At 69.4% G+C, this 53,849-nt stretch carries 61 protein-coding genes; 26 read left to right on the top strand and 35 right to left on the bottom strand.

Going from position 1 to position 53,849, the window contains the following annotated elements; translation table 11 throughout:
* Positions 1-98: 98 nt before the first annotated feature.
* A complete protein-coding gene (gene gdhB / locus EPY72_RS16320; RefSeq protein WP_134672162.1) occupies positions 99-1,400 on the top strand; it encodes a glutamate dehydrogenase GdhB in 1,302 nt (433 codons plus the stop codon).
* A gap of 20 nt (positions 1,401-1,420) precedes the next feature.
* Here the strand turns inward: gdhB and EPY72_RS16315 are convergent, their stop codons facing one another.
* Complete coding sequence (locus EPY72_RS16315) at positions 1,421-2,278, bottom strand: HpcH/HpaI aldolase/citrate lyase family protein (protein WP_134672163.1); 858 nt, start codon at positions 2,276-2,278, stop codon at positions 1,421-1,423.
* A 26-nt stretch (positions 2,279-2,304) separates the two neighbouring features.
* On the bottom strand, positions 2,305-3,198 hold the full coding sequence (locus tag EPY72_RS16310) for an outer membrane protein assembly factor BamB family protein (RefSeq protein WP_168216059.1): 894 nt from the start codon (positions 3,196-3,198) through the stop codon (positions 2,305-2,307).
* A gap of 480 nt (positions 3,199-3,678) precedes the next feature.
* On the opposite strand from EPY72_RS16310, the gene EPY72_RS16305 reads away from it, so the two are divergent.
* Positions 3,679-4,146, top strand: coding sequence for a MaoC family dehydratase (locus tag EPY72_RS16305; RefSeq protein WP_135807111.1), 468 nt, complete (start codon positions 3,679-3,681; stop codon positions 4,144-4,146).
* Positions 4,147-4,162: 16 nt separating this feature from the next.
* Here EPY72_RS16305 and EPY72_RS16300 read toward each other — a convergent pair whose 3' ends face one another.
* Entirely contained in the window at positions 4,163-4,534 is a 372-nt protein-coding gene (locus EPY72_RS16300; protein WP_134672167.1) for a DUF5658 family protein, read from the bottom strand.
* Between the two features lie 274 nt (positions 4,535-4,808).
* Between EPY72_RS16300 and EPY72_RS16295 the strand changes: the two genes are divergently transcribed.
* Positions 4,809-5,240, top strand: a complete 432-nt coding sequence (locus tag EPY72_RS16295) for a DoxX family membrane protein (protein ID WP_135807110.1) — start codon at positions 4,809-4,811, stop codon at positions 5,238-5,240.
* Positions 5,241-5,246: 6 nt separating this feature from the next.
* On the opposite strand, the gene EPY72_RS16290 is transcribed toward EPY72_RS16295, so the two are convergent.
* Entirely contained in the window at positions 5,247-7,022 is a 1,776-nt protein-coding gene (locus EPY72_RS16290; RefSeq protein ID WP_134672169.1) for an acyl-CoA carboxylase subunit beta, read from the bottom strand.
* Positions 7,023-7,119: 97 nt separating this feature from the next.
* Here EPY72_RS16290 and EPY72_RS16285 point away from each other — a divergent pair, with 97 nt between their 5' ends.
* The 4 genes from EPY72_RS16285 to EPY72_RS16270 all read left to right on the top strand — a co-directional run bounded on the left by EPY72_RS16285 (position 7,120) and on the right by EPY72_RS16270 (position 9,379).
* Positions 7,120-7,935 (top strand): NAD-dependent epimerase/dehydratase family protein, encoded by an 816-nt coding sequence (locus EPY72_RS16285; RefSeq protein ID WP_135807109.1) that lies wholly within the window; start codon positions 7,120-7,122, stop codon positions 7,933-7,935.
* A gap of 82 nt (positions 7,936-8,017) precedes the next feature.
* Positions 8,018-8,494: a YbaK/EbsC family protein gene (locus tag EPY72_RS16280; protein ID WP_134672171.1), complete on the top strand. Its 477-nt coding sequence runs from the start codon at positions 8,018-8,020 to the stop codon at positions 8,492-8,494.
* A gap of 49 nt (positions 8,495-8,543) precedes the next feature.
* Positions 8,544-8,969: a DUF4149 domain-containing protein gene (locus EPY72_RS16275; protein WP_135807108.1), complete on the top strand. Its 426-nt coding sequence runs from the start codon at positions 8,544-8,546 to the stop codon at positions 8,967-8,969.
* 2 nt (positions 8,970-8,971) lie between these two features.
* Positions 8,972-9,379: a GIY-YIG nuclease family protein gene (locus EPY72_RS16270; RefSeq protein WP_135807107.1), complete on the top strand. Its 408-nt coding sequence runs from the start codon at positions 8,972-8,974 to the stop codon at positions 9,377-9,379.
* 34 nt (positions 9,380-9,413) lie between these two features.
* Here the strand turns inward: EPY72_RS16270 and EPY72_RS19560 are convergent, their stop codons facing one another.
* A complete protein-coding gene (locus tag EPY72_RS19560; RefSeq protein WP_167599498.1) occupies positions 9,414-9,590 on the bottom strand; it encodes a hypothetical protein in 177 nt (58 codons plus the stop codon).
* A gap of 89 nt (positions 9,591-9,679) precedes the next feature.
* On the opposite strand from EPY72_RS19560, the gene EPY72_RS16265 reads away from it, so the two are divergent.
* Positions 9,680-9,901, top strand: a complete 222-nt coding sequence (locus EPY72_RS16265) for a YgaP family membrane protein (RefSeq protein WP_135807106.1) — start codon at positions 9,680-9,682, stop codon at positions 9,899-9,901.
* Between the two features lie 7 nt (positions 9,902-9,908).
* Here the strand turns inward: EPY72_RS16265 and EPY72_RS16260 are convergent, their stop codons facing one another.
* Positions 9,909-11,420, bottom strand: a complete 1,512-nt coding sequence (locus tag EPY72_RS16260; protein ID WP_135807105.1) for a phosphoenolpyruvate carboxykinase (ATP) — start codon at positions 11,418-11,420, stop codon at positions 9,909-9,911.
* 360 nt (positions 11,421-11,780) lie between these two features.
* On the opposite strand from EPY72_RS16260, the gene acs reads away from it, so the two are divergent.
* Both acs and EPY72_RS16250 read left to right on the top strand, forming a co-directional pair.
* Positions 11,781-13,922, top strand: coding sequence for an acetate--CoA ligase alpha subunit (acs, locus tag EPY72_RS16255; RefSeq protein WP_134672222.1), 2,142 nt, complete (start codon positions 11,781-11,783; stop codon positions 13,920-13,922).
* Positions 13,919-15,046 (top strand): phosphotransacetylase family protein, encoded by a 1,128-nt coding sequence (locus EPY72_RS16250; RefSeq protein WP_135807104.1) that lies wholly within the window; start codon positions 13,919-13,921, stop codon positions 15,044-15,046. Before acs ends, EPY72_RS16250 begins: the two co-directional genes overlap by 4 nt.
* Positions 15,047-15,210: 164 nt before the next feature.
* Here EPY72_RS16250 and tpiA read toward each other — a convergent pair whose 3' ends face one another.
* From tpiA to EPY72_RS16220, 6 genes are all read right to left on the bottom strand, one after another.
* Positions 15,211-15,855, bottom strand: a complete 645-nt coding sequence (tpiA, locus tag EPY72_RS16245) for a triose-phosphate isomerase (RefSeq protein ID WP_135807103.1) — start codon at positions 15,853-15,855, stop codon at positions 15,211-15,213.
* A 249-nt stretch (positions 15,856-16,104) separates the two neighbouring features.
* The gene (locus tag EPY72_RS16240; protein WP_135807102.1) at positions 16,105-16,629 is read right to left on the bottom strand and encodes a multiprotein bridging factor aMBF1; all 525 of its coding nucleotides are present in this window, start codon (positions 16,627-16,629) and stop codon (positions 16,105-16,107) included.
* A gap of 72 nt (positions 16,630-16,701) precedes the next feature.
* The gene (locus EPY72_RS16235; RefSeq protein ID WP_134672179.1) at positions 16,702-17,310 is read right to left on the bottom strand and encodes a CDP-alcohol phosphatidyltransferase family protein; all 609 of its coding nucleotides are present in this window, start codon (positions 17,308-17,310) and stop codon (positions 16,702-16,704) included.
* Positions 17,307-17,813 carry an adenylate kinase family protein gene (locus EPY72_RS16230; protein ID WP_134672180.1) on the bottom strand — a complete coding sequence of 169 codons (507 nt, stop codon included), beginning with the start codon at positions 17,811-17,813 and terminating at the stop codon, positions 17,307-17,309. The genes EPY72_RS16235 and EPY72_RS16230 overlap by 4 nt, the downstream gene beginning before the upstream one ends.
* Positions 17,810-18,883: a histidinol-phosphate transaminase gene (gene hisC, locus EPY72_RS16225; protein ID WP_135807101.1), complete on the bottom strand. Its 1,074-nt coding sequence runs from the start codon at positions 18,881-18,883 to the stop codon at positions 17,810-17,812. Before hisC ends, EPY72_RS16230 begins: the two co-directional genes overlap by 4 nt.
* A gap of 91 nt (positions 18,884-18,974) precedes the next feature.
* Positions 18,975-19,715 carry a hypothetical protein gene (locus EPY72_RS16220; protein WP_135807100.1) on the bottom strand — a complete coding sequence of 247 codons (741 nt, stop codon included), beginning with the start codon at positions 19,713-19,715 and terminating at the stop codon, positions 18,975-18,977.
* A 238-nt stretch (positions 19,716-19,953) separates the two neighbouring features.
* Between EPY72_RS16220 and EPY72_RS16215 the strand changes: the two genes are divergently transcribed.
* Entirely contained in the window at positions 19,954-21,657 is a 1,704-nt protein-coding gene (locus tag EPY72_RS16215; RefSeq protein WP_135807099.1) for an NADH-quinone oxidoreductase subunit D, read from the top strand.
* Between the two features lie 21 nt (positions 21,658-21,678).
* Here EPY72_RS16215 and EPY72_RS16210 read toward each other — a convergent pair whose 3' ends face one another.
* Positions 21,679-22,449: an SIMPL domain-containing protein gene (locus EPY72_RS16210; protein ID WP_135807098.1), complete on the bottom strand. Its 771-nt coding sequence runs from the start codon at positions 22,447-22,449 to the stop codon at positions 21,679-21,681.
* Between the two features lie 174 nt (positions 22,450-22,623).
* Here EPY72_RS16210 and EPY72_RS16205 point away from each other — a divergent pair, with 174 nt between their 5' ends.
* Positions 22,624-25,158 carry an efflux RND transporter permease subunit gene (locus EPY72_RS16205; RefSeq protein ID WP_135807097.1) on the top strand — a complete coding sequence of 845 codons (2,535 nt, stop codon included), beginning with the start codon at positions 22,624-22,626 and terminating at the stop codon, positions 25,156-25,158.
* Between the two features lie 153 nt (positions 25,159-25,311).
* On the top strand, positions 25,312-25,857 hold the full coding sequence (dpsA, locus tag EPY72_RS16200; RefSeq protein WP_135807096.1) for a DNA starvation/stationary phase protection protein DpsA: 546 nt from the start codon (positions 25,312-25,314) through the stop codon (positions 25,855-25,857).
* Between the two features lie 100 nt (positions 25,858-25,957).
* Here the strand turns inward: dpsA and EPY72_RS19555 are convergent, their stop codons facing one another.
* The 4 genes from EPY72_RS19555 to EPY72_RS16185 form a co-directional block, all read right to left on the bottom strand.
* A complete protein-coding gene (locus tag EPY72_RS19555) occupies positions 25,958-26,125 on the bottom strand; it encodes a hypothetical protein (protein WP_167599499.1) in 168 nt (55 codons plus the stop codon).
* A 47-nt stretch (positions 26,126-26,172) separates the two neighbouring features.
* Positions 26,173-26,916, bottom strand: coding sequence for an FAD-binding protein (locus EPY72_RS16195; RefSeq protein WP_135807095.1), 744 nt, complete (start codon positions 26,914-26,916; stop codon positions 26,173-26,175).
* Between the two features lie 87 nt (positions 26,917-27,003).
* Positions 27,004-28,125 (bottom strand): FecCD family ABC transporter permease, encoded by a 1,122-nt coding sequence (locus tag EPY72_RS16190; protein ID WP_134672188.1) that lies wholly within the window; start codon positions 28,123-28,125, stop codon positions 27,004-27,006.
* 2 nt (positions 28,126-28,127) lie between these two features.
* Positions 28,128-29,111: an NAD(P)/FAD-dependent oxidoreductase gene (locus EPY72_RS16185; protein ID WP_135807094.1), complete on the bottom strand. Its 984-nt coding sequence runs from the start codon at positions 29,109-29,111 to the stop codon at positions 28,128-28,130.
* A gap of 200 nt (positions 29,112-29,311) precedes the next feature.
* Here EPY72_RS16185 and EPY72_RS16180 point away from each other — a divergent pair, with 200 nt between their 5' ends.
* The gene (locus tag EPY72_RS16180; RefSeq protein ID WP_135807093.1) at positions 29,312-29,593 is read left to right on the top strand and encodes a ubiquitin-like small modifier protein 1; all 282 of its coding nucleotides are present in this window, start codon (positions 29,312-29,314) and stop codon (positions 29,591-29,593) included.
* A 6-nt stretch (positions 29,594-29,599) separates the two neighbouring features.
* Here the strand turns inward: EPY72_RS16180 and EPY72_RS16175 are convergent, their stop codons facing one another.
* Positions 29,600-30,907, bottom strand: coding sequence for an acetamidase/formamidase family protein (locus EPY72_RS16175; protein WP_135807092.1), 1,308 nt, complete (start codon positions 30,905-30,907; stop codon positions 29,600-29,602).
* Positions 30,908-31,044: 137 nt separating this feature from the next.
* Here EPY72_RS16175 and EPY72_RS16170 point away from each other — a divergent pair, with 137 nt between their 5' ends.
* Positions 31,045-32,010 (top strand): TIGR03557 family F420-dependent LLM class oxidoreductase, encoded by a 966-nt coding sequence (locus EPY72_RS16170; protein ID WP_134672192.1) that lies wholly within the window; start codon positions 31,045-31,047, stop codon positions 32,008-32,010.
* Positions 32,011-32,103: 93 nt separating this feature from the next.
* On the top strand, positions 32,104-32,976 hold the full coding sequence (locus tag EPY72_RS16165) for a DUF4349 domain-containing protein (protein ID WP_135807091.1): 873 nt from the start codon (positions 32,104-32,106) through the stop codon (positions 32,974-32,976).
* Here the strand turns inward: EPY72_RS16165 and EPY72_RS16160 are convergent.
* Together EPY72_RS16160 and EPY72_RS16155 are read right to left on the bottom strand one after the other, a co-directional pair.
* Complete coding sequence (locus EPY72_RS16160) at positions 32,973-34,604, bottom strand: GMC family oxidoreductase (RefSeq protein WP_134672194.1); 1,632 nt, start codon at positions 34,602-34,604, stop codon at positions 32,973-32,975. The genes EPY72_RS16165 and EPY72_RS16160 overlap by 4 nt on opposite strands.
* Positions 34,601-35,146, bottom strand: coding sequence for a gluconate 2-dehydrogenase subunit 3 family protein (locus tag EPY72_RS16155; RefSeq protein ID WP_134672195.1), 546 nt, complete (start codon positions 35,144-35,146; stop codon positions 34,601-34,603). The genes EPY72_RS16160 and EPY72_RS16155 overlap by 4 nt, the downstream gene beginning before the upstream one ends.
* Before the next feature lie 120 nt (positions 35,147-35,266).
* Between EPY72_RS16155 and EPY72_RS16150 the strand changes: the two genes are divergently transcribed.
* The 4 genes from EPY72_RS16150 (at position 35,267) to EPY72_RS16135 (ending at position 37,672) form a co-directional block, all read left to right on the top strand.
* A complete protein-coding gene (locus tag EPY72_RS16150; protein ID WP_134672196.1) occupies positions 35,267-35,992 on the top strand; it encodes a metal-dependent hydrolase in 726 nt (241 codons plus the stop codon).
* Between the two features lie 74 nt (positions 35,993-36,066).
* Entirely contained in the window at positions 36,067-36,462 is a 396-nt protein-coding gene (locus EPY72_RS16145; RefSeq protein WP_134672197.1) for an OsmC family protein, read from the top strand.
* A 142-nt stretch (positions 36,463-36,604) separates the two neighbouring features.
* Positions 36,605-37,063, top strand: a complete 459-nt coding sequence (locus EPY72_RS16140; protein WP_134672198.1) for a DUF5799 family protein — start codon at positions 36,605-36,607, stop codon at positions 37,061-37,063.
* On the top strand, positions 37,064-37,672 hold the full coding sequence (locus EPY72_RS16135; RefSeq protein WP_135807090.1) for a protein sorting system archaetidylserine decarboxylase: 609 nt from the start codon (positions 37,064-37,066) through the stop codon (positions 37,670-37,672).
* Here the strand turns inward: EPY72_RS16135 and EPY72_RS19550 are convergent.
* Complete coding sequence (locus tag EPY72_RS19550) at positions 37,651-37,800, bottom strand: DUF7557 family protein (RefSeq protein ID WP_167599500.1); 150 nt, start codon at positions 37,798-37,800, stop codon at positions 37,651-37,653. The genes EPY72_RS16135 and EPY72_RS19550 overlap by 22 nt on opposite strands.
* 218 nt (positions 37,801-38,018) lie before the next feature.
* On the opposite strand from EPY72_RS19550, the gene EPY72_RS16130 reads away from it, so the two are divergent.
* A complete protein-coding gene (locus EPY72_RS16130) occupies positions 38,019-38,252 on the top strand; it encodes a DUF7563 family protein (RefSeq protein WP_134672200.1) in 234 nt (77 codons plus the stop codon).
* 22 nt (positions 38,253-38,274) lie between these two features.
* Here EPY72_RS16130 and EPY72_RS16125 read toward each other — a convergent pair whose 3' ends face one another.
* The 11 genes from EPY72_RS16125 to EPY72_RS16075 all read right to left on the bottom strand — a co-directional run bounded on the left by EPY72_RS16125 (position 38,275) and on the right by EPY72_RS16075 (position 48,103).
* Positions 38,275-39,267, bottom strand: a complete 993-nt coding sequence (locus EPY72_RS16125) for an isocitrate/isopropylmalate dehydrogenase family protein (protein WP_135807089.1) — start codon at positions 39,265-39,267, stop codon at positions 38,275-38,277.
* The gene (gene leuD, locus EPY72_RS16120) at positions 39,264-39,890 is read right to left on the bottom strand and encodes a 3-isopropylmalate dehydratase small subunit (RefSeq protein WP_135807088.1); all 627 of its coding nucleotides are present in this window, start codon (positions 39,888-39,890) and stop codon (positions 39,264-39,266) included. Before leuD ends, EPY72_RS16125 begins: the two co-directional genes overlap by 4 nt.
* Complete coding sequence (gene leuC, locus EPY72_RS16115) at positions 39,887-41,308, bottom strand: 3-isopropylmalate dehydratase large subunit (RefSeq protein WP_134672203.1); 1,422 nt, start codon at positions 41,306-41,308, stop codon at positions 39,887-39,889. Before leuC ends, leuD begins: the two co-directional genes overlap by 4 nt.
* A 67-nt stretch (positions 41,309-41,375) precedes the next feature.
* Positions 41,376-41,657 carry a DUF7989 family protein gene (locus EPY72_RS16110; RefSeq protein ID WP_134672204.1) on the bottom strand — a complete coding sequence of 94 codons (282 nt, stop codon included), beginning with the start codon at positions 41,655-41,657 and terminating at the stop codon, positions 41,376-41,378.
* Positions 41,650-42,705: a ketol-acid reductoisomerase gene (ilvC, locus tag EPY72_RS16105; RefSeq protein ID WP_134672205.1), complete on the bottom strand. Its 1,056-nt coding sequence runs from the start codon at positions 42,703-42,705 to the stop codon at positions 41,650-41,652. Before ilvC ends, EPY72_RS16110 begins: the two co-directional genes overlap by 8 nt.
* A complete protein-coding gene (ilvN, locus tag EPY72_RS16100) occupies positions 42,698-43,366 on the bottom strand; it encodes an acetolactate synthase small subunit (RefSeq protein ID WP_134672206.1) in 669 nt (222 codons plus the stop codon). Before ilvN ends, ilvC begins: the two co-directional genes overlap by 8 nt.
* A complete protein-coding gene (gene ilvB / locus EPY72_RS16095; protein ID WP_134672207.1) occupies positions 43,363-45,150 on the bottom strand; it encodes a biosynthetic-type acetolactate synthase large subunit in 1,788 nt (595 codons plus the stop codon). Before ilvB ends, ilvN begins: the two co-directional genes overlap by 4 nt.
* 382 nt (positions 45,151-45,532) lie before the next feature.
* The gene (locus EPY72_RS16090) at positions 45,533-46,717 is read right to left on the bottom strand and encodes a LeuA family protein (RefSeq protein ID WP_135807087.1); all 1,185 of its coding nucleotides are present in this window, start codon (positions 46,715-46,717) and stop codon (positions 45,533-45,535) included.
* A gap of 286 nt (positions 46,718-47,003) precedes the next feature.
* Positions 47,004-47,429 carry an RNA-binding protein gene (locus EPY72_RS16085; protein WP_134672209.1) on the bottom strand — a complete coding sequence of 142 codons (426 nt, stop codon included), beginning with the start codon at positions 47,427-47,429 and terminating at the stop codon, positions 47,004-47,006.
* Positions 47,430-47,463: 34 nt separating this feature from the next.
* A complete protein-coding gene (locus EPY72_RS16080; RefSeq protein WP_134672210.1) occupies positions 47,464-47,646 on the bottom strand; it encodes a DUF1918 domain-containing protein in 183 nt (60 codons plus the stop codon).
* A 64-nt stretch (positions 47,647-47,710) separates the two neighbouring features.
* Entirely contained in the window at positions 47,711-48,103 is a 393-nt protein-coding gene (locus tag EPY72_RS16075; protein WP_134672211.1) for a hypothetical protein, read from the bottom strand.
* A 213-nt stretch (positions 48,104-48,316) separates the two neighbouring features.
* On the opposite strand from EPY72_RS16075, the gene EPY72_RS16070 reads away from it, so the two are divergent.
* Positions 48,317-48,724, top strand: a complete 408-nt coding sequence (locus EPY72_RS16070; RefSeq protein ID WP_135807086.1) for an NUDIX hydrolase — start codon at positions 48,317-48,319, stop codon at positions 48,722-48,724.
* A 39-nt stretch (positions 48,725-48,763) separates the two neighbouring features.
* On the opposite strand, the gene EPY72_RS16065 is transcribed toward EPY72_RS16070, so the two are convergent.
* Entirely contained in the window at positions 48,764-49,216 is a 453-nt protein-coding gene (locus EPY72_RS16065) for a ferritin-like domain-containing protein (RefSeq protein WP_134672212.1), read from the bottom strand.
* 391 nt (positions 49,217-49,607) lie between these two features.
* Entirely contained in the window at positions 49,608-50,168 is a 561-nt protein-coding gene (locus tag EPY72_RS16060; RefSeq protein WP_134672213.1) for a DUF2391 domain-containing protein, read from the bottom strand.
* Between the two features lie 61 nt (positions 50,169-50,229).
* Between EPY72_RS16060 and EPY72_RS16055 the strand changes: the two genes are divergently transcribed.
* From EPY72_RS16055 to EPY72_RS16035, 4 genes are all read left to right on the top strand, one after another.
* Positions 50,230-50,982: a 3-oxoacyl-ACP reductase family protein gene (locus EPY72_RS16055; RefSeq protein ID WP_135807085.1), complete on the top strand. Its 753-nt coding sequence runs from the start codon at positions 50,230-50,232 to the stop codon at positions 50,980-50,982.
* A 323-nt stretch (positions 50,983-51,305) separates the two neighbouring features.
* The gene (dps, locus tag EPY72_RS16045) at positions 51,306-51,965 is read left to right on the top strand and encodes a DNA protection during starvation protein (protein ID WP_134672215.1); all 660 of its coding nucleotides are present in this window, start codon (positions 51,306-51,308) and stop codon (positions 51,963-51,965) included.
* A gap of 127 nt (positions 51,966-52,092) precedes the next feature.
* A complete protein-coding gene (locus EPY72_RS16040) occupies positions 52,093-52,455 on the top strand; it encodes a 2Fe-2S iron-sulfur cluster-binding protein (RefSeq protein ID WP_134672216.1) in 363 nt (120 codons plus the stop codon).
* A gap of 48 nt (positions 52,456-52,503) precedes the next feature.
* Positions 52,504-52,947, top strand: coding sequence for a DCC1-like thiol-disulfide oxidoreductase family protein (locus tag EPY72_RS16035; RefSeq protein ID WP_135807084.1), 444 nt, complete (start codon positions 52,504-52,506; stop codon positions 52,945-52,947).
* 21 nt (positions 52,948-52,968) lie between these two features.
* Here the strand turns inward: EPY72_RS16035 and glmU are convergent.
* Positions 52,969-53,849 (bottom strand): bifunctional sugar-1-phosphate nucleotidylyltransferase/acetyltransferase (gene glmU / locus EPY72_RS16030; protein ID WP_135807083.1); only part of this gene is annotated, 881 nt, incomplete at its 5' end.

Raw genomic sequence — 53,849 nt, 5'->3', positions numbered from 1 at the left:
ACGACGCGCCGCCAGCGCGACTCGCGCCGGACCGACACGCTCGCCGCTCCGACCGGGCGGCGAGCCCAGCGAGTCGGCGGACGACGCGACTACACACCATGTCTTCAGGCAAAACCGAATCCACGGAACAGCACGGGACCGACGAGGAGACCGAAGCGCCCGAGTCCGCGCTCGAAACCGCGCGCCGCCAACTCGAGCACGCCGCGGCCCACCTCGACGTCGATCCCGGCGTGATCGAGCGACTCAAACACCCGACGAAGGTCCACCGGGTCGCGGTGCCGCTCAAGCGCGACGACGGGAGCGTCGACGTGTACACGGGCTACCGCGCCCAGCACGACGACGTCCGGGGCCCGTACAAGGGCGGGCTTCGCTTCCACCCCCATGTGAGCGAGAAAGAGTGCGTGGGGCTGTCGATGTGGATGACCTGGAAGTGTGCGGTGATGGACCTGCCGTTCGGCGGCGGCAAGGGCGGGATCGTCGTGAACCCCAAGGAACTGAGCACCGAGGAAAAAGAGCGACTCACCCGCCGGTTCGCCGAGGAGATCCGCGACGCGATCGGCCCGAAACGCGACATCCCGGCGCCGGACATGGGCACCGACGCCCAGACGATGGCGTGGTTCATGGACGCCTACTCGATGCAGGAAGGCGAGACGATCCCCGGCGTGGTCACGGGCAAGCCGCCCGTGATCGGCGGGAGCTACGGCCGCGAGGAGGCTCCCGGTCGGAGCGTCGCTATCATCGCCCGCGAGGTCGTCGACTACTACGATCAGGACCTCGAAGAGACGACGGTGGCGGTCCAGGGGTTCGGGAGCGTGGGAGCCAACGCGGCCCGAGCGCTCGACGACTGGGGCGCGAACGTCGTCGCGGTCAGCGACGTCAATGGGGCGATCTACGACCCCGACGGCCTCGACACCCACGCGGTCCCCTCCCACGAGGAACAGCCCGAAGCGGTCATGACTCACGACGCCCCCGAGAAGCTCTCGAACGAGAAGATCCTCGAACTCGACGTGGACGTGCTGATCCCGGCCGCGATCGGGAACGTCATCACCGCCGACAACGCCGGCGACGTCGATGCTGACGTGGTCGTTGAGGGCGCCAACGGTCCGACCACCTTCGCCGCCGACTCGATCCTCGAAGAGCGGGGCATCGACGTGGTGCCCGACATCCTCGCGAACGCCGGCGGAGTCACGGTGTCGTACTTCGAGTGGCTCCAGGACATCAACCGTCGCCAGTGGTCGCTCGAACGCGTCAACGAGGAGCTCGAAGACCACATGCTCTCGGCGTGGAACGACGTTCGAGCCGAGGTCGAAGCCCGCGACGTGAGCTGGCGCGACGCCGCCTACATCGTCGCGCTCGACCGGATCGCCGAGGCGAAGAGCGTCCGCGGGCTCTGGCCCTGAGACCGGCGATCGACTGCGTTTCAGGCCTCGTCGGCGGCGCGGGCGTACGCGAGCACCCGCTTAGCTTGTGCGACCAGCGGCGCGTCGACCATCTCGCCGTCGACCCGGAAGACGCCCCTGTCGTCGGCGTCGGCCTCGCGCTTGGCCGACAGGACGCGCTCGGCCCACTCGATCCGATCGGGGTCGGGCGTGAACGCCTCGTTGACGACCGGTACCTGCGCGGGGTGGATCGTCATCTTGCCGTCGTACCCCAACTGAATCGCGAACTCGGTCGCCTCGGCGAGTCCATCGGTGTCCTCGATGTCCGTATGAATCGTGTCGATGGCGTCGACGCCGGCCGCGCTCGCCGCGAGGACGACGTGCTCGCGGGCGTAGAGCACTTCCGTTCCCTCGGTCGTTCGGGTCGCGCCCACGTCGGCCGACAGGTCCTCGGCGCCGAACGCGAGGGCGTCTACCGCAGACACCGCCGCGATCTCCCGGGCCGCCAGCACGCCGGCGGCGGTCTCGACCAGCGCCAGAATCGGAACGTCGGCGTCGCGCTCGTCGAGGAGTCGGACGAGCGTCTCGGCGTCGTCGGGCGACTCGGTCTTGGGCAACATCACCGAGTCGAGCGTCTCGCCCGCGCCCTCGCCGAGCACGCCGCTGAGGTCGTCGTCGGCCGCGATGCCGGTCGGATTGAGCCGAACGCAGACCTCACAGTCGGGGGCGAACTCGGGGTCGGCCAGCACCGCGTGTATCGCCTCGCGGGCCTCGTCTTTCCGGCCCGGCGCGACGGCGTCTTCGAGGTCGAACACGATCACGTCGGCGCCGGCGCTCGGCGCTTTGCGGAGCATCTCCGGGCGGTCGCCCGGCGTGAACAGGAGCGTTCTGCGAGCCATATCGAAAAAACGGATCGGGCCGGCCTTCAACGTACGTCCTTCGAAAGCGCACTGACGGCCCCGCCGCGGTCGGCGACGTACACCGTCGCGTCCGCGACGGCGGCCGGCGCGACCACGGCCTCCCCGGGCCGATGGCGCCACTCGACGGAGCCGGTCTCGATGTCGATCGCGTAGACGACTCCCGCTTCGTTGCCGACGATCGCGGTGCCGTCCGCGACGACCGCCGACGCCCAGATCCGGGCGCCGGTCTCGATGCGCCATCGCTCGGCGCCGTCTGGAGCGTCGAGCGCGTAGACGGCGCCGTCGGCGCTCCCCGCGACGACGGCGTCGCCGACGACCGCGGGTGACGCCCAGACGCCGGCGCCGGCGTCGAATCGCCACCGCTCTCGGCCCGTGACGGCGGAGACGGCGCGGATTCGACCGCCGTCGACGGTGCCGACGTAGGCCGTCTCGCCCTCGACGGTCGGGGCGCCGTGGACCGCCGCGTCGGGCGCGACCCGCCAGCGTTCCCGACCGTCGGTTCGGTCGTGGGCGTACGCGCCGCCGTCGAGACCCGCGAGAAAGAGGCGGTCGCCGTCGACCGCGAGCGCACAGATGGCTCGGGCCGCGTTCCGGAAGCTCCCGGCCCGCGTCCCGTCTTCGGCGTGGAGGGCCGTTACCCGACCGCCGTCGCCCGCGACGTACACCGTCCCGTCGGCGACGACCGGCCCGGCCCGCAGTTCCCGGCCGGTCGCGAACGTCCACCGGCGCTCCCCGGTCGCCGGATCGAGCGCGACCACCGTCCCGTCGGCGGCCGCCGCGTAGACGAGTCCGTCGGCGACCGACGGCGCGGAGACGCGTCCGCCAAGCCGGACGGTCCAACGGACCGAGCCGTCCGGGGCAAGCGCACGCGCGTAGCCGTCCGCGCAACCGAGGTACACGCTTCGGTCCCCCGCGGCGGATGCGACCTCGACCGGGCCGCGGGCCCGGAATCGAAACCGCACTCGGGGATCGTCCGATCGGCGGCCAGTCGGGCCCCTCGACGCCGCGTTCGGCGGGCGCGCCGCTTCGCGCCCGGTCGCGCCGCCCGTCGCCGGACGCACACGCGGGGGTCGGTCCCCGCGTGCGTCCGAGCTGTCGCCGACCGGGGGCTGGTCGCCCTGCGGTGTCCTCGGCACCGCGTTCCGGCCGGCGGGCGAGTCGGCGCGCTCACGTTCCCCTCCGGGTCGCGCCCACACGAACTGGCGTCGGTCTTCGGACATGGATTGTCTCGGTTACCGGACTGCATCCCGAGTTACCGCCGACGTACCCTTTGTTATGGGCCGATTACCGCCGTCGTAGGCGCTCCATACTCGGGAAGCGAGCGCGCCACCGGCGTCGAACCGGCGGGGTTTTTGACCGAGCGCGCCGACCCCCCGGTCGTGACGGGACTGTACTACGAGGAGTTCGAGGTCGGCGAGACCATCGAACACGAGAAACGCCGGACGGTGAGCGAGAGCGACAACCAGCGGTTCTGCGATATGACGATGAACCAACAGCCCCTCCACCTCGACGCCGACTTCGCCGCCGACACGGAGTTCGGCGACCGGCTCGTCAACGGGCTCTACACCATGAGTCTCGCGGTCGGGCTCTCGATCCCCGAGACCACCGACGGGACGATCGTCGCGAACCTCTCGTACGACGGGGTCGAACACCCCAACCCGGTCTTCCACGGCGACACCATCCGGGCGCAGTCGACCGTGACCGACAAGCGCGAGACCTCCGACGGCGAACGGGGCGTCGTGACGATGCACGTCGAGGCGTTCACGGTGGACCGAGACGACGACGAGGAGACGCTGGTCTGTGAGTTCGACCGGACGGTCCTGTCGCTGAAGCAGACAAACCAGTAGCGCGGCTTCAGTCTTCTCAGAGCACGGCCGCGTACAGCGAGAGGTTGATACCCGCGGCCGCCAGCCACGGGACCGCGAGCCCGGCCGGCACCAGCGCGCCGTGGCTGTCGGGAAGCAGGCGGCGACAGCCCACCCCGACGCCCAGCGCGAACAGTTTGAGCCCGCCCATCGCCGCGAACCCGAACCGCTCGATCGCGGCCCGGGCGACCGGGTTCGACTCGACCAGCCCGAGCTGGAGGCCGTAGTAGGTCGTGGCGAGATCGCCGACGAGCCCGACCGCCACGAGCGCCCAGAGCGCTCGCTCGGCGCGGCTCGCCCTCGAGAAGGGGTCGGTCGCGCGGTGGTACGTCCGAGTCGCCGTCGGCCAGTAGCGTCCGTCAGAGCCCATAGATATCAGGTGCGGGCGCGAGCGCTCCGCCTCACGGACGCAAAGAGGACGGGCTCCCGGATTGTTATGAGGCTCCTTAGTCGGTGACACGCCGGATTAACCCGGCCGAACCGACCGTCGCGCTCGCCGCCCCGATCCGGGCGACGCCCCCTGTAGCGTCGGTTTCGGCGGACAACTCGGCGTTACGCGCCTCGTTCGAGGGCTCCGAGCCCGCGCCGGGGGGTGGCGTCGCTCGACCGCGGGACTTTCGGCGGCCGGGTCCGTAGCCGGCCGCATGTCGACCAGCGACGGTTCGTCGGTGCTCGAATCGGTGGCCGACCGAGCGGCCCGGGCGCTCCCGCCGTCCCCGACGCTCGCGCGGTGGGGGCTCGGCGGGATGTTGCTCGCGGCGGGTGTCCACAAGCTACTGAACCCCGGGGCGTGGGCGGTGTACGTCGTCGACTGGCTCGCACCGCTGTTGGTCGTCTCGCCCGTCGCGTTCATGCTCGTCAACGGGTGGCTCGAAATCGGGTTCGCCCTGCTACTGGTCGCCGACCGGTACACCGGCGTCGCGGCGTCGGTGGCCGCCGCGTCGCTGACCGCCACGATCGGCTACCTCGCGGTCGTGTGGGCGACGTCCGGGCGCTTCGGCGACGTGATCGCCCGCGACGTGGGACTGCTGGGGCTGGCGCTGGCGGTGTTGGCCGACGCCCTGAGGGGCGAGTGACCCCGATTACAGGATCGTGCCGTGCTTCTTGTCGGGCAGGTCCTTCTCGATGCCCTCGTAGAAGTCGAACCGGTTGACGAGTTCGGTCCGCAGGGTGCTCGGCGGGACGATCTCGTCGATGACGACCTCACTCGCCATCCGGTGGACGTCGATGTCCTCGCGGTACTCCTCGCGGAGCTCTTGCTCTTTGCGGGCGCGCTCGTCCTCGTCGTCGATCTCGGCGAGCTTCCGGGCGTAGACCGCGTTGATGGCGGCTTCGGGCCCCATGATCGCGATCTCACCCGACGGGAGTCCGAGGACGCTCTCGGGGTCGTAGGCGGGGCCGCCCATCGCGTAGATGCCCGCGCCGTAGGCCTTCCGGACGACGACGGTCTGCTTGGGGACGGTCGCCGAGGAGGTGGCGTAGATGAACTTCTTGCCCTTCTCGAGGATGGCGTCTTTCTCGACCTGCGAGCCCGCCATGAAGCCGGGGGTGTCACAGAGGTACAGGAGCGGAATATCGTAGGCGTCGCAGGTCCAGATGAACTCCGCGGCCTTCTCGGCGGCGTCCGGGAAGATTGCGCCGGCCCGCTGGGCGGGCTGGTTCGCGACGATGCCGACCGGCCGGCCGTCGATCCGGGCGAACGCGGTGATGATCTCCTTGCCGTACTCGGGCTTGAGTTCGAAGTACGACCCCGCGTCGATCACCCGGTCGATCACGTCGGTCATGTCGTAGCCCTTGTTGGGCTCTTGGGGCACGATCGAGTCGATTCCCTCGGGGGCCTTCGACGGGGGCGTCCCTTCGGTTTGGGGCGGCTTCTCGTCGGCGCTGTCGGGGAGATAGGAGACGAGGTCGGCGACGAGCTGGCGGGCGTGCTCCTCGTCGTCGGCCACGAGGTCGGCGCTTCCCGACTGGCGGGCGTGGACGTCCGGGCCGCCCAGCTCCTCGAGTTCGATGTCTTCGCCGGTGACCATCTGGACCATCCGGGGGGAGGCGATCGCCATCGCCGACATGTCCCGGACCATGATCGTGAAGTCCGCGAACACCGGCGTGTAGGCCGCGCCCGCGATGCAGGGCCCGTAGAGCACGCAGATCTGGGGCACCCGCCCGGAGAGCATCGAGTGGTTGTAGTAGTACTTCCCGATGCCCTCGCGGTTGGCGAAAAAGCCGGTCTGCTGGTCGATGCGGCCGCCCGAGGAGTCCATCAGATAGAGGACGGGCTTGCCCGACTTCAGCGCGCGCTGTTGCATCCGGAGGAACTTCTCGACGCCCTTCTGGGCCATCGACCCCGCCTTGACCGTGAAGTCGTTGGCCATGAAGTGGAGCTGTCGGCCCTCGAACTCGGCGGCGCCGGTCAGCAGGCCGTCGCCCGGGAGTCGGTCGTCGTTGTCGGCCTCGACTTCGGGGCTGTCGGGGTGCCACGCGTCGAAGTTCGCGAACTTCCCGTCCTCGAACAGCAGTCCGTCCTCGCCGAACCAGAGGTCGAGCCGATCCCGGACGAACAGCTTGCCCTGCTCGTCGAGGCGCGCTTTGTACTTCTCGGGGCCGCCCAGTTCGATGTCCTCGATCTCGTCCCACAGGCGCTCCTCGCGGTCGGTGGGGCCGAGGCCGTCGGCGTGGTCGGCTTCGACGCCGGCCGTCGGGCGCTCGGTCGATCCGGCGGTCGGCCGGTCGCGGACGACCGCGGGGGCGTCTGCGTCCCCGACGTACACTTCCACCTCGTCGCGGACGTGGCGGGCGAGCGCCGCCGCGATGGCGGCGGCCTCGTCGTCGGTCGCCCCGTCGCTGATACGGACTTGCATGCCTCGGAGTGCGGCCAGCGATTTCAAACAGTTTTCCCTTTGGATTGGGGCAGGTTTTCCCCGACCGAACTAAGGGCGTGTCGCTCCCGCAGATTGTATGGACGTCTTGCTCACCGGCGCGCACGGCACCGTCGGCACCGCCGTCACCGACTCCCTCGGCGACGACCACGAGTTCACGCTGCTCGACCGCGAGGACCACCCCGACCGCGAGACGGTCGTCGCGGACGTGAGCGACTACGACGCGATCCGTCCGGCCTTCGACGGTCAGGACGCCGTGGTCCACCTCGCGGCCTACCCCAGCACCGACGGGACGTGGCCCGACGTGTTAGAGAACAACGTCGTCGGCACCCAGAACGCGCTCGAAGCCGCCGCCGACGCCGGCGTCGAACGCTTCGTGTTCGCCTCCTCGATCCACGCCGTCGGGATGTACGAGGTCGACAACGCGCCCGAGATCTACTCGCGGGACTTCGAACTGAGCGTCGACCACGCCGACCCGGTCCGCCCCGACTCGCCGTACGGCGCCTCGAAGGCCGCCGGCGAGGACTTCGCGCGATTCTACGCCGAGAACCGCGACCTCCGGGTGTACGCTCTCCGGATCTGTAGCATCCGGGACCCCGAGTACGACCACCCCTACGGCGACGCCGAGCGCGGCGTCGAGGACGGCCGGTGGGAGCGCGACAGCGCGGAGTACGACCGGATGGTCGCCCGGCTGAAGGGGACCTGGCAGTCCCGCCGGGACTTCGCCCACATGGTCGAGTGCTGTCTCGCCGACGAGCGCGTGGAGTTCGACGTCTTCTACGGCGTCAGCGACAACGACCCGGACCGCCGGTGGGTCGACCTCGATCACGCTCGCGAGGTCCTCGGGTACGACCCGGTCGATCGGGGCGACGACTGGGACGCGCCCCCGGAGTGAGCCGGGAGGAGTCGGTCGACCGAGCCGCGCGGTTTGCCGTTTCGCCCGACCTATTTGAACCCGGGGCTCGCTACTCTGTGCCATGCACCAGCGAGCGAGCGAGTTCACCGAGCGCGCGAGCAGGGAGTACGGCTTCGACCCCGACGTGGAAGAGTTCCCCGAGGGGACCAAGACCGCCGCCGACGCCGCCGAGGCGATCGGTTGCGACGTGGCCCAGATCGCCAGCAGTATCGCGATGCGGGCCGACGACTCGCTCGTCGTCGTCGTCACCAGCGGCGCCAACCGGGTCAGCGAGGCGAAGGTCGCCGAGCACAGGGGCGTCGCCCCCGAGGCGGTCGGGATGGCCGACGCCGCCGAGATCAAGTCGGTCCTCGGGTGGTCGATCGGCGGGGTGCCGCCGTTCTGCCACGACGCCGACGTGCCGGTGTACGTCGACGAGACGCTGACCACCTTCGAGACGGTGTGGGCCGCCGCCGGCACGCCCGAGGCGGTGTTCCCGATCGACCCCGAGACGCTCGTCGACCTCTCGGGCGGCACGGTCGCGGACGTGGCCGAGTAGCTCGGCCGGTTCCAAACGGTTGATTTGGGCGGGCTCCCAACCGCCGGGCATGAGCCTCGCACAAACCGCGCTCGCGGTCGTCGTCGACGCCGCGCTCGGCGTCTGGCTCGGGAGCATGCTGTTTTTCTCGTTCGTGGGCGCGCCCACCGTCTTCGACGTGCTCGGCGACGACGCCGGGCGGGTGGTCAACGCCATCTTCCCCAAGTACTACGTCTTCGGCGTCGCGCTCGGCGCCATCGCGGGCCTCGGGGCGGTCGCCGCCGGGCTGTCTGGGGAGTTCGACTCGAACCGGCTGGGCGTGCTCGCGCTCGCCGGGATCGGCGCGGCCAACGCCGCGTACGCCCGGTGGGTGCTCGTGCCGAAGATGGACCGGGCCGGCGAGGACGCGTTCGCCCAGTACCACAAGCAGTCGGTCGCGCTGAACGGCCTGACGATGCTCGCGGTCGGCGGGGCGCTCGTCCTCTCGCACCTCTGAGTATGAAAGGCACTTACACGCTCGTGGTGGAACTCCGCGAGTCGGCCACCGTCGAGTTCGGCGCCGCGGGCGCCCGGGACCTCCCGGCGGGCTGGTACGCCTACACCGGGAGCGCGTTCGGTCCGGGCGGGTTCGCGCGGGTCGAGCGCCACCGCGAACTCGCCCGCGGGGAGCGCGACGCCCGCCACTGGCACGTCGATTACCTGCTGGGCCACCCCGCGAGCCGGATCGTCGAGGCCGTCAGGACCGCGGACGCCGACGTCGAGTGTGCGGTCAGCGGCGCGCTCGACGCCGAGCCGATCGCGGGCCTCGGGGCGTCGGACTGTGACTGTGACTCGCATCTCCGATTTTCCCCGGATCGGGAGGCCTTAGAGCGGGCGGTCCGACGGGCCCACGACCGCGCGGCGTAACGTCGGCTGAAGTCCGAGCGCGGAGTCACTGCGCTCACGCCGTCTCGGCCGCGTCGGATCGAACCATGGCGGCCAACAGCAGTGCGAACGCGACCGCGTACGATCCGTACTGCAGGTACCAGATCGTATCCGCGAGCAACAGGTGGGCGACGACGAACACGGCCAGCCCGGTGGTCAGTAAGCCGACCCACTCGGCGTCGTTCTCGGACATGGCCGATTCTTGACTCTTTGCACACATATTACTTCGGGGCCACTTCCGCCGGGAGTACCGTTAACTGCGTTCGGTCCTCAGTAGCGTCTATGCCACTACGGAAAAACGTCGGCGGCACAGACCGCCTCGCCCGCGGCGTCGCCGGCGCGGCGCTGGCCGGACTCGCGGTCGTCGCGTCGGTCACCGGTCGCGGTCCCCTCGCGGTCGTCGCGGCGCTCGCGGGCGGCGGACTGCTGTTCAACGCCGCCACGCAGTTCTGCGGCGTGAACGCACTGTTCGGGATCGACACCTGCTCGCGAAACGCGGAGTGATCGCGGGCTAGTACACCGCGTCCCGGATCTCGTCGGCGAGGTCCGCGAAGGTGTCGAGGTGGGTCCGGCGCTCGGTCCGCATCCGCTCTTGCTCGCGGTCGAACTCCTCGACGTGGTCGGGGACGTAGAACGCCGAGACGTCCATTCCGGGCACCTCGCTGGGGATCGTCAGCCCGAGGGTGTCGTCGAACTCCCACTCGACGGTGCCCCGCGCGATCTCCCGGAGGAGCGTCACCGACTCGGCGACGCCGATGTCTTTCGACTTCGCGCCGAGGTGGCCGGTGTTGAGCACGAAGCAGTCGACGTCGAGATCCGCCACCAGTTCCCGAAAGCGGTTGCCCTCCTCGCCCTTCGACCCGACGATGAAGGGGTTGGTGCCGACTACGCGGATCGACTCGCCGGCCTTCGAGGGGTCGCCCGCGCTGGTCTGGATGGACTCCCCGAGCATGAACGCCGCGGCGGCCCGTTCGGGCGAGAGCTTCGCGACCGGCGGCATCGTCGGGTTGCGCGTGATGAAGAAGATCTGATCGACCGAGTCGAGATCGACGTCCTCGCCCGCCGACGCGAGGTGGTCGCGCTCGATGACCGCCCGGCCGTTCGCGGTGTGCCGATCGCTGTCGAAGTCGACGGTCCCGTCGTCTGCCACGTCGACGTTCTCCAGCACCGCCGACTCGTGGGTCACCGCCTCGTACATCGCGGGCTGTTCGTCGGCGTCGAGGCCGATGGTCTTGACGTACAGCCCGTTGCCCTCGCTGCCCGCGACGGTGCCGTCGGGCAACAGCGCACAGACGTCGTCCTGAAGCATGGTCGCGGACTCGGGGGCGTCGAGCCAGAGGCCGTGTGCGGTCAGCGTCGACTTCCCGGTGGCCGACAACCCGAGGAACAGCTGGCCGACCTCCTCGAGGTCGCCGTCGCGTTCGAGGGTGACGCGCTTGCTCCCGGCGTGGAGCCCGAGCCCGCCCTTCTTCTTCGCGTAGAACATGAACAGCCGGAGGAACGACTTTTTGGCCTCGCCGGTGTAGTCGCTCCCGCGGACCGCGGTCAGCCCCTCCTCGGGCAGGATTCGGATCGCGGTCTCGTCGGCGTCGGGCACCTGCACCGTCCGGAAGTCCGGCTCGGGGTTGCCCTCGACGGGTTCGAACAGCTTCGCCCACGCCAGCGCGATCCGGCCGTACTCGGCCGGGACGTAGAGCCGGCAGACGTACGAGTGGTCTGGGTGGCGGCCCATCCGGCGGTCGAGACACACCATCTCGTTCGAGCGGGCGTACTCGACGGCGGCCTCGACGTGTGCGTAGTCGCCGGCGCCGAAGTCGTCGTCGACCGCGTTTTTCGTCCGGTCGGCGTTGCGCGAGCGCTCGTCGCTGACGTACGACGGCGAGCCAAAGGCCGTCTCGGTTTCGAGGTGCGACGAGAGTGCTCTGAGTCGGTCGAGCGACGGGTCGTACTCGACGTTGTCCGCGTCCTCGGGGTCGGGGAGCGCCGTCGACAGTGGTTTGGCTGTCTTCCCGGATTCTGACATCGAGTGAACCCAGCAGATGCGGACGTATAATTATGCACCATTTACCAGCTTCACGCCGTCGAACCGTCCGAATTCTTGATTTCGTCCCGAGTGAATAATTCGCGTTACCGGCGACCGCGACGCCGACTGCTCGCCGACCGGTCGGCCCGCGGCCCCGACGACTCGGCCCAGCACGAGTCCGGGTCGACCTGTGTTCGGTTACGACTCGATTACGTCCGCGATCACCGACGCGACGACGAGGGCTCGGTCGCGCCGGTGGGCCTCGCCCCGCCGGCGTCGATTCCCGCGGCGCTGTAACGTGACGCCACTTTTAAGCGCGACTCCGGCGAACCGTCGAACGTGGACGAGAACACGGGTGGTCTGGATAGCGAAGAGACGCAGGCCTCGGACGCCGGCCGGGCGACCGGCGGGCTGTCGGGACTGTTCGACCCCGATCGGGTCGCCGTCGTCGGCGCGACCGAGAGCGAGGGGTCCATCGGCCGCGCCATCGTCGACAACCTCGTCGCCGACTTCGCGGGCGAGACGGTCCCGGTGAATCCGAACTACGACGACGTGTTGGGACTGGACTGTTACCCCGATATCGAGTCGGTACCGGGCGAACTGAACCTCGCTGTCGTCGTCGTGCCGCCGTCGATCGCGGTCGAGGCGGTCGAGCAGTGTGGCGAGGCCGGGGTTCGAAACGTGGTCGTCATCACCGCCGGCTTCGGCGAGACCGGAAGCGAGGGCGCCAGCCGCGAGCGAGAACTCACCGCGGTCGCCGAGGAGTACGACCTGAATCTGGTCGGGCCCAACAGCCTCGGCGTGATGAGCACGCCGGTCGGGCTGAACGCCACGTTCGGCCCCGAGAACGCGCTGTCGGGCTCGATTTCGTTCATGAGCCAATCGGGCGCGTTCATCACCGCGGTCCTCGACTGGGCCAACGATCAGGGCATCGGCTTCAAGGACGTGGTCTCGCTCGGCAACAAGGCGGTGCTCGACGAGACCGACTTCGTCGAGGCGTGGGCCGAGGACCCGGACACCGACGTCATCCTCGGCTATCTGGAGGGCGTCGAGAACGGCGCGGAGTTCATCGACGCCGCCCGCGAGGCGACCGAGGACACGCCGATCGTGATGGTCAAGTCCGGCCGGACCGAGGCCGGCGCACAGGCGGTCTCCTCGCACACCGGAACGCTCGCGGGGAGCGAGCAGGCCTACGAGGCCGGGCTCGAACAGGCCGGCGTCCTCCGGGTCGAGAACGTCCAGGAGCTGTTCGACTTCGCCCAGATCCTGTCGGGCCAGCCGTTGCCAGACTCCGACGACGTGGCGATCGTGACAAACGCGGGCGGTCCGGGCGTGATGACCACCGACGCGGTGGGCGACTCGGCGCTCTCGCTCGCCTCGTTCTCCGAGGAGACCCTCGATGCGCTCTCGGGTGCGATGCCCGACGAGGCCAACATCTACAACCCGATCGACGCCATCGGCGACGCCGACGTCGACCGGTTCGCCGAGGCGCTCGACCTCGCGCTGGCCGACGACAACGTGGGGTCGGCGGTCGTGCTCTCGGCCCCGACCGCGGTCATCGACTTCGACGACCTCGCGGAGGTGATCACCGACCTGCAGGCCGAGCACGGCAAGCCGATCGCGTCGGTCCTGATGGGCGGCGAGCGCACCGACTCCGCCCGCGAGATCCTGCGTGAGGGCGGCATCCCTAACTACTTCGACCCGGCCCGGGCGGTCGGGAGCCTCGACGCGATGGTCCGGTACCGGAACGTCCGGGACCGCGAGTACGAGGCCCCCGAGCGGTTCGACGTGGACCGCGAGCGCGCCCGCGAGATCTTGGAGCGCGCCGACGAGCGCGGCGACAACCGCCTCGGCGTCGAGGCCATGGACCTGCTCGACGCCTACGGCATCCCGACGCCCGACGGCACCATCGCCGAGACCCCCGAGGACGCCGTCGAGGCGGCTCAGGGCATCGACGGCGAGGTCGTGATGAAGATCGTCAGCCCGGACATCCTCCACAAGTCCGACATCGGGGGCGTCCGGGTCGGTGTCCCGAACGAGGACGTCTACGACGCCTTCGAGGACCTCGTGACCCGGGCGCGCAACTACCAGCCCGACGCCGAGATCTTGGGCGTTCAGGTTCAGGAGATGGTCGACCTCGACGCCGGCACCGAGACCATCATCGGGATGAACCGCGACCCGCAGTTCGGCCCGCTGTTGCTGTTCGGGCTCGGCGGCATCTTCGTCGAGATTCTCGAAGACACCGAGACGCGGGTCGCGCCCGTCAGCGAGCGCGAGGCGACCGAGATGGTCGACGGGATCCGGTCGGCGCCCCTGCTCCGGGGCGCGCGCGGACGCGACCCCGCCGACCGGGAAGCCATCGTCGAGAGCCTCCAGCGGCTCTCGCAGCTCGTGACCGACTTCCCCGCGATCCTCGAACTGGACGTCAACCCCCTCGTCGCCGGCCCCGACGGGGTCGACGCCGTGGACGTGCGACTCACCGTAGATAGGGAGGAGCTATGAAAACCATACTCGTCACCGCGACAGAAGACAGCACAGGCAAGACCGCGGTCGCGCTCGCGCTCGCGAAGCTCGCGGCCGAGCGCGGCCAGTCGGTCGGCTACATGAAACCCAAGGGCACCCGGCTCCAGAGCAACGTCGGCAAGACCTTAGACGAAGACCCGATGCTGGCCCGGGAACTGCTCGATCTGGACGCCGAGATGCACGAGCTCGAACCGGTCGTCTACTCGCCGACGTTCGTCGAGCAGGCGATCCGCGGCCGCGAGGACCCCGACGAGCTCCGGGAGGGCGTCCGGGAGAGCTTCGAGGCGCTCGCCGCGGACAAAGACCTCATGATCGTCGAGGGCGGCGGGAAGCTCACCACGGGCGGCATCGTCGGCCTGACCGACCCCGAGGTCGCCGACCTGCTCGACGCCGAGGTGCTGTTGCTCTCGGAGTACGGACAGGCCGGCGACGTCGACGACGTGCTCGCGGCGGCCGACGACGTCGGCGACCGACTGCTCGGCGTCCTGTTCAATGCGGTCCCGGACGCGAGCTTCGACGACCTCGACACCGAGGTCGTGCCGTTCCTCGAAGGCCGGGACGTGCCCGTGCTCGGGGTGGTCCCGCGCGAACAGGAGCTGGCGGGGGTCACCGTCGCGGCCCTCGCCGAGGAGCTGTCGGCCGAGCGGCTGACCGACGCGCCGGCCGACGCCTTCGTCGAGCGATTCCTCGTCGGCGCGATGTCGGGCGACTCGGCGCTCCGACATCTCCGGCGGACGAAAGACGCCGCGCTCATCACCGGCGGCGACCGCCCCGACCTCCAGCGGGTCGCGCTCGAAGCGCCGGGCGTGAAGTGTCTGATCCTGACCGGCGGGTTCCGGCCGCCGGGCGCCGTGGTCGGGAAGGCCGAGGAGAAGGGCGTCCCCATCCTGCTGGTCCAGTCGGACACCCTGACGACCGTCGAACGCGCCGAGGACGTGGTCCGGAGCGGGCGCACTCGGGACGCCGAGACGGTCGAGATCATGCGCGATCTGCTGTACGACCACGCCGACGTGGCCGGGATACTCGGCGACGCCGAGGCCGACGGGGCCGAGCGCGCAGGCGGCCCCGGCTCGGACGAGGAGACCGACGCGACCGACGAGTAGGTCGCCCCCGTCCGTGAGCGTCTTTTAACGACTCGCGAACGCCGACTTGTGCTCGAAGGCCGATCGAACGCCCGAGAGCGCCGGCTCGAAGTCGACGCGCCGACTGCCAAATTTCGTGACGCCGACCAATCGGCGGGTCGCCCTCTCGACAGCCTCCGACAGCGTTACAGCGGCGCGACCAGCTCTTCGAGCGCCGCCTCGGGGTCGTCTGCCTTCGCGACGCCGCTGGCGAGCAAGACGCCCTCCGCGCCGAGGTCGCCCGCGGCCACCAGGTCCTCGCCGGTCGAGATGCCCGCGCCGCAGTAGACCGACACCGAGTCGTCGACCGCCTCGGCGGCCGCCACCGCGTCGGTCACCACGTCGGGGTCGGCCTGACTGACCGGCGTGCCTGAGCCGATGAGCTCGGGAGGCTCGACCGCGACCGCGTCGGGGCCGAGCGCGGCGACCGCGCCGATCTGGGCCGGGTTGTTCGCACAGACGCAGGTCTCGAGGCCCGCGCGGTCGGCCGCCGACAGCGCGTCGTCGATGTCCGCGAGCGTCAGCCGGCGCTCGGAGTGGTTGAGAAGCGTGGCGGTCGCTCCCGCCTCGGCGGCGGCCTCCGCCAGCGTCGAGCCGGTGTGACTGCCGTGCTCGACGCCGCTGACGTGCTGGGCCCACGTCTCGACGCCCGTCTCGGCGACGCGTTCGATGTGGGCGGCCTGTGGCGCGACGGCGATCGGGACGCCGGCCGCCTCGCTCGCGTCGCGGGCGGCGGTCGCGATCTCGACCGGGTCGCAGGGGTACGCCTTGAGATTGACGACGATTTGCATACCCGAAGTGTCCGCCGGGCCGCGACTAATAGGTTGCGAGAACGAAGAGAGCCGATCGGGTGCGACCGCAGAACCAAAGCCGAACGAGCGAACCCCAACAGTCCACAAAGAGAGTACCAGTAGTTCCGCGAGCGAACGCAGTGAGCGAGCGGTCCGAGGGCCGACCAGCGGGAGGCCCGCAGTGGTTTTGATCGAGCTTTTGCAAGGGCGCGCCGCGTCTTTCGGCGCGCCCGAAGAAAAGCTCGTGGCCTAGTCCTTCCGCTTCACGACGTCGCCGAGGGTGTACTCGCCGGTCGAACTGCCGCCGTCCCAGTCTTCGTCCTCGTCGGGGGAGGCGCCGGCGGTGAGGCTGATGTCGAGTTCGGATTCGAGCTTCTCCTGGACCTCGTCGCTGGGGAGCATGTCGCCGCGCTCGATCTTCCGGATGAGGCTGGCCTTCTCGTTGAGGTCGTTGGCGAGATCCTCCTGACTCAGGCCCGCGGTCTCGCGGGCGTTCCGGACGCGCTCGTCGTAGTCCTGGGCGATCTCGTCCATGTCGTCGAACATGTCCGAGCGCCGCGACCGCGACGAACTCGACGAAGTACTCGGCGACGACGAGCCGCCCGAGGACGACGAGGACGTCGAGTACTTCGTCGACGTGGAGCCGGTGTCCTGCTGGGTCTTCACCTCGGTCCCGAAGTCCGAGCAGTTGTCGCAAACGTCCAACTCGGCCCCCTCGACCTTGATGGTCTTCGGCGAGCCCGTCTCGGCACCACACATCTCACACTGAACCATGCCCGGAGGTAGTTCGCGTGCGCTCTTAAATTCCACGCTGCGGGCGGCGACGCCGGCGGCGTGTTCGGCCGGTCAGGCGAGCGCCCGCCACGAGTAGTAGAACCGCTGGAGCGCCGTGAAGTGACCCACGACCGCGAACACGACCAGTAGCCAGCCGACCAGCGACACGCCGCCGGGCGTCGCGGTCACGAACGCCGCGAGCGCGCCGGTAGCGCCGACGAGCGCGAGCCGATCGGCCCGACCGAGCAGTCCGCCGTACACCCGATCGAGCCCGACCGCCTGCGCCTGCGTGCCGAGATAGGAGGTCATCAGGACGCCCGTCACCGCGGCGAGGCCGAGCGCGTATCGGTCGACGCCGGCGGCCAGCCCGGCGATGATGACGATATCCGCGTAGCGGTCGAGGACGTGATCGAGCATGTCGCCCGCCACCGAGTCGGTGCCGAGTTCGCGGGCCAGCGCGCCGTCGAGCAGGTCGAGCCAGCCGTTGAGGAACACGAGCACCGCGCCGAGGAGGTACCACGCCGGCTCGGCGCCGCCGCGGTAGAAGGTCGCGCCCGCCGCGGCCGCCAGCGCGAACGCCACCACGCTGATCGCGTCGGGGGTCAGCCCGAGCCGGGTCGACAGCGAGACGAACGGCCCGAGCAGTCGGTCGGCGACCGGTCGGAGCTGGTCGAGAGTCATAGGTATTCGAGGTAGTCGACCTCGCCGGCGCTCGGTTCGCGTTCGCCCGCCAGCACCGCCGCGATCTCCCCGGCGACCTCCTCGGGCGTCCGGTCGGTGGTCTCGATCTCGTAGACGTTCTCGATGCCGTGCTCGGCCACGGCCTCCGAGAGGATCACGTCGAGCGCCTCGCTCTCTGCGTTTTCGGCGGCTTTCTCGTCGGCTTCGCCCCGCTCTGTGAGGCGCCGTCGTAGCTCCTCGGGGTGACACCGGAGGACGACGACCCGGTCGACGTCCAGATTGTGCGCGAGGTGCGACTCCACGAGGAGCTCCTCGCGACCGGCGAGGCGCTCGCGAACCGCGTCGAGGTCGGCGACGAGGCTGTCGCGATCGGCGTCGCGCTCGGTCCAGAGGTCGGCCTCGCGGATCAGTTCGTTGAGGTGGACCACGTCGAGGTCGGTGTCGAGGGCCTCGACCGCGGAGGTCTTCCCGGTGCCGGGGGTGCCTGTGACCGCGACGCTCACTCCGCGAGCACCTCGTTGCACTCGGCGACCGCCCGCCGCGTCTCGGCTTTCGTGCCGCAGGTGATCCGGACGCACTCGGGGAGCCCGAAGCTACTGCAATCGCGGACGATGACGCCTCGACGCTGGAGTTCGTCGGCGACCGCCTCGGCGTCCCCGACCTCCGCGAGCACGAAGTTGCCGTGGCTCTCCCACGTCGGCGCGTCGAGCGTCTCGGACATGTACTCTCGGGCCCACGCCGCGGTCTCGACGGTCTTCTCGGCGTGGGCGCCGTCGTCGAGCGCCGCGAGGCCCGCCCGACACGCGATCTCGCTGGCGGCGAACGGCGTGTTCACTCGGGCGTAGGCGTCGGCCCACTCCTCGGGGACGACGCCGTACCCGAGTCGGACGCCGGCGAGCCCGTACACCTTCGAGAACGTCCGGAGGACCGCCACGTCGTCGCGTTCGTCGACGAGTTCGACCGCGCTCGGCCCGTCGGCGAACTCGCCGTAAGCTTCGTCGACGAGCACGAGCGTCTCCTCGTCGGTCTCGTCGGCGATGGTCGCGACGGCGTCGAGCGAGAATCGCCCGCCTGTGGGGTTGTGCGGGCTGGTGAGGTAGACGACGCGCTCGCCGTCGTAGTCGCCGAGGACCGTCTCGGCGTCGAGCGCGAAGTCGTCGGCCTTCGAGAGGCGGTACTCGGCGACTTCGCCGTGGTGAAAGCGCGCGCTCATCGCGTAGTAGGCGAACCCGGGCTCGGGGACCAGCACTCTGTCGCCGGGGTCGAGCGCCGCGCGCGCGAGGTAATCGAGCACCCCGTCGCCGCCGTTGCCGAGCCAGATCTGGCTCGGAGCGACGCCCCACTCGTCGGCGAGCTTCTCGGTCAGGTCGGCGTGGGAGGCCTTCGGGTAGGAGTTGGCCGACTCGGCCGCCGCCTTGATCGCCTCCACGGCGGCCGGGCTCGGGCCGAAGGGGTTCTCGTTCGACGCGAGTTTCACCAGGTCGTCGGGGTCGAGCCCGAGTTCGCGGGCCACCTCCTCGACGCCCCGTCCGGCCTGATACACGGTGTGCGAAGAGAGATCCCGTGGTTCCATGTCCGAGAGGTGTGTGCGCCGCGTCTTAAGAGTGCCCACCTGCGACGGTCGGGACCCGACGCCCGTGGCGCGTGTTGTCAGCCTCCGCCCACTACACATAAGCAAAATCGTGGCGACCCTCCCGACGGAGGTCCGAACGATGGCACGACAGAATCAGAATCAGCGGGGAACGACCGGCGAACAGAACCGTCGCGACCGGGGGAACCGACAGAACGAGGGTGGCCGGTACTCCGGCGGCGGCCGAAAACGAAGCACGGAGAGCCGACGAAGCGAGTCGACCGGACGGGGACGACGCCAGCGCGGTCACGAACAGCAGGGCGGTCGCCGCCAGCAGTCCCAGCGCGGTGAGCACCACCAATCCCAGCGCGGCCAGCAGTCGCGACAGTCCCAGCACGGCCAGCAGGGCGGCCATCACCCCGGCCAGCACCAGCGCGGCCGGCGAGACATCGACGAACACGGCCGCCAGCAGGTGGGCGAGCAGGGCGGCCAGCACCGCGAGGCAGGTCAGCACCAGCAGGGCGGCGGTCGGAGCCGGCGGTACGGCCGACGGCGTGGCCAGCAGTCCGGCCGGCGGGGCGAGCACCAACAGACCGGGCGACAGGGCGGCCAAAGGGGCCAGCACGGCGAACGTGGCCAGTCCGTCCACGGCCAGCACGGTCAACAGCCCCAGCACGAGCGACAGAGTCAGCAGGGCCAGCACGGTCAACAGCCTCAGCACGGCCAACAGAGCCGCGGCGAGCAGAATCAGTACGGCGGGCGCTCCGAGGGCAGTTTGAGCCCGGTCCAGCAGACCGCGATGCGTAGCGAGGGCCACCAAGCCGGCGAGCGCCACGGCGGGGAGTCAAAGCGCCACCGGGAGGGACCTCAGAGCGGCGGGCGACGCGACGAGCGTCGCGAGCAACCGCAGTACTGAGCCCGCGACTCGGAACCGGACAATTTTTCGCGGACGAACCGACCGGAGACAGACGGTAGTCCTAATGGCGTCAGCCGGGTAGCCCTATCGGGGAGTGGGAACGACGCCGCGACCGACCACGCCCGGGTCGCGGGCCGTCCCGCCGCAGTGATTCACAATGAGTGACCCATCAGAGACCGACTCCGGCGCGGCGGAGGTACCGAGACTCGAACGCGTCGACTGCGACGCCATCGAGGCGATGCTCGGCGACCGGGTGGTGAGGCGTGAGACCCACCTCAACGCCGAGTCGTTCGTGATCCGACCCGACGACGTCGAGAGCGTTCTGGGGGCGCTCAAGCGAGAGGCGGGGTTCGACCACCTCTCGTGTCTCACGGCTCAAGAGTACGAAGACCGCTACGAGAGCATCTATCACCTCCGGAAGTACGACGATCCCACTCAGGAGGTCAACGTCGTCGTCCCGGTGGGTCGCGAGCGCCCGGTCCACCGATCGGCTTCGGGCGTGTACAAGACCGCCGAGTGGCACGAGCGAGAGGCCTACGACCTCGTCGGTATCGAGTACGAGGGCCACCCCGATCTCCGGCGCATCCTCCTGCCCGAGACGTGGCAGGGCCACCCCTTAAGCAAAGACTACGATCAGGACCGGCCGCAGGTGGTGACGCTGAAAGAGCACGTCAACCCCCTCGCCGAAACCAAGCGCGAGACCGCCTCGGGCGAGGAATCGGACGGGTCGTCGGACTCCGACACGATGTTTCTCAACATCGGGCCCCACCACCCGGCGACCCACGGCGTGCTCCACCTCAAGACGGTGCTGGACGGCGAGCAGGTCGCCGACGTCGACCCAGACATCGGTTACCTCCACCGGTGTGAAGAGCAGATGTGTCAGACCAAAAACTACCGGTACCAGATCATGCCCTACCCCGACCGGTGGGACTACACCGCGAACATCCCGAACGAGTGGGCCTACGCGCGCGTCGCGGAGGACCTCGCGGACATCGACGTCCCGGAGTACGCCCAAGTCCTCCGGACCATGGCGGTGGAGTTCGGTCGCATCATGGGCCACATGATCGCGGCCGGGACGTTCGCGCTCGACGTGTACGGCGACTTCACCGCCATCTTCATGTACGCGATCCGGGACCGGGAGATCGTCCAGAACATCCTCGAAGACCTCACGGGCCAGCGGATGATGTTCAACTACTTCCGGCTCGGCGGGGTCGTCTGGGACATCCCCGAGCCACGCGAGGAGTGGTTCGCCAAGGTCCGGGACTTCCTCGACGAACTGCCCGAGCACGTCGAGGAGTACCACGACATGATGACTCGAAACGAGATCTTCCAGAAGCGGACGGTCGACACCGGCGTCATCGACGCCGAGACCGCCAAGGCCTACGGCTGTACCGGGCCGGTCGCCCGCGGATCGGGCGTCGACTACGACCTCCGGCGAGACGACCCCTACGGCTACTACGACGAGCTCGACTGGAACGTCGTGACCGAGCCCCACGGCGACAACTACGCCCGCGTGCTGGTCCGACTACAGGAGGTCGAGGAGTCCGCGAAGATCATCCGGCAGTGTCTCGACCTGCTCGAAGACTGGCCCGAGGACGAGCGGACGATCCAGTCGAACGTCCCCCGGACGATCAAGCCCGACCCCGACACCGAGATCTACCGGGCGGTCGAGGCCGCGAAGGGCGAGATGGGCATCTACATCCGGTCGGACGGCACCTCCCAGCCCGCCCGGTTCAAGATCCGAAGCCCGTGTTTCAACAACCTCCACGCGCTGGAGGCGATGTCGGAGGGCGAGTACGTCCCCGATCTGGTGGCGTCGCTGGGGAGTCTCGACATCGTGCTCGGGTCGGTCGACCGGTAGTCCGACCCCGCCCCGCGGTCGTCACTCGGACGCTTCGGTCGCCGCGTAGGCGACCTGCACCTGCGCGTGGACCGAGACGGGGCCCGACTCGATGCTCGTCGCCGCGCCGTCGGCGGCCATCTCGGCCTCCGCGCGGTAGGGCTGGACGCGCACGTCGGATGTCGAGACCGACGTGACGCCGGCGAGGCTGAGATTCGCGTTCGACGCGAGGGTCTCGGCGTCGCCCCGAGCGCTGTCCATCGCGGCGGCCAGCGCCTCCTCGCGGAGGTCGGTGCGGGTCTCCTCGGAGAGGGTGAACTCGACGCGACCGACGTTCGTCGCGCCGTTGTCGACCGCCGTCTCGATGACCGACCCGACCGCGTCGACGTCCGAGATGCGCACTTCGAACGAGTGGACGGCCTCGTAGCGCGTGGGCGTCGACTCCGAGCGCTCCGACTCGTGGACCTGTCGGATCGCGTAGTGGCGGGTCGTCACCTGATCGTCTTCGATCCCGGCGGCCGCGAGCGCGTCCCGGAGCGTCGAGACGTTCTCGGCGACCCGCTGGCGGGCGGTCTCGGCGTCGGCCGCGGTCGCTTCGACGCCGACGGCCGCGACCGCGCGGTCGGGATCGGCGGTCGCTTCGCCGGACGCGCCGACCCTGACCGTGGCGTCGGCGCCGGTCTGATTGGTCGGCGGGGCGGTCGAGTTCGGGGCGGGCGAGTCCGCACCGCCGAGCGGGGCGGCGGCGCCGAGACAGCCCGCGGTCAGGAGGACGGCCGCGAAAACCGAGATGACGGTTCGTTTCGTCGACATACATGTCGATAGACGCCGGCTGTGGCCTAATACGCTCCGTAAGGTGAAACGCGCGTTTGACTCACGGTTGGATCGCGCGCCTCGACCCCGATCGAACCGGGCGGCCCGCAGTTGCTGAGTCTGAAACTGTGGTTCCGGCTTTTTTGAGTACCGTGTCGTCGGTCCGCGTGTCCGATGATACGAGACACGCTGAATCGACTCGTCGACGTCGTGACCGACCGCAACCGCGCGGTCCTCGTCGTGATGTTGCTGTTGACCGCCGGCGTCGCGGGCGGGATCACCCAGCTCCAGATGCAGGGGTCGGCCCAGACCGACAGCGACGCGTTCGGCGACACGCAGGTCGCACAGAAAGCCGACTACATGAGCCGCCACTACGGCGGCGAGGAGAACCGGACCGCAAACACCACGAGGTCCTCGGTCTACGTCCGGACCGACGGCGGCAACGTCCTCTCGAAGGACTCGCTGGTCGCATCGTTGCGCTACCAGCGGGCGGTGCGGGACAACGAGTCGGTCGCGGGCGCGCTCGCCGGCGACGGCGTCCTCGGCGTCTCGAACGTCGTCGGCAAGCGGGCGGCCGGCGACCCGAGTGCCGGGCTCGACGCACAGATCCGGGCGCTCGACGGGCTGAGCGACCGCGAGGTCCGACAGCTCGTCGCCGACTCGCTCGCCGAGGGCTCGGCGGCGCTCCAACTCGTGCCCGACAGCTACGAGCCCGGAACCGCGAGCGCGGAGAGCCGCCGGATGGTCTTCGAGTTCGAGACGGCCGACGGCGCCACAAACCGGGCGCCGGCTCCGCCCGCCGACGCTCAGCGGGCGCTGTACGAGGCCGCCCAGGAGCGCTCGGAAGCCGGTTACTTCACCACGGGCGATCACGCCGCGGCCTCCTACTACCGCCAACAGAACGCCGACACCGCGGAGCTGATCCTCCCGGCGGCGTTGCTTTTCATCCTCGCGGTCCTCGGGTTCGCCTACCGTGACCTCGCGGACGTGGTCGTGGGCTTCGTCGGCGTGGTGGTGTCGGTCCTGTGGATGTTCGGAATCCTCGGCTGGCTGTCGATCCCCGCCGGGATGACCGCGATCATCGGCCCGGTGTTGATCACGGGACTGAGCATCGATTACGGGCTGCACGTCTTCATGCGCTACCGCGAACAGCGCGGCGCCGACGAGGGCGTTCGACGCCCGATGGGTCGGGCGCTGTCGTCGGTGGGGGTCGCGTTCGTGCTGGTGACGGTGACCGCGGGGGTCGGCTTCCTCGCGAACATCACCAGCCCGATGGGGGTCATCAGACAGCTCGGGGTCGGGATCACGCTCGGGGTCGTCTCCGCGCTCGTGGTGTTCACGACGCTCGTGCCCGCGCTGAAGGTGAGCGTCGACGGACTCCTCGAACGGGTCGGCTTCGACCGGCGCAAGCCCGCGCTCGGTAAGGGCCGGTACCTGCGACCGGTGTTGGGCGCCGGCGTCGCGGCCGCCCGGAAGGCGGCGCCGGTCGTGATCGTGCTCGCGGTCGTCGCGGGCGCCGGCGGCGCGGTCGCGTGGACCGACATCGACCGGCAGGCCTACCAGACGTCGAGCGACGTCGCCGAGTGGAAGACCGAGCTCCCGGGGCCTCTCGCGTGGGAGGCCACCGACGACCCGTACTACCGCCATCAGCAGTACGTCGAGGACGCCTACCAGTCGGCCGACCGGAATCGCCGGATGACCATGATACTGGTCGAGGGCGAGGTGACCGACCCCGCGGCGCTCGACCGGGTCGCCGCCGGGGTCGAAGACGCGAACGGTCGGGACGCGGTGTTCGAACGCGGCGGGGGCGCCGCGGTGGTCTCGCCGCTGTCGGTCATGCGGTCGGTCGCGGCGACCGACCGCGAGTTCGCCGAGACGCTCCGGGCGGCCGACACCGACGGCGACGGCGTGCCCGAGCGAGACGTGGAGGCAGTGTACGCCGCGCTGTACGACGCCGCCCCCGAGCGCGCGAGTCAGGTGCTCGAACGGCGCGGCGGGGAGTTCCGTTCGCTCCGAGTGCTCGTGCCGGTCGAGCAGGGCCTCGAGGTCGACGATCGCGCAGAGGCGATGCACGGGATCGCGGCCACCGTCGAGGCCGGCGAGGCGCTGACCGCGACCCCGGTCGGACAGGCGACGTTCGCGAACGCCGAACTCGGCCAGATGGCCGACGGCATCGTCCGGACGATGTTGCTCGCGCTCGGGGTCATCGGGATCGTGCTCGCGATCAGCTACCGGCTCACCGAGGGGAGCGCGACCCTCGGGGCGCTCACGGTCGTCCCGATCGGACTCGTCATCGGGCTGGTGCTCGGCGGGATGTATCTGTCTGGCACGCCGGTGACGTTCGTGACCGCCCTGCTGATGAGCCTGATCGTCGGGCTCGGGGTCGACTACAACATCCACGTCAGCGACCGCTTCGCGCAGGAGCTCGATCGGGGCCACGCGCCGGTCGCCGCGCTCAGGAACGCGGTCACCGGCACGGGCGGCGCCCTGCTCGGGAGCACGCTCACCTCCGGGGGCGCGTTCGGGACGCTACTGCTTCACGTCAGTCCCCAGATCCGGGCCTTCGGGATGCTCGTCGTGCTCGGGCTCTCGCTGTCGTTCGTCGTGAGCGTGTTCGTGTTCCCGAGCATGCTGCTGATCTGGGCCCGTCGCGTCGGGGCGAGTTCGCTCGTCGAGGCCGATTCGCCCGGTGGCACGCCGAGCGACTGATCAACCGGACCGGACGCCGGGGCCTTCGCCCGGTCGTGAGCCGTCCGAGACCGTCGCGCGGTTCTCCGAACGAAAACGAGTTTTAGACAACCCGAAAGATTGTTTTCCGAATTAGGAACGTATAAGGGGCTTGACGGTGTAGTACGAACTGTAATGAACACCCAGAAAACCGTCCGACAAGAGGCAGGTACCGTCGAGGAGAACTCGCTCCGTCTCGACGAGGAGAAGGCCGAACAGATCGTCGAAGCGCTGAACGCCGACCTCGCGGACGCGTACGTCCTGTACCACCAGCTCCACAAGCACCACTGGAACGTCGAGGGCGCCGAGTTCCTCGACGTCCACGTCTTCCTCCAAGAGGTCTACGAGGACGTCGAGGACGCGGCCGACGAGGTGGCCGAGCGCCTCCAGGCGCTGGGCGGGGTTCCCCACGCCAACATGACGACTCTCGCGGCCCACGCGACCGTCGAGCCCGAGGACGAGGACGTCTACGACGTCCGGACGTCGCTCGCGAACGACCTCGAAATGATGGGCGACATCATCGAGAGCTACCGCCAGCACGTCGAACTCGCCGAGGGGCTCGGCGACTACGCGACCGGCGAGATGCTCCGCGAACAGCTCGAAGTCATCGAGGAGCACGCCCACCACATCGAACACTACCTCGAAGACGACTCCCTCGTGGTCGAGTCGGCGACCCGCTAGACGACGGGCGCTGTCGTCTCGAACGAGTTCCAAAATAGCCAGCGAGGCTCGACCGAGCTTTTCGTTCGACGTCGGTCGATTTTTCGTGAGTTCGTCCGGTTCACCGGGTGACGGCGGCGGTCGTGTCGGTCGAGATCCACCCATCGGTGTTGCCCGATTCGAGGAACACCGTCGTTCCGGGACAGCTCTCGCAGACGGATATTTCGGGGCCCTCGTCGGGGGTCGGGCCCGAGTCGGCGTCTCGACGCGACTGGGTACCAGCGGCCATTACGCGTCTTTAGGTATGCCTAAAACAAAAAGGGTCCGGTTCGCCGCTCACTCCGTGAGGCTCGGGTGGGTCTCTTGGTCGTCGGGCTGTGGCCCGTCGAAGCGCTCGCGCAGTACCCGGCGCGACTCGGCGTCTCGGTCGCGACGTTCGTCGTCGTCGATCTCCTCGCAACCCGGCGGGAGGTCCCGGCCCCGGTCGGTGAAGTACCCTTCCGGGGCGACCCAGTCGTGGTAGAACGGTCGGTCGTCGTCTTCGAGCAACGTCACCGCGACCTCGGCGCCGTGGCCGGCGCTGACCACCGCCTGATGGGGCTTCTCTGCGAGGCGCCCGGCCGCGTACAGGCCGTCGACGCCGGTCCGGCCCCGCTCGTCGGTGTCGACGAACGTCTTCCCGCGGTCGACGATCCCGACGCCGTCGACGTCGGCGAGGTAGTCGGTCTCGTTTTTGGTCGCGGCGACGACGTACTCGCCCCGAAAGCCGTGTCTGTCGGTCGTTTCGACGACGAACCCGTCGGCGGTCGACTCGACCCGGGCGACTTCCGCTTGCAGGCGCTCACAGCCGGCCCGCTCGGCCTGCTCGCCCAGCAGATCGAGCAGTCGACGGGGGTCGACGCCGGCGGGAAACCCCGGGAAGTTTTCGAGGTGCGCGTTTCGCCGGAGGATGGACCCGCCCGCGTCGACGACGAGGGTGTCGAGTCCGTTCCGGGCGGTGAACGTCCCGGCCGAGAGGCCGGCGACTCCGCCGCCGACGACGATCACGTCGTACGCGTCCTGATCGGGTGCAGTTGTCATGGGTGGGTGGTTCGAGCGTGTCGACGCGCTCGGGACCGATAGCTCCGTCGGGTCGTTCCCGACGGGGTTCGGACGCGTGGCGAGTCCTCAGATCTCGCCCATCTCGTCCTGACGCCGCATCAGGTAGAGGAAGTACGGGCCGCCGACCAGCCCCGTCACGATGCCGACCGGAATCTGGACGTCCGCGCCGGTGAGAACGCTCATCCCGAGGCGCGCACCGACGTCGGCGCCCACCATCAGCGCCGGTCCGGCGAACACACAGCCCACCACCAGCTTCTTGTAGTCGGTGCCGACGATGTTCCGGACCATGTGGGGAACGATCAGACCGACGAAGCCGACGATGCCCGCGACCGCGATGCTGGCGGCCGCCGCGAGCACCGCGACCCCCGAGAGGCCGAACCGGACCTTCTCGACGTTCATCCCCAGCGACTTGGCGGTGCTCTCTCCGAGCAACAGCACGTTCAACTGCCGGGAGCTGACCAACGCGAGCGCCATGGCGAGCGCGCTCCACGGTAGCGCCATCCGTACCTGCTCCCAGTCGGTGCCGGTCAGCGACCCCGTGGTCCACGCGATCGCCGACTGGACGACGCCGATGTCGTCGGCGAAGAAGAACATCGCGGTCTGGAGGCTCTGAAAGACCGTCCCGACGATCACGCCGGCCAGAACGAGCCGGACCGGGGAGGTCCCGTTCTTCCAGGCGATGGCGTAGACGATCAGGAAGGCGATCGAGCCCCCGAGGGCCGCGATGATCGGCAGGAACGTCGCCAGCCCCGAGAAGACGACGAGCGTCAGCAGGATCATCAGTCCCGCCCCCGAGGAGACCCCGAGGATGAACGGACTCGCGAGCTCGTTGCGGGTGACCGCCTGAAAGATCGCGCCCGAGACCGCGAGGTTCATCCCGACGAGGACGGCGACGAACACCCGCGGGAGTCGGATGTTCCAGACGATGAGGCTCTGTTTGCTCATCTCGGGCACTTCGGCGCCAAACAGGAACGCCTCCCACGCCAATCGGTCGAACACCACCGCGGGGTTGAACACCGCCCGCCAGGCCTCGGCGACGGTCATCGAGAAGGCGCCGTAGCTGACCTGCACGAGTCCGCCCGCGACGACGACCGCGACGCTCGCCACACAGAGGGCGAACAGCGGGCCGTCGAACCACGACGACCACCGCTCGCGAACGGGGGTCGCGTCCGGCGTTTCGCCCGCCATCGTCACTCGCCGACCTCCGGTCGATCGGCGTCGGCGTCGACGTACTCGCGGACCACTTCGTCGTCCATCGCCGCGAGGAGCGCCGTCTCGTCGACCGCGTCGACGATCGCATCCGCGTCGAGGTGGCGCGCGAGCGCCTCGTGGCCGGCCGCGGCCCGCGACTCGATCTCCGCCGGGCCGACGTACGACGATCGGGCGTCGTCGATGGCCGCCGCCCGGACCCGCTCGTAGCGGTCGGAGCCGGGATCGACCGGCGCGTCCTCGGCGCGGTAGTCGTCGAACCACTCGACCCACGTCTCGCGGTCGGTCCACTCGTCGTCGAGTTCGGCCTCGCGGCGGACCCAGTCGACGCCGTCGGCGACGTCCTCCCACCACCCGTCGTCGATGCGCGCGTCGGCGACGACCCGGCGGGCCACCCGGGCGCCCCGTCCCGCCGCCATCACCGTCTGGGTGTCGGCCGCCTCGGAGGGCGAGGCGACGTAGAGCCCGTCGACCGGCGTCGTGCCGTCGCGGTCGGCGTACGCACCGTCGAAGCTCTCGTGGCGCTCACCGGCGTGCTCGTGGGTCTCGAACATCGCCGCCTCGTCGTCGAGCCCGCGGAGGTACTCGCCGCCGTAGCGGGTCGCGGCGACGACTCGCCGGGCGTCGATCGGGTCGCCCTCTTGGGGGGTCACGACGAACCCCTCGCCGCGGTCGGCGCGGTCGACCGACTCGACCAGATCGGCGACGACGTCACAGCCGGCGGTCTCGGCGTGGTCGTGAAGCAGGTCGTACAGCGTCTCGATGTCGATCCCGGCCGGGAACCCGGGGTAGTTTTCGAGGTGGGCACAGCGCTTGAGCGAGGAGCGTCCGCGATCGAAGATCGCGACGTCGAGGCCCGCGCGGGCGAGGAACACGCCCGCCGAACAGCCCGCGGGCCCGCCGCCGACGACCGCGACGTCCCGGTCGGCTCCGGGCGCGCGCTCGGGTCGGTCGGCGTCAGTCATCGCCGTCCCACCCCATCGGTCCGTGGGCGTCCGTCCGACGCCCCGCGTTCTCGAACCCGTCGATTGCTCTCGTCATGTTATTTAGGCCCACCTAAAACAGTAAAGTGCTTTCGGATCTTCGGCAACCGAACGCGGACCCCGCCGCCACCGACGGGCGCTGGGGTCGGTGGTTTTACTGGGAGCGGCCCGTGGGTCGACCCATGCGAGTTACCGTGTACGGTCCGCTACGCGGTGTGACCGGAGCGAAGACGGTCAGCGTCGAGTTCGCCGGCGGAACCGTCGCGGAGGCGGCCGCCGCGTTCGTCGACGCCCACCCCGGGGCGGCCGACCACCTCTACGCCGACGACGGCGACCTCAGACCGAGCGTGCGCCTCTCGGTCGACGGCGAGCGCGTCGAACCGGACGAGGACTGCCCGCCGGACGCCGACCTGACGGTGTTCCCTGCCGTGCAGGGCGGAACCGTCCGCGACCCCGCGGCGTGAGCCGGCTCAGAGGTCGTACTGCGACCGGACGTGTTCGGCGAGCCCGCGGGCTTCGAGCCGGTCCATCGGCGCCAGCATGTCGAGCTGGACGACGCCCGGAAGCCGACCCACCTCGACGCCGCCGGTGAACGTACACCGCGCGCGGACCTCGCCTTCGGTCATGTCGAGGAGCGTCCCCGCCCGGTCGAAGGCGTTCTCGGTCGCCTCGTTGATCGTCGCGCCGCTACCGATCACCTGGATCGGGCCGGTCTCGCGGACCTCGTCGACGCCGTACTGGTCGGCGAGTCGCCGGCCGGTCTCGATCTCCTCGTCGGTGTAGGGCTTGCTGATGTGGGGCAGGTCCTCCTCGTTCGGCAACAACACCGGGCCGTCGATGTCGAGGTCCTTGATAACCTCGACCTCGATCTCCGTCCGGCCGCTCACGTCGGTGGTGTGTAGCGACAGTTCCCCGTCGCCCTGATTGGCGTGGAGGTCGCCGACGTAGACGCCCCCGCCGTCGACTTTGACCGGACAGATCAGGACCGCGCCCTCCCGGACCGCGTTGATGTCCATGTGGCCGTCGGTGCGCTCGGCGAGTTCGTCCTCGTCTTCGAGCCCCCAGTCGTGCTCGGCGCCGATGAGGAACTGCCCGAAGTCCCCCGCGTTGTGGGAGTCGGGCATCTCGATCGGCGGGGTGGTCCCGACGTTCCCGATGAACGGCCGCAGGTGCCCGAGCGTCCCCGGGATCTCGGAGGGCTTGTAGAGCAAGATCGGGTGCTGGCGGGAGTTGTCCGGTAGCGCCATCGCCCCCTCGGCGTCGTTCGCGAGGTCGTCGGCGCCCTCCTCGCCGACGGTCAGGCCGACGGTCCGGTCGTCGTCGAACGCGACCGTGTACCCGTACTCGAACCCGAACGAGGAGGCGTTCGCGCCGCACTCGGCGCACCTGATCGCGTCCTCGCCGGTGCCCTCGACCACGCTCTCGGGCCACTCGGTGCCACACTCCGGACACCGGTGATCGACGAAGGGGTCGTCGCCGAACGCGTCCTCGCGTTCGGCCATGCTCCCGGTGCTCGTCGCGACGCTCGTCACCTCGACGTCGCGGATCTTCAGCGCGATCGCGTCGCCGACTTCGGCGTTCTCGACTCGGACCGGTCGGGTGACCTCGTGGCCGCCCCTGAACTCGGGCGTGATCATCGGGCCCCAGCACGCCGGCGGCGTGTGGGTCCTGATGGTGCCGCCGTCGGCGACCGCCCCGGCCCACTCTTGGTCCGGGCCGACGAGTCCGAGCGTGTACTGATCGACCGACAGTTCCTGCTGGATTTCGTGTTGTGCCATGGGTACGTGTGTCCCTTCGGTTGTGAGTCTCTTAAACAGTGGACACGATTTCACTATTCTCGGGGTTTCCCCAACGGTTATGACATCGAGCGAGAGGGGGCCACAGCGCTCTTTGACCAGTGGGGCGTGGCCGTTCTATGGTCGAGTTCGGATACACCCTTTCGAGCGAAGAACACCCGCCGAACGACCTCGTCGATCACGCCGTCCGCGCCGAGTCGGTCGGCTTCGACTTCGTCTCGATCTCGGATCACTTCCACCCCTGGATCGGCGAGCAGGGCGACGCGCCGTTCGTCTGGACGACTCTCGGCGGGGTCGCCCGCGAGACCGAGCGCCTCGACGTCGGGGTCGGCGTCACCTGTCCGTCGGTGCGGGTCCACCCCGCGATCGTCGCCCAGGCGACCGCGACCGTCGCCGACATGTTCGAGGACGGCGGCCAGCAGTTCTACTTCGGAGTCGGGACCGGCGAGAACCTCAACGAGCACGTCCTCGGCGACCACTGGCCGACCCACCGCGTCCGACTGGAGATGCTCGAAGAGGCGGTCGCGGTGATCCGGAAACTCTGGTCGGGCGAGACGGTTACCCACTACGGCGACCACTACACCGTCGAGAACGCCCGCCTGTTCACCACGCCCGAGGAGTCGCCGCCCATCTGCGTCTCGGCGTACGGCGAGAGGACCGCACGGAAGGCCGCCGAGATCGGCGACGGCTTCTGGTCGGTCGGCCCGCAGGACGTGGTCGAGACGTTCCGGGACGAGGGCGGCGAGGGGCCGGCGTTCGGCCAACTGACGGTGTGTTACGCCGACGACGAGGACGAGGCGGTCGAGACCGCCCACCGGTACTGGCCCAACAGCCTCCTGCCGGGTCAGTTGGCGACCGAACTGGAGACCCCCGAACTGTTCGAGCAGGCGACCGAACTGGTCTCGAAAGACGACGTCCGGGCGGCAGACAGCATCGTCACCGACCCCGATCCGCAGACCCACGTCGACAGCGTCCGAGAGTTCGTCGACGCCGGGTACGACCACGTCTACGTCCACCAGATCGGGCCGGATCAGGAGGCCTTCTTCGACGTCTACGAGGACCACGTCGTGCCGGAGTTCGCATAGCGGTCCGTCCCCGTGACCGACCCGTAGCAGTGGGTGAAACGTCCGTTTCAGTCTCCCGGACGCTTATTTCGGTCGGGCGTCCAGTCTCGGGACATGTCAGTCACGAAAAAACGGGTGGTCCTCGTGCTCCTCGTCGCCTCGCTGGTGGTCCTCGCAGGCTGTTCGGGGAGCGGCGGCGATGCGGCCGAGAGCGCGGCCAACGCGAGCTATCAGGCGACGCAGGCGGCGGGCGGTGACGGCGGTGGCGCGGAGTCGGGCGACTCGGCCGATCGGAGCGCGTCTCAGTCCCGAGATCGGGCGCTGATCCGGACCGGCGAGGTGTCGCTGACCGTCGGAGACTTCGACGCCGCCCGTTCGAACCTCACCGCGGCGACCGAGCGCCGCGGCGGCTTCGTCGGCGACGCCACCGAGCGGGTCCGCGGCGACGACCGGAGGTGGACCGTCGGCGAACTGACTCTCCGGGTGCCGGCAGAGAACTACTCGGCGCTCCTCGACCGCGTGAAGGCCGAGGGAGAGGTCCGGTCGGCGAGCACGCACACGACGGACGTGACCGACAGGCTGGTCGACCTCGACGCTCGATTGGAGAACCTCCGGGCCGAGCGCGACCGACTCCGGACGCTCTACGAGTCGGCTAACGACACCGAGACGGTGCTCGCGGTCCAGCGAGAGCTCTCGGACGTCCAGACCGAGATCGAACGCGCAGAGGCGTCTCGCGAGGCGCTCGAACGGCAGGTCCGGTACTCGACGATCACCGTCGAACTGGCCGAGGAGCGCCCCAAGGCGCCGACGACCGAGCCGACGGCGTGGTACGACACCGGCCCGATCGCGGCGTTTCTCGAATCGGTGAACGGGGTCGGGGTCGCCGTGCGCGCGCTCGCTGTCGGGACGGCGTACGCCGCGCCGTACGCGCTCGCGTTCGGACTCCCGGCAGTCGCGCTCGTCGCGTGCTGGCGGCGGCTCGCCTAGAGGCGCTCGTCGACGTGGTCGGCGGCCTTCAGCGCGAGCGCCGCGATGGTGAGCGTCGGATTGAGCGCGCCGCTGGTGACGAAGACGCCGCTCGACGCGATCGCGAGGTTCCGGAGGTCGTGGGTCCGGAGCCGGGGGTTCACGACGCTCGACTCGGGGTCGAGACCCATCCGGGTCGTCCCCATGTGGTGGAACGCCGGCCCGGTGGCCTCTGGGCCGACCGTCCACGAGACCTCGACGCCGAGCTCGTCGAGGATCGCGGCCTGAATCTCGTTCGCGCGCCGGAGGGTCGCCTCGGTGCGGTCGTCGAGTTGCCAGTGGATCTCGGGGACGGGGTTGCCGTGGTCGTCGGTGGTCGAGCGGTCCAGCGCGATCCGGTTTTCCTTCCGAGGGCGCTGGCCGACCAGCCCGCCCATCGCGATCGAGTCGCCGTAGGACTCTCGGAGGGAGTCGAGCAGGTCGTCGCCCCACTCGTCGCCGGCGAGCGCCGTCTCGACCGGCGAGGGCCCGGCGTAGTTCAGGAACTCCAGTTTGAGCGGCCCGGGCTCGGGGCCGTCGCCCGACCACTCGGGGACCCCGCCGGCCGGTCCGTCGGTCCCCCGGGTCGGGTCGTCGTAGAACTGGTGGCACTCGCTGGTGATGAATCCGACGTGGTTCTGGCGGGTCTCCCGATCGATCGTCCCGCCCATCCCCGCAAACAGGTGGTCCATGAAGTACCGCCCGACCGCGCCCGAGGAGTTTGCGAGGCCGTCGGGGTACGCCGACGACTCCGACAGCAGGAGCAGTCGCGGCGTCTCGACGCCGCCCGCCGCCAGCACGAACTCTCTGGCCTCCTGTCGGTGGGTCCGACCGTCGGGCGCGGCGTAGACGGCCGCGGTCACCCGGTCGCCAGCCGCGTCGTGTTCGAGGCGCTGGACCGGCGCGCGGTCGATCACCCGCGCCCCCTCGGACTCGGCTCTCTCGACGTGGTGGTCGGCCGAGTACTTCGCGCCGGAGGGACACACCGGCTTGCAGGTGCCGTAGCCGACGCACGCACTCCGGCCGTCGTACCCCTCGGAGTTGCGCGCGTTGGGCACCGAGTGCATCGCCACGCCGAGGCGCTCGCAGGCCTCGGCGAAGACGGAGTCGCTGTGGGAGGGCTCGAAGGCGGGCAGGGGAAACGGCTCCTCGCGGGGCGGCCCGAAGGGGTTGTCGTCGGCCCCCGCGACCCCGAGCAGGGACTCGGCCTCGGCGTAGTACGGCCGGAGGTCCCGGTAGTCGATCGGCCACGGCTCGAAGTCCGACTCGCGAAACCGCATCACCATCCCCTGCCAGTGGAGGGTGGTGCCGCCGACGCCCTTGACCCGCGCGGCGTTCAGCGGGTAGGAGCGCTCGCCGGCGGCGGTGTAGGCGTCGCGCTCGCCGCCCATCTCCCAGACCGAGTGTGGGTGGTGGGCGGGTCGGATCGCCCGCTCCATCCGTTCGGTTCGGTCCGCGAAGTCGAACCGCTCGCCGGCTTCGAGAATCACGACGTCCCGGCCGTCGCTGGCGAGTCGGTGGGCGACCAGCGCGCCCGCCGGGCCGGCGCCGACGACGCAGACGTCCGCCCGCTCGGAGGGCGTCCGGTCGGGGGTCGTCCCGTCGGTCATTCGCCGGGCCCCCGCCGATAGCTCGTCGCCCCGCCGGGGTGGCCCTGCGGGTTCTCGATGCCGACCAGTTCGCCCCCGGTCGGGGAGGTGTAGAGGGCGTACAACAACTCGTTGACCGCGTAGTAGCGGACCCGCTCGCGGTCCGAGCCGTCCGGGTCGGGGTCGGCGTCGTCGACGGCCATCTGGTCGAGGACCGACTCGCGGGTCTCGGCGTCGAGCGCCCGGAAGTCGGCGTCGTGCCACGTCCGGGCGTACTCGTCGAGGGTGTCGAGCGCGTCGACGATTCCGTCTCGGTAGCCCTCCCGGTCTTCGACCCGGCCGAGCGCGTACCGCCTGACGAACTCCTCGACGCCTGAAACCTCGGCGGGGTAGACGACGTCCGCGACCGCGACCAGCGCGTCGAGGCGCTCTTCGGGCGAGGGTCGGTCGGGCGCGGGCTCGTCGCCCCCGTCGAAGGGGTTACCGTCGAGCGCGGCGGTCGCACCGACCGTGACGCCGCCCGCGGCGAGCGCGGCTAACGCGTCACGGCGACTCAGTTCCATTCGAGACGGATTAGGCACACCTAAAACTTAGGCGTTGCTACTTTCCCCGACGATCGGAGGCGTCCGACCGGATAGCCTGCATCATTTAAGTGTCAACCGTGCGTACGTCCGCCCGCACTCATGCAACTCACCTACTACGGCCACTCGACGTTCCACGTCGACGTCGACGGCACGGAACTGCTCGTCGACCCGTTCTTCGACAACCCCAAGACCGACGCCGACCCCGAGGAACTCGACCCAGACTACGTACTGCTCACGCACGGCCACGCCGACCACATCGGCGACGTGGACCGCTACGAGGGGACGACGCTCGTCGCGACCCCCGAAATCGTCTCGTACTGTCGCGACGAGTTCGGCGACTTCGACGCGGTCGGGGGGATGGGAATGAACCTCGGCGGCACCGTCGAGGTCGGCGAGGCGTTCGTCACGATGGTCCGGGCCGACCACACCAACGGGATGGACACCGACTACGGCGCGACCGGCGGGATGCCCGCCGGCTTCGTGATCAGCGACACAAAGCCCACGCAGGTCTCGGACGCCGACAGCCAGTCGTTCTACCACGCGGGCGACACCTCGCTGATGAGCGAGATGCGCGACGTGATCGGTCCGTTCCTCGAACCCGACGTCGCCGCGGTCCCCATCGGCGACCACTTCACGATGGGGCCGGCACAGGCCGCCCTCGCGGTCGACTGGGTCGACGCCGACCACGCGGTTCCGATCCACTACGACACGTTCGCGCCGATCGAACAGGACCCCGAGGACTTCAGCCGCGAGGTCGCGGCGACGGGGAGCGACGCCGAGGTGACGGTGCTCGACGGCGACGAGACCCTCGACCTCGACGAGTAGCCCCGCCGGCGTCCGACCACCGTTTCTGCCCGATGAGCAATACTTAGGGACGTGGCGACCGTCGGTTCACGCGCATGTCGAAACAAGTTACCAGCATCTCGGAGGAAGGCTTCGCCGCGCAGAACGAAATCCGCGACTACAGCGTCGATATCGACGCGACCGGCGAGTCGGCCCCCGACACCCTAGAGAGCCTGCTCGCGGCCTACGGCTCGTGTTACGTCCCCGCGCTCCGCGTCGGAGCCGAACAGCGCGACGTCGGCGAGCTCGGCCGCATCGAGATCGACATCGAGGGCGAGCTCAACGACGACGACAAGCTCGATGCGGTCTCGTTCGCCGTCAAGACCGAGGCCGACGTCGACGACGAGCAGGCCGAGAAGGTAATCGAGCGCGCCGACGAACTCTGCAAGGTCGGCGACGCCGTCAAGGAGTCGCTGGAGGCGGAGGTCACCGTCCACGGCGACGCGTTCTGAGCCGGCGACCGTCCGCGCTTTTCTCGGCGGTCGCGGTGGCTCCGACCGACGCCGGTCGAGCACGGGTCGAGACGGGGACCCGAGCGCCGGCGCTCGCCCGGCAGGAAAACCCTGATACGCCCCCCAATCCAAGGGTTCGAACATGTCCGACAGAGGCGGCTGGCAAGACATCATCGTCGGCGACCGGATGGCGGTAGATCAGGAGTTCTCCCAGCGCGTCGCGGACTCGGAGTTCTCCCGACAGGAGTGGGGCCTCGTCATGACCGCCGTGGAGTTCGAGATCGAGGACCCCGGCGACGCCGAGGCCGCCCGGATCGTCGCCGACACCTCGAAGGTCGAACAGGTGATGCCCGAGATGGAGAACATCCGCTCGCAGATGGACGCCATGGGCGGTGGCGGCGGGGGCGGTTCGAGCGCCGGCGGGGGTGGAGTCTTCGACTCCGTCAAGGATGCGCTCGGGCTCGGCGGCGGCGGAGGCGGCGTCGACGACGACCGGCTCCGGGCCGCCGAGCGACTCGCCCAGGAGTACGCCGAGGAACTCCAACAGCGGCTCGAATCCCAGGGCAAGTGGGAGCAGGTCCGCGAGACCGCGAGCCGGTAGATGGGGCGACGATTCGCCCCGGGAGCGTGGCGCTACGCCGCGGTCCCGCTCGCGCTCGCCGTCCCGGCGGTCGTGGTCTCGCCGCTCGGGAGCCTCGCGGCGCTCGCGCTGGCGGCGGCGGTGCTCGCGTTCCACCGCGATCCGGACCGCTCGCCCGCGGGCGACGGCGTCCTCGCGCCGGCCGACGGTCGCGTGTCGGTCGTCCGTGAGGAGGGCGACCGGGTCCGGGTCGGCGTGTTCATGAACGTGACCGATGTCCACGTCAACCGCGCGCCGATCGGCGGCGAGGTCGAGGCCGTCGACCACGAGCCGGGCAAGCATCGCCCGGCGTTCACCAAGGAGTCGGACCGCAACGAGAAGGTCCACGTCCGGTTCGACGACCACGAGGTGACGCTCATCGCCGGCGCGTTCGCGCGCCGCATCCACCCCTACGTCGAGGCCGGCGACCGCCTCGGGCGCGGCGACCGACTCGGCCACATCTCGTTCGGGAGCCGCGCGGACGTGTTCCTGCCGGCGTCGGTCGAGCGCGCGGACGTCGCGGTCGAACGCGGCGACGCCGTCCGGGCGGGCGAGACGGTGCTCGCCCGCTACACCTCGTCGCCGCTGTGAAACAGGGTCAGCTCCTCGGCCTCGTAGATGTTGATGAGCTCGTTGATGAGTTCGTCGTACGATTCGTCCTCTGTCTGGAGGCTGTCGAGCCGTTCGATCGTTTCCGCGTCGACTTGGATCTCGGGCATCGCCGAGAGTAGGCCGTCTTCACAGTTAAGCAATCGGGGGAAGTCCGAGCCTACTGCTTTCCCCGATCGCGAACTTAAATTATGATCGCTGTTTCCGGAGTCCGGGGAACGTCGGAACGTACCGTAACAGCCGGTTACCAGTCGCGGTAGCGGTTGATTACGGGGGTGTAGGTACTGGATAACAAAGTGCCTCTAGTGGCGTGTAACTATCGCTACGCATGACCACGACCGACAACAGACTCACCAACGGCGACGACACGATGGCGGAAAACCGGTGCCAGAGCTGCGGTTCGTTCGTGACGCGGGACTTCGCGCGCGTCTTCGGGAACAACCACAACGAAGTGTTCGGCTGTCTCGAGTGCATGACAGCCACCGAGGTCAAGAAGGGCGGCGCGCGCGCCGAAACAGTCGATACGACCAACCTCATCGGCGGGCGCGAGCCGCTCCGGTAGTTTCGCCGGTCGCGAGAACAGTCTACTTCTCCGAGTCCGCGAGCGACGCCAACACCGCGTCAGTCACGTCTCGCGTCGTCGCCGACCCGCCCAGATCAGGCGTGTGGGGCCCGGTCGAGAGCGTCTGTTCGACCGCGCTTCGGACCCGCTCGCCCGCCCGGTCGTGGCCGAGGTACTCTAACAGGAGCGCGGCCGACAGCATCGCGGCGCTCGGGTTCGCGACGCCGTCGCCGGCGATGTCTGGCGCGGTGCCGTGGACCGGCTCGAACACGCCCCGCTCGGGGCCGACGTTCGCGCTCGGCAACAGGCCGAGTCCGCCGACGAGACCGGCCGCCAGGTCCGAGAGCACGTCGCCCGCGAGGTTCGGACACACCACTACGTCGTACTCCTCGGGGCGCTGGACCAGATGCATCGCCAGCGCGTCCATCAGCGCGTCGTCGTAGGGCACGTCGAACTCGTCGGCGACCGCCTCGGCGGTCTCCAGAAACAGGCCGTCGGTCGTCCGCATCACGTTCGCCTTGTGAGCGATGGTCACGCTCTTCTCGCGATCGGCGGCGTACTCGAAGCCGTAACGCGCGATTTCCTCGGACGCCGCCTCGGTAACGACCCGTGTCAGGGTCGTTACGCCCGGCGCAATCTCGGTCTCGTGGCCCGCGTAGACGCCTTCGGTGTTCTCGCGGACGAAGACCAGATCGGTGTCGGGGTGGAGCGCGTCGGTGCCGGGGTACGCCCGGACGGGCCGGACGTTGGCGAACGACTCGACCGCGCGCCGGAGCGGCAAGATCACGTCCGCGGCGGTCTCCCCGGCGGCGCCAAACAGCGTCGCGTCCGCGCTCGCGACGAGGTCGCGGGTCGCGTCGGGGAGCGGTTCGCCGGTCTCTTCGGCCACCTCGTCGCCCGCCTCGGCCGTCTCGAACTCGAAGTCCGGATCGACCGCCGCAAGCACTTCGCGGGCCGCGGGGGTGACCTCCCGGCCGATGCCGTCGCCGGGCACGACCGCGATCGTCTCGGTCACGCGTCGCCTCCCGCGCCGGCCTCGATGTACGGCAGGCTCGCGGCGGTCTCCGCGACCGCCTCGGCGTTCGATTTCATCAGCGCGGTCGTGTCCCAGACGCCCTCGACGAGCGCCCGGCGCTGGGCGTCGTCGACGGTCGCGTCGATCTCGCGGTCGCCGTACGAGACGGTCTCGTCGTCCACGTCGACGTCGATCTCGGCGTCGGGGTTCTCGTCGACGAACTCCTGAAGCGCCTCGATCTCCGCCTGATCGGCGGTCACGGTCGGCACCCCCAACGCGAGGCAGTTGCCCGCGAAGATCTCCGCGAAGCTCTCGCCGACGATGGCGTCGATGCCCCACCGCTTGAGCGCCTGCGGGGCGTGCTCGCGCGAGGAGCCACAGCCGAAGTTGGCGTTGACCACGAGGATCGAGGCGTCGCGGAACCGATCCTCGTTGAACGGGTGGTCTTTCGGCTCGTCGTCGTCGGTGAACCGCACGTCCTGGAAGACGAACTGGCCCAGCCCGTCGAAGGTGACGACTTTCAGGAACCGGGCGGGGATGATCTGATCGGTGTCGATGTCGTTGCCCCGGACGGGCACGCCCGTCCCGGTGACTCGCTCGACGGTCTCGACGTCCTCGGTCATGCTTTCACCTCCGTCTCGGGGAGGTCGCGGACGTCCGTGACCTCGCCCTCGATCGCGGCCGCGGCGACCATCCGGGGGTTCATCAGCACCGTCCGGCCCTCCTTGCTCCCCTGTCGGCCCACGAAGTTGCGGTTCGACGAGGAGGCACACGCCTCGTCGCCCTCGAGCTGGTCGGGGTTCATCCCGAGACACATCGAACAGCCCGCGCCCCGCCAGTCGAAGCCGGCCTCGCGGAACACCTCGTCGAGGCCCTCGCGCTCGGCGGCGGCCTTCACGCGCTGACTGCCGGGCACGACCATCGCGCGCACGTCGTCGTGGACCTCCCGCCCCGCGACCACGCGGGCGGCCCGCCGGAGGTCCGGGAGTCGCGCGTTGGTGCACGAGCCCAGGAAGGCGACGTCGATCGGGTAGCCCGCCATCGTCTCGCCGGGTTCGACGCGCATGTGCTCCTGTGCGCGCCGGGCGGTATCTTGTTTGTCCTCGGGGAGGTCTTCCGGGGCGGGGATCGGGTCGTCGATCCCCACGCCCTGTCCGGGCGTGGTGCCCCACGTCACCACGGGGTCGAGCGCGGAGCCGTCGATGACGACCTCGTCGTCGTACTCGGCGTCGTCGTCCGACGCGATCGACTCCCAGTAGGGCTTGAGCTCCTCGAAGCGCTCGGGGTCGTCTTCGAAGGCGTCGGTCTCCCGGAGCCACTCGTAGGTGGTCTCGTCGGGCTCGACGTAGCCCGCGCGGGCGCCACCCTCGATCGACATGTTGCAGATGCTCATCCGGCCCTCCATGTCGAGGTTCCGGATCGCCTCGCCGGCGTACTCGTAAACGTAGCCGACGCCGCCGTCGGTGCCGAGCCGGCGGATGATCTCCAGGATCACGTCCTTGGCCTCGACGCCCTCGCCGAGCTCGCCGTCGACCCGGACGCGTCGGACGTCTTTTTTCTCCATCGCCACGGTACCGGTCGCCAGCACGTCCCGGATCTGGGAGGTGCCGATCCCGAACGCCAGCGCGCCGAACGCGCCGTGCGTGGAGGTGTGGCTGTCGCCACAGACGACCGTCATGCCGGGCTGGGTGAGCCCCTGCTCTGGGCCGATGACGTGGACGATGCCCTGATCGCCGGTACCGGGATGCGAGAACTCGATGCCGGCCTCCCGGACGTTCTCCTCCAGTTGGGACATCATCTCCTCGGCCGCCCCCTCGAAGGGCCGGTCGAGGTCGTCGGTCGGGACGATGTGGTCGACGGTCGCGTGGGTGCGCTCGGGATACGCGACCTCCATGTCGCGCTCCCGAAGCATCCCGAACGCCTGCGGGCTTGTCACCTCGTGGACGAGGTGGAGCCCGACGAACAGCTGGTCCTGTCCGGTCGGGAGCGTGGTCACCTTGTGGCGGTCCCACACCTTGTCGTAGAGGGTCCCCTCGCTCATCGGGACCCCTCCGCCGTGGGACGCCGTCGGCTGTTCGCCGTTGCGACCGGAAAAGCGGATCGTACGTTCATTCTTCGGACTCTACGGGCTCTTCGGCTCCGCCGCGCTCGAAGACCCGATTCGCGCTCTCGGCGTCCCGCGGCGGGGTGTGGTCGACGTCTTTCATCTTCTCGGGCGATTCGGATCGCTCCTCGTCGTCGGCGGATTCGGACTCGTCGACTCTCTCGCCGCCGTCCGCGACGACGATCGGGCCGCGCTCGAACGGTCGGTTTACCGCGCCGTGGTCGCCGTACGGGTGGGTGTGGCTCACGTCTCGCATCGATCGGTCCGTGGTGTGTGTGTCAGTCATCTGCGCTCACTCGCTCCTGTTCGGTCTCCTCGTCGGCCGTCTCCTCGTCTTCGCTCCACGCGAACAGGTCGCGGAGCTCGGCGCCGACGTCCTCGATCTCGTGTTCGATGTCGCGTTGCTTGTGCTGGTGGTAGGCCGGTCGGCCGGCCTGATTCTCGACGATCCACTCGCGGGCGAACTCGCCGTTCTGGACGCCTTCGAGCGTCTCCTCCATGTTCTGGCGCACGTTCTCGTCGATGATCTCGGGGCCCTGAGTCAGCCCGCCGTACTCGGCGGTGTCCGACACCGAGTCCCACATCTCGCGCATCCCGCCCTCGTACATCAGATCGACGATGAGCTTCATCTCGTTGAGACACTCGAAGTACGCCATCTCCGGCGAGTAGCCGGCGTCGACAAGCGTCTCGTAGCCGGTCTTGATGAGCTCGGTGACGCCGCCACAGAGCACCGCCTGCTCGCCGAACAGGTCGGTCTCGGTCTCCTCGCGGAACGTGGTCTCGACGACGCCCGCGCGCGTACAGCCGATGGCCTTCGCGTACGCCAGCGCCTCGGACTTGGCCTCGCCGGTCGCGTCCTGATACACTGCCAGCAGGCCCGGGGTCCCCTCGTCGTTCTCGTAGTTGCGCCGGACGAGGTGGCCCGGGGACTTGGGCGCGACCATGGTCACGTCGACGTCCTCGGGCGGCTCGATCTGGCCGTAGTGGATGTTGAAGCCGTGGGCGAACTGGAGGGTGTCGCCGGGTTCCAGCCCGTCTTCGATGTCGTCGTACACCGCGGGCTGGACCGTGTCGGGCACCAGCACCGAGACCACGTCGGCCTCGGCGGCGGCGTCGGCCGGCGTCGCCACGCGGAGCCCGTCGGCCTCCGCGGCGCTCCGCGACGCGGAGCTCTCGCGGAGCCCCACGACCACGTCGACCCCGCTGTCGGCGAGGTTCTGGGCGTGGGCGTGTCCCTGGCTCCCGTAGCCGAGTACGGCTACGGTCCGGTCGTCTATCTTCGCGCTGTTCGCGTCGTCGTCGTAGTAGATCTCGGTGTCGAATTCGTCAGTCATCGTATGTTCCGGTTCGGGTGTCGTCTTTTCTCGTCTTCTCGGCGGCTTTCTCGTGGCCCGGCTCCTCGCCGGGCGTCGTCGGCGTGTCGCCGCGGGCGAGCGCGGTCTGGCCGGTCCGGGCGATCTCGATGATGCCGAACTGCCGGAACGCGTCGACCGCGTCGTCGATCTTCTGCTGGTCGCCGGTGATCTGGACCGTGATGGTCCGCGGGCCGGCGTCGAGGGTCTGGCCCTCGTACATCTGGGTGATCGCGTGGACCTTGTCGGGCTCGTCGCCCCGGACTTTCAGGACCACGAGTTCGGCACAGACCGCGTCGTCGTCGAGCTCGCCGACCTGGATCACGGGCCGGAGCTTCTCGACCTGCTTTTTGACCTGGTCGATGCCGTCGTCGGTCTCCTCGACCACGAGCGTGATCCGGGCGTTGCCCTCGACGGTGGTCGGTCCGACCGTCAGGCTCTCGATGTTGAACTGGCGCCGGGAGAACAGCCCGGAGACCTTCGCGAGCACGCCGGGCTCGTGTTCGACCAGCGCGGAGACGACCGCGGTCCGGGTGTCCTGCTCGGCCTCGACCTCGGGGTCGATCCGGGTTCCCTGCTTGGTGCGCCGACCGTCCGGGTGTGGGCGCTCGTCGGGCGCCGGACCTTGGAGGCCTTCGGTCATAGCTGGTCCTCCGAGAGGGCGAACTTCCCGTTTGCCCCGCCGCTCGGGACCATCGGGTAGACGTTCTCCGCGGGGTCGATGCGGACGTCGACGACCGACGGGCCGTCGTAGGCCAGCGCGGCCTCGACGGTGTCGGCCACCTCGTCGTAGTCCGAGACGGTAAAGCCCTGCGCGCCGAACGCCTCGGCGAGGGGTTCGAACTCGGGACACCAGTTGTACTCCGAGGCCGAGTGGCGGCCGTCGTAGAAGGCGTCTTGCCACTGTCGGACCATCCCGATGTACTCGTTGTTGAGCACCGCGACGGTGATGTCGAGGTTCTCGCGGACCGCGACCGACAGCTCCTGCATCGTCATCAAAAACGAGCCGTCGCCCTCGAAGCAGACGACCTGCTGGTCGTCGTCGGCGGCGAACTTCGCGCCGATGGCCGCGGGCAGGCCGTAGCCCATCGTCCCGAGCCCGTGAGAGGAGACCCACGTCCGGGGTTCGGTGTACGTCCAGTACTGGACCGCCCACATCTGGTGTTGGCCGACGCCGGTGGTGACGATGGTGTCGTCGCCGGTCGCCTCGTCGAACGCCTCCACGACGAACTGGGGCTTGAGGGGCTCGTCGTCGGGCGTGGCGTAGTCCATCGGGTACTCGCTCTTCCACGTCCAGCACTGCGAGCGCCACTCTCGGCAGTCAGGGGCCCGCTCCATCTCGGCGTCGAGTTGGTCGAGGACGGTGGCGGCGTCGCCGATCAGCGCCACGTCGGCCGTGACGTTCTTGGAGATCTCCGCGGGGTCGATGTCGACGTGGAGCACCTCGGCCTCGGGCGCGAACGTGTCGACCCCGCCGGTGAGCCGGTCGTCGAACCGGGTGCCGACCGCGAGCATCACGTCGCAGTGGGTCGTCGCCATGTTGGCGTAGCCGGTGCCGTGCATCCCGACCATCTCCAGCGAGAGGTCGTCGTCCTCGGGGAACGCGCCGACCGCGGGCATCGAGGTCGCGACCGGGATCTCGTACTCGCGGGCGAACGCCCGCAACTCCTCGGTGGCGTCGCCCTTGATGACGCCGCCGCCGACGAGGACGACGGGCTTTTCGGCGCGTTCGAGCCGTCGGGCCGCCTCGGCGACCGCCTCGTCGTCGGCCTCAGTCTGGGGGTCGTAGGTGTCCGGGACGGTCGCGTCCCCGGGCTCGACCGCGGTCTCGTCTTGGGTCACGTCCTTGGGGAGGTCGACCAGCGTCGGGCCCGGTCGCCCCGCGGCGGCGTAGGCGAACGCCTCCCCAACGGTGTCGCCGACCGTGTCGGCGTGGTCGGCGAAGTAGTTCGTCTTCGTGATCGGGGCGGTGACGCCGGTGGTGTCGGTCTCCTGGAAGGCGTCGTTGCCGACGAAGTCTGTCGGCACCTGCCCGGTGAGCGCGACCATCGGGTCCGAGTCCATGTCGGCGTCCGCGATCCCGGTCACGAGGTTGGTCGCGCCCGGTCCGGAGGTCGCCAGACAGACCCCCGGCGTGCCCGAGACGATGCCGTAGGCGTCGGCGGCGTGAGCCGCGGCCTGCTCGTGGGCCATCATGACGTGGCGCAGGTCCGAGTCGTACAGCGCGTCGTAGACGGGCATGATCGCACCGCCCTGCACGCCGAACATGGCCTCCGCGCCGGCGTTTTCGAGCGCCGCGACGACCGAGTGGGCGCCGGTCCGACCCGGCTCGGCGTCGGTCGCCGACGGGTCCTCGCCGGGCTCTGGCTCTAACTCGGCTTCGGCTTCGGTTTCGGCGTCGAACGATGGGCTGACCGGGTCGCTCACGGTCGGCTCACCTCCGGGGTTGGATGTGTGCGATACGTCTGGGTTCTGGCGTCGTGTGTCGAATTCATCTGTCGAGCGCGCGGCGTGCTGTTCGGAATCGATGCGGCGAGTCGGGTCGGAAAAGAGGTGTAGTAGGGGCTCAAGCCCCTACAATAATCACGCGCTCGACGGCCACGCCGCTCCCCGTGCGGGCCAGCGGCCGAGTGGCGAGTGACCGTCGCATCTGTAGTCGAATGGTACCGGGCCCCACTGTAATAACTCTTGCCCGCTCGGCAACGGTTGCCCGAAGCGCGCGGGGTTGCCACGCCGGGCCGGCGACCCGCCGGAACGACGGCGACCGCCGCGCGCGGCTGTCGGACGGGGGCGAACCGGCGAGGCGCCATCAGGCGCTGACCTCCGTTTCCTCGCGGGCGACGCCGGCCTCGCGGGCGAACCGTTCGAGGTCGGTCGTCGTGACGCGGTTCTTTTCGGCGCCGTAGTCTTTCACCCGGCGGGTGATCTCCCGGACCTCGTCGTCGGTCGGCTCGAAGCCCGAATCCTCCAGTCGCTTGCGGACCGAGTTCGTTCCGGTGTGTTTGCCCAGGACGAACTCCCGCGTTGCCCCCACCATCTCGGGAGTCATCACGCCCGGCTCGAAGGTGTCTGAGTTCTCGATGACGCCCGCGGCGTGGATGCCGCTCTCGTGGGCGAACGCGTTGTCGCCGACGATCGGCTTGTTGGCGGGCACCGGGACGTCGCTGTACTCCTCGACCGCCCGCGACAGCTCGGTGATCCGGGTCGTGTCGATACCGGTGTCGACGCCGTAGACGCTCTCGACGGTCATCACGACCTCCTCGTAGGCCGCGTTGCCCGCGCGCTCGCCGATCCCGTTGACCGAGACCTGCGCCTGATCGGCGCCGGCCTCGAAGCCGGCGACCGCGTTCGCCGACGCCATCCCGAAGTCGTCGTGGGTGTGGACGTCGATGCGCGCGTCGGTGTGCTCGTCGACCGTCGTCACCAGTTCGGCGAACCGCGCCGGCGTGGCGACCCCGCAGGTGTCGGGGATGTTGATCCAGTCGACGCCCGCCTCCGAGACCGCCTCGACCACCTCGGCGAGGTAGTCCTCGTCGGTTCGGGTGGCGTCCATCGGCGAGAACATCGCTGTCGCGCCCGCCTCCGTGACGCGCTCGACCGCCGCGACCGAGCGCTCGACGACCTCCTCGCGGGTGGCGTGCATGGAGTCTTCCAGCTGGACGTCGCTGGTCGAGGCGAAGACGTGGACCATCTCGACGCCGGAGTCGAGTGCGGCCTCCACGTCCTTGTCGACCACGCGGGCCAGCCCGCAGACGGTCGTGTTCGTGCTCGCGGCGATGTCGCTGACGGCCTCGAACTCGGCGTCGGAGTTGACCGGGAACCCAGCCTCGATTACGTGGGTGCCCATGTCGTCCAAGGTCGCGGCGATGGCGCGTTTCTCGTCGTAGGAGAAAGACGTCCGCGGTGCCTGTTCACCGTCGCGCAGGGTCGTATCGAAGACCCGCGCGGAGTCGACGTCAGTAGTGGAAGCTAACGTGCCCTCGAAGAACTCGATCCCCCCGGCTGGTACCGGAGGAGGACATGTCGTTGTCGGACATTGTACTCCTACCTCGGGTCACTCTCCTATTTAAGCGTACCGCTGCGACAGATCGCGACCCGACGATTCGAGTCGCCGATCGCGCTCGCCGCGAGCAAAACCGCAAGACGTCAACGTCATCTAAGACACTATGTTTGATTAAGGGACCTTATACTCACGAACCGGAGGTGACGGTATCGCCCTCGCCCGACCGTCGTCGAGAGACGGCGTCCCGAACCGGGCCGAAGTCCCCGATCGTCCGCCCTCACAGCGCCGAGAGCGCCTCGCGGGCGTTCTCGACCGCGGCCGCCTTCTCGGCGGGGTAGGCCTCGACTTTCGCACGGAACGTGATGCCCTCCCCGAGCGCGATCTCCCCGCGGTAGGCCGCCTGTTTGTCGAACCGCAAGAAAAGCGAGCAGTTGTCGTCGACTCGCTCGTCGAGTTCTGAGAGCAGTCTCTCTGCGTCCGGGAGCTCCGCCACTTTCGAGAGGACGTGGCGCATCTCGTCGGCGGTCTCGACCCGCGAGGACAGCACCACGATGCGGTCGCCGTGGTGGCCCTCGCTCTCGGCGCGCTCGATCTCGATCTCCTCGGGGAGGAACGTCCGGAGCGCCTGCTCGACGCGCTTGTCGTCTTCGGTGGCGTAGCAGAACGCGCGCAGATCGACGTAGTGGAACGGGACTTCTGCCATTGGGAGGCGTACGTACCGGGGAGTGAAAAAGTCGTTACTCCTCGGCGGCTTCCAGCGAGTCCTCGGGGATGCCGGTCTCCTGGCCGTCCTCGAAGCTCACGGTGTACGTGCTGTCGCCGAACATCGTGTCCATGACCTGCGTGATTTCGCCTTCCTGCCCGTCGTAGTCGCTGTGTTCGTCGTGCAACACGACGCGGTCTTCCTTGTCGAAGCTCATGGCTTCGAGTAACCCGGCGCGGGGTAAAAGCGGCCCGATTTCGACCGCGACGCCGCCCGACGATTCACTGGGCCGACAGCGTCTCCCGCAAGACGACGCCGAACTGCCCGACCAGCACGCTGACGAACAGACAGGCCGGCAACAGGAACGCGAGCGCCACGAAGCTCCACACCACCGTCAGCAGCGTCAGGTCGATCTGGACCGCCCGCGGGAGCGCGGCCAAGTTCCGCCACGAGACCGCCCCGACGACCACGAGCGACAGCAACCCGCCGACCAGTCCTGCACCGCCCGAGTCGACGTACTCCGACTGGAACCGGTCGCTGGCGAGCCCGCCGACCGCGCCGGCGACCGCCGGGGTCGCGGCGTAGACCGCCATCGGCGGCCGGATTACCACGAGGAGGACCCCGACGACCACCGCCTGCGCGAGTCCGCCGAGGAGGATCGCACCGTTTCGCACGTCTACACAGACTCCGCAAGCTATCAAAAGCGTTGGGCCTGCTCGCGGCTCGGGGCCGCTCCGAGGGCCCTCGATCGCGCCGAACTGCGCCCATTCTTTCGTCCGGGTGACCGAAGACTTATTCGGTCTCTCGGGGTACAATCGGCACCTGAGCGTTTCGCTCACTCCGTTCGGCCGCCCGGTTCCAGTCGTCTCGTCCCGACCGCCCGACCGATGACGGCGGTCGACGACCTCTGGTATCTCGCGACCCGGGTCGACCAGCGCGCCGAGCGCGTCTACCACCGACTGACCGAGGCCCACGAGGACTTCCTCGAACGGACCTACCGGCGTCGGGTCTCCCGGCGGCGGTTCCGGACGCTCGCCGAGCGCGAACTCGGCGAGGAGGCGGGCGTCGACGCCGAGTTCGACGGGCTCGCGCTGTCGATACGGGTCGACATCGAGTGGGAGGACCACGCGACGGGAGGCGTGCTTCCGCTGTTCGAAGCCCGCGCGGAGTCGGCCCGGCCGACAGTCTCGGACCCCGACGGCGAGATCACCGACGCCGGGTGGTTCGACGAACTCCCGGAGGACACCCGCGATCGGGCGGATCTGGTGGCGTGGCGCGAACGCGCTCTGGAGTGACACCGCCGAAAAAAGGCCGCCGGCCCGCCGGTCGCGTCCTCAGTCCTGATACTCGCGGCGGAACCCCCGAAACTCCGTCCGGTGGGCCTCCTCGTCGCTCAGGATCGTGACCGCGAGGTCCTCGGTCACCGGGTCGTCGCCGTCGGTCGCGGCGTCGACGAGGTCCCGGTACGTCTCGATGGCGTCCTCTTCGGCGTCGAGCACGCCGTTGATGACCGAGAGCACGTCCGTCGAGTCCTCTGGGGGCTGGAGGCTCTCCTGGCGCGCCTCGAAGTCGTAGGAGGCCGGCGGGCGCTCGTCGAGTTGTTTGAGTCGGTTGCCGAGCTGCTCGGCGTGGCCAAGCTCCTCCTGAATGTCGGTTTCGAGGCTCTCTTTGACCTCCTCGGCGCTGACCCCTTCGAGCACGATGGAGTTCGTGAGGTAGTTCATCACCGTCTCTATCTCGTCGCTGTACGCCTTCTTGAGCAGGCGCGTGATCTCTTCGTTCGTCATGCGTCACTGTATACGGCTTCACGCTCCTTATTGTTGTGGCGGCGCCACCCCCGAGATCGGCGATACCGGTCCCGCGACGGGCCAGGCTCGACGGTAGTACTCGACGAGAAAACGGGCGCTCGGTGATCAGTGCGGGGAGAAGCCGTCGATCACGCCGTCGCAGTCCGGACACGACACCAGTTCCGAGCCCGGACTCTTGCGTCCGAGGGGGTCGCCGTTCCGCTGTGTCTGGGAGTTAGTCCGCCGATTCAGTTCGGAACCGCAGTGTGGACATTCTATCATGCGTCACCACGAACCACTATGGGAACAGATACCATTACCCGCACCACGCTGATATACTTTGTGTCCCCCGGGTACGGCCCGCGACGCTCCCGAATTTGCCGAACCCGACTCACGACCCCGGCAGAATGTCGCCGAGCGCGGCCCCGATCGCCATCGCGGTGAACGTCACGCTCACCTGACACACCGCGAGCCACGGCTCGGCCCAGTCGACCCGGCCCCAGACCGTCATGGTCGCGGTCGCCGTGAGAAACGAGATCCCCAGCACCCCGGCGAGGCGTCTGGGAATCACGCCGAACAGCGGCCGGTGGATCTCGACCTGCTGGATCTCGGCGACGTAGAGGAGTCCGATCACGATGCCGACGGCGCCGGCGAGGGTGACGACCAGCGAGGTCGGGTTCGCCGCGACGAACTCCCCGATTTCGAGCGTCCCGCCTTCGACCAGCATGGGGATGCCGAACACGACGCTCCCGACCAGCGCCTCGGCGGCGTCGTGGCGGTCGAACCCCCGGATGACCCGGCCGAACGCGGACGGCTGGACCCGACGGGCGACCCGGATCGTCTCCCTGACCTGCTCGCGCTCGTGGGGGTCGTCGACGGCGTCCTCTAGCTCTTCGAGTTCGTCGAGCAGGTCCTCGAGGTCGGCGTCGGAGGTCCGATCGGGGTCGGTCACGTCTGGTCAGTGACGCCGATCAGACATAAGCGTCAAGGTCCCGGGGACCCCGGGTGTCGGTATGCCAGCAGCACTCGTCACCGGCTCCTCGCGAGGCATCGGGAAGGCGATCGCCGAGCGGTTCGCACGCGACGGCTACGACGTCGCTGTCAACTACGTACAGAGCGGCGACCGAGCGCGGTCGGTCGTCGACCGCATCGAGACCGAGACCGACGCCGACGCGATCACGGTTCGGGCGGACGTCGGCGACCCGGCCGACGCCGACGACCTCGTCGCGGAGGCCGTCTCGGCGTTCGGCGGGCTCGATCACGTCGTGAACAACGCGGGCGTCGACCAGCACGTCTACACCGAGTCGCTCTCGGCCGAGGACTTCGATCAGGTGATGGACACCAACGTCAACGGCGCGTTCAACGTGACGAAAGCCGCCCTGCCCCACCTCCGGGAGGCCGCCGACCGGGAGGCCGACGACGCCCCGACGCCGTCGGTGGCGAACGTCTCCTCGATTCTGGCGTACACCGGCGCGCCGGTCGAGTGTCACTACGCCGCCTCGAAGGCCGGCCTGCTCGGACTGACCAAGAGCCACGCCGGCGACTTCGCGCCCGAGATCCGGGTCAACGCGGTCGCGCCGGGCCACGTCGAGACCGACATGACCGCCGACCGGACCGAAGACGAGAAAGAAGACGAACTGGCGGCGATCCCGGTCGAGCGCTACGGCCAGCCGGCCGACATCGCCGACGCGGTGGCGTACCTCCGGGACGCCGGGTTCGTCACCGGCGAGACGCTCAACGTCAACGGCGGCGAACTGATGCGCTGATCACCTCTCGTCGCACTCTGGCTCGCGGTCTTCGAGGTAGGCGTCGAGCGCGTTTCGGGCGTCGGGTCGCGAGAGTGTGACCGTGAGGGCGCCCTCGGCGCGGTCGCCGACCGACACGTCGACGGTCTCGCACCCGGCGCCGACTGTCTCGGGGCCGCCGGAGCGCAGTTAAGCGTTTTTCACGGCCCGAATTCGGCGCACACGACGTGTCCCGACCCCGACCGGACGCCGTCTCGAACTCCTCGCGCCCGTCGACTCGTGTTTCCTCGCTGGGAAGAACCATTAAGGGCGTCTGAGTCGTGCCGTGCGTCGGGGGAGAACACATGGCAGACGACGACCGACGGCACGGTTCAGGCAGCGTCGAACCGGGATCGACCGACAAGCGCGTGGGGATGGAGGCGCTTCGCGAGCGCGGGCTCGACCCGGAGGAACTCCGCGAGCGGCTCATCGACGCGATCGGCGCGGAGTTCAGCACATACTACTACTACACGAATCTCCGGATGCATCTCGCGGGCCACGAAGACTACAAGGAGATCACCGAGGACGCCCGGCTCGAAGACCGCGCACACTTCGAGCTCGTCGCGCCCCGGGTGTACGAACTCGGGGGGAGCCTGCCCGGCGACATCGGCGATTTCATGGGGCGGGCGTCGTGTCCGCACGCCGAACTCCCGGTGCCGTTCGAGGGCGAGACGCCGGACCTCTCACAGCTCGACGCCGAGGGCATCCTCGAAGTCCTGCTCGAGGCCGAACGGTGTGCGATCCGGACCTGGAGCGAGATCTGCGACATGACCCACGGGAAGGACCCGCGGACCTACGACATGGCGAGTCGCATCCTCCAGGAGGAGGTCGAACACGAGGCGTGGTTCATCGAGCTCCTCAGCATGGAGCGCGACGGCGAGATCAATCCCGCGGGCCACTTCGTCCGGGGCGAACCCGGCGACGCGCCGTACTCGACGAACCGCCGGATCAACGACTCGGCCTGACGGCTCGGAGGCGCCTCGGCGGAGTCCGAATCCGCCGACCGACCGCCGGGATCGGCGGTCGCCGGCCGGCCGACGCCGGCACGCTCCGGCCGACACTTTCATCCGCGTTTGTCCGGTATCCGAGCGCGTGAGTACCTACAGCGTCGTCATCGAAGTTCCCGAAGACTGCGACGCGGCCGCGGCCGGCGAGACGGTCGAACTCGACGTCGCCGACTCCGAGTACGTCCTCGCGGCCGCCCGCGACGCCGGCGTCTGGCTCCCAGCGGACTGCCAGCAGGGGTGGTGTACCACTTGCGCCGCCGAACTGCTGGCGGGCGAGGTCGACCAGTCGGACGCCCGGCGCTACTTCGAGGCCGACGCCGAGGCCGATCTCATCCTGCCCTGCACCGCCACGCCCGAGTCGGACCTGCGGATCCGGGCGTGTCAGTACGACGAGATGCTGGACCATCGGGCGGCGATCGACGAACCCCCGGGCCGATCGAAACGCTGAGGACAGCCGGCGACTCCGCTTTTGTCCCCCGAGGTCGTACGCACGCGCATGTCCGACTATCAGGCCGTGCTCGTCTACGACGGGGAGTGTCCGTTCTGCTCGGCGGCCGCCTCGGCGCTCCGGCGACTCGACGGCGTCGGTGCCATCGCGTGGGGCGAGGAGTCAGCCCGCTCGTTCCTTGACGCCCAGTTCGGCGAAACGCCGTTCGCGCTCGTCTTCGCCGACCGGCCGGCCGATCGGGTGTACGTCGGTCGCGAGGCCGCCCGGGAGCTCTGTGAGCGCGCGGGCCTGCCCGTCCTGATCGGCGACGTGATCGGCGACAACTACGAGTCGATCGCCGACGCGGTCCGGACCGCGACCGGCGCGGCGGGCGAGCCCGACGCCTACCACGGCGAGTTCGCGATGGGTCCGGCCGCCCGCGGCGCGTTCGACGACCTCGCGGCGAACGCGTGGCACACCGCGAAGGTGACCGAGGTCGACGACCCCGACTGAGGGGTGCGCTCGCGACTCCGATCACCGATCGCGAGTGAGGGTCTCGCCGGGCGCGGTGGTGGCGCCGGCCGACAGCTTCACCCCGGCGTTCAGGCTGGTGTTGATCGCGGTCTTGGCCCCGTCGCCAGCCACCACCCCGAACTTCCGGCGCCCCGTCGACACCCGCTCGCCTTTCACCGTGAACTCGACCGCCTTCCCGTCGTGACGCAGGTTCGCCACGTTCGTCCCCGCACCGAAGTTCACGTCCCGCCCCAGCACGCTGTCGCCGACGTAGCTCAGGTGTGCGACGTGCGTCCCCCGGCCCACCACGCTGTTTTTGAGTTCGACCCCGTGCCCGATCTCGGCGTCCTCGCCGATCAAGGTCGCCCCGCGAACGTACGCGTTCGGACCGACGCTCGCCCCGCTTCGGATCAACGCCGGCCCCTCGACCACGACTCCGGCGTCGACCCTCGCGCCCGCCTCGACCACGACGCTCCCCCGGAGGTCGGCGTCCTCGTGGACCTCGCCCCGAAGCTCGCGGTCGAGCTCGCCCAGCTTCCACTCGTTGGCCGCGAGCAGTTCCCACGGCCGGCCCACGTCGAGCCACCGATCGAGTTCGACGTACCCCACCTCGTACTCGTCGACCACTCGCGCGAGCACGTCGGTGAGCTCGTGTTCGCCGCGCTCGCTCGCGGGGACATCGAGCCACGCGGTCGCCTCCGCGGGGAACGCGTACGCGCCGGCGTTCGCCAGCGTCGTCGGCGGATCCGTGGGCTTTTCGACCACGTCGGTGACCAGCCCGTCGCGGGTCGAGAGCACGCCGTAGTTCGACGGGTCGTCGACCCGAACTGCGCCGATGGTCGGACCGTCGGCGAACAGCGCGTCGACGGCGCCGGGATCGTAGAGGTTGTCGCCGTTGAGCA

It is taken from the genome of Halorussus marinus (assembly GCF_004765795.1).
In the GTDB taxonomy this organism is placed as follows: domain Archaea; phylum Halobacteriota; class Halobacteria; order Halobacteriales; family Haladaptataceae; genus Halorussus; species Halorussus marinus.
The sequence above is the reverse complement of the archived record's forward strand: the minus strand, read 5'-3'. Positions and strand labels throughout refer to the sequence as shown.

Excerpts from the sequence above, each read along its gene's own strand:
- gdhB (WP_134672162.1), top strand. The coding sequence starts at position 99 with ATGTCTTCAGGCAAAACCGAATCCACGGAACAGCACGGGACCGACGAG.
- EPY72_RS16315 (WP_134672163.1), bottom strand. The coding sequence starts at position 2,278 with ATGGCTCGCAGAACGCTCCTGTTCACGCCGGGCGACCGCCCGGAGATG.
- EPY72_RS16300 (WP_134672167.1), bottom strand. The coding sequence starts at position 4,534 with ATGGGCTCTGACGGACGCTACTGGCCGACGGCGACTCGGACGTACCAC.
- EPY72_RS16295 (WP_135807110.1), top strand. The coding sequence starts at position 4,809 with ATGTCGACCAGCGACGGTTCGTCGGTGCTCGAATCGGTGGCCGACCGA.
- EPY72_RS16290 (WP_134672169.1), bottom strand. The coding sequence starts at position 7,022 with ATGCAAGTCCGTATCAGCGACGGGGCGACCGACGACGAGGCCGCCGCC.
- EPY72_RS16285 (WP_135807109.1), top strand. The coding sequence starts at position 7,120 with ATGGACGTCTTGCTCACCGGCGCGCACGGCACCGTCGGCACCGCCGTC.
- EPY72_RS16280 (WP_134672171.1), top strand. The coding sequence starts at position 8,018 with ATGCACCAGCGAGCGAGCGAGTTCACCGAGCGCGCGAGCAGGGAGTAC.
- EPY72_RS16275 (WP_135807108.1), top strand. The coding sequence starts at position 8,544 with ATGAGCCTCGCACAAACCGCGCTCGCGGTCGTCGTCGACGCCGCGCTC.
- EPY72_RS16270 (WP_135807107.1), top strand. The coding sequence starts at position 8,972 with ATGAAAGGCACTTACACGCTCGTGGTGGAACTCCGCGAGTCGGCCACC.
- EPY72_RS19560 (WP_167599498.1), bottom strand. The coding sequence starts at position 9,590 with ATGTCCGAGAACGACGCCGAGTGGGTCGGCTTACTGACCACCGGGCTG.
- EPY72_RS16265 (WP_135807106.1), top strand. The coding sequence starts at position 9,680 with ATGCCACTACGGAAAAACGTCGGCGGCACAGACCGCCTCGCCCGCGGC.
- EPY72_RS16260 (WP_135807105.1), bottom strand. The coding sequence starts at position 11,420 with ATGTCAGAATCCGGGAAGACAGCCAAACCACTGTCGACGGCGCTCCCC.
- EPY72_RS16250 (WP_135807104.1), top strand. The coding sequence starts at position 13,919 with ATGAAAACCATACTCGTCACCGCGACAGAAGACAGCACAGGCAAGACC.
- tpiA (WP_135807103.1), bottom strand. The coding sequence starts at position 15,855 with ATGCAAATCGTCGTCAATCTCAAGGCGTACCCCTGCGACCCGGTCGAG.
- EPY72_RS16240 (WP_135807102.1), bottom strand. The coding sequence starts at position 16,629 with ATGGTTCAGTGTGAGATGTGTGGTGCCGAGACGGGCTCGCCGAAGACC.
- EPY72_RS16235 (WP_134672179.1), bottom strand. The coding sequence starts at position 17,310 with ATGACTCTCGACCAGCTCCGACCGGTCGCCGACCGACTGCTCGGGCCG.
- hisC (WP_135807101.1), bottom strand. The coding sequence starts at position 18,883 with ATGGAACCACGGGATCTCTCTTCGCACACCGTGTATCAGGCCGGACGG.
- EPY72_RS16215 (WP_135807099.1), top strand. The coding sequence starts at position 19,954 with ATGAGTGACCCATCAGAGACCGACTCCGGCGCGGCGGAGGTACCGAGA.
- EPY72_RS16210 (WP_135807098.1), bottom strand. The coding sequence starts at position 22,449 with ATGTCGACGAAACGAACCGTCATCTCGGTTTTCGCGGCCGTCCTCCTG.
- EPY72_RS16205 (WP_135807097.1), top strand. The coding sequence starts at position 22,624 with ATGATACGAGACACGCTGAATCGACTCGTCGACGTCGTGACCGACCGC.
- dpsA (WP_135807096.1), top strand. The coding sequence starts at position 25,312 with ATGAACACCCAGAAAACCGTCCGACAAGAGGCAGGTACCGTCGAGGAG.
- EPY72_RS19555 (WP_167599499.1), bottom strand. The coding sequence starts at position 26,125 with ATGGCCGCTGGTACCCAGTCGCGTCGAGACGCCGACTCGGGCCCGACC.
- EPY72_RS16195 (WP_135807095.1), bottom strand. The coding sequence starts at position 26,916 with ATGACAACTGCACCCGATCAGGACGCGTACGACGTGATCGTCGTCGGC.
- EPY72_RS16190 (WP_134672188.1), bottom strand. The coding sequence starts at position 28,125 with ATGGCGGGCGAAACGCCGGACGCGACCCCCGTTCGCGAGCGGTGGTCG.
- EPY72_RS16185 (WP_135807094.1), bottom strand. The coding sequence starts at position 29,111 with ATGACTGACGCCGACCGACCCGAGCGCGCGCCCGGAGCCGACCGGGAC.
- EPY72_RS16180 (WP_135807093.1), top strand. The coding sequence starts at position 29,312 with ATGCGAGTTACCGTGTACGGTCCGCTACGCGGTGTGACCGGAGCGAAG.
- EPY72_RS16175 (WP_135807092.1), bottom strand. The coding sequence starts at position 30,907 with ATGGCACAACACGAAATCCAGCAGGAACTGTCGGTCGATCAGTACACG.
- EPY72_RS16170 (WP_134672192.1), top strand. The coding sequence starts at position 31,045 with ATGGTCGAGTTCGGATACACCCTTTCGAGCGAAGAACACCCGCCGAAC.
- EPY72_RS16165 (WP_135807091.1), top strand. The coding sequence starts at position 32,104 with ATGTCAGTCACGAAAAAACGGGTGGTCCTCGTGCTCCTCGTCGCCTCG.
- EPY72_RS16160 (WP_134672194.1), bottom strand. The coding sequence starts at position 34,604 with ATGACCGACGGGACGACCCCCGACCGGACGCCCTCCGAGCGGGCGGAC.
- EPY72_RS16155 (WP_134672195.1), bottom strand. The coding sequence starts at position 35,146 with ATGGAACTGAGTCGCCGTGACGCGTTAGCCGCGCTCGCCGCGGGCGGC.
- EPY72_RS16150 (WP_134672196.1), top strand. The coding sequence starts at position 35,267 with ATGCAACTCACCTACTACGGCCACTCGACGTTCCACGTCGACGTCGAC.
- EPY72_RS16145 (WP_134672197.1), top strand. The coding sequence starts at position 36,067 with ATGTCGAAACAAGTTACCAGCATCTCGGAGGAAGGCTTCGCCGCGCAG.
- EPY72_RS16140 (WP_134672198.1), top strand. The coding sequence starts at position 36,605 with ATGTCCGACAGAGGCGGCTGGCAAGACATCATCGTCGGCGACCGGATG.
- EPY72_RS16135 (WP_135807090.1), top strand. The coding sequence starts at position 37,064 with ATGGGGCGACGATTCGCCCCGGGAGCGTGGCGCTACGCCGCGGTCCCG.
- EPY72_RS19550 (WP_167599500.1), bottom strand. The coding sequence starts at position 37,800 with ATGCCCGAGATCCAAGTCGACGCGGAAACGATCGAACGGCTCGACAGC.
- EPY72_RS16130 (WP_134672200.1), top strand. The coding sequence starts at position 38,019 with ATGACCACGACCGACAACAGACTCACCAACGGCGACGACACGATGGCG.
- leuD (WP_135807088.1), bottom strand. The coding sequence starts at position 39,890 with ATGACCGAGGACGTCGAGACCGTCGAGCGAGTCACCGGGACGGGCGTG.
- leuC (WP_134672203.1), bottom strand. The coding sequence starts at position 41,308 with ATGAGCGAGGGGACCCTCTACGACAAGGTGTGGGACCGCCACAAGGTG.
- EPY72_RS16110 (WP_134672204.1), bottom strand. The coding sequence starts at position 41,657 with ATGACTGACACACACACCACGGACCGATCGATGCGAGACGTGAGCCAC.
- ilvC (WP_134672205.1), bottom strand. The coding sequence starts at position 42,705 with ATGACTGACGAATTCGACACCGAGATCTACTACGACGACGACGCGAAC.
- ilvN (WP_134672206.1), bottom strand. The coding sequence starts at position 43,366 with ATGACCGAAGGCCTCCAAGGTCCGGCGCCCGACGAGCGCCCACACCCG.
- EPY72_RS16085 (WP_134672209.1), bottom strand. The coding sequence starts at position 47,429 with ATGGCAGAAGTCCCGTTCCACTACGTCGATCTGCGCGCGTTCTGCTAC.
- EPY72_RS16080 (WP_134672210.1), bottom strand. The coding sequence starts at position 47,646 with ATGAGCTTCGACAAGGAAGACCGCGTCGTGTTGCACGACGAACACAGC.
- EPY72_RS16070 (WP_135807086.1), top strand. The coding sequence starts at position 48,317 with ATGACGGCGGTCGACGACCTCTGGTATCTCGCGACCCGGGTCGACCAG.
- EPY72_RS16065 (WP_134672212.1), bottom strand. The coding sequence starts at position 49,216 with ATGACGAACGAAGAGATCACGCGCCTGCTCAAGAAGGCGTACAGCGAC.
- EPY72_RS16055 (WP_135807085.1), top strand. The coding sequence starts at position 50,230 with ATGCCAGCAGCACTCGTCACCGGCTCCTCGCGAGGCATCGGGAAGGCG.
- dps (WP_134672215.1), top strand. The coding sequence starts at position 51,306 with ATGGCAGACGACGACCGACGGCACGGTTCAGGCAGCGTCGAACCGGGA.
- EPY72_RS16035 (WP_135807084.1), top strand. The coding sequence starts at position 52,504 with ATGTCCGACTATCAGGCCGTGCTCGTCTACGACGGGGAGTGTCCGTTC.